The following is a 52,124-nucleotide window of genomic DNA, read 5'->3' as shown; positions in this document are numbered from 1 at the left end:
CCGGCACCGCTTCGTTCTGCGTCGCTGCATCTGCAGCAGAGAAACGAGATTATGAAGAACTCCGGCTGCGCCGTCAACAGGTTTCTGTTACTGCCTGAACCTGCCGCCACCGCTCGAAGCCTTGCCACTACTGGCTTTCCCGCTTCCCGTGCCCCGGTGTCCGGAGCACGAAAGAGCGAGATTCTAGCGAGCCGGCCAGCGCCTTGCAAGCGTTATTTTGACAAGCGTATTAACGGTGCTTGAAAACCGGTTTGCGCTTTTCGACGAACGCCGCCATCCCCTCTTTTTGATCTTCCGTGGCAAAGAGCGAATGGAAGAGGCGACGCTCGAAATGCACACCTTCGGCAAGCGTCGTTTCGTATGCGCGATTGACCGACTCCTTCACCATCATGACCGCCGGTAGCGGAAACTCCGCGATAGTCGCGGCGGCGGCGATCGCCTCGTCAATCAAAGACGCGGCGGGAATTACGCGCGATACCAATCCGGCGCGCTCTGCTTCAGCGGCGTCCATAAAACGCGCCGTCAGGCACAGGTCCATTGCCTTAGCCTTTGAGACCGCGCGCGGCAGGCGCTGCGTGCCGCCGGCACCCGGCATGATTCCCAATTTGATTTCCGGCTGGCCGAACTTCGCCGTGTCGGCGGCGAAGATCATGTCACACATCATCGCCAGTTCACAGCCGCCGCCCAATGCAAACCCCGCCACCGCTGCAATGATCGGCTTACGAATGGAGCGAACCGTTTCCCAGTTACGCGTGATGTAGTCGCCCTTGTAGACATCCATATAGGAGTAGGTCGACATCATCCCGATGTCGGCGCCCGCCGCAAACGCCTTTTCGCTGCCCGTCAACACGATCGCGCCAATCGCGTCGTCTGCATCGAACTCGCGCAGTGCCGCTCCGAGCTCGTCCATCAAAGCATCATTCAAAGCATTCAGCGCTTTAGGGCGATTCAACGTGACGAGGCCGACCCGCCCGCGCGTTTCGACCAGAATGTTCTCGTAAACCATGCCGCCTCCTAGTGGTTAATCGAGCGCGAAAACGCTTCGCGCAGCCATCTTAATAATGCTAACATTCCCCAACCAACCGGTCGGTCAATTATTAGACAGGCTTTTCCCCAACGTACACCAAGCCCTCTGCCATGACACATCCGTTATTCACCAAGCACGAAGACACGCTGCAAAAGGCGCTCGCCGCGGTCGAAACGCGCGGTTACTGGAGCCCTTTCGTTGAGATGCCCAGCCCGAAAGTGTACGGGGAAACAGCCAACGCGGACGGCGAAGCCGCGTTCAAAGCGCATCTGAACGCCACGTTCGAGTTGGACCAACCGTCGACCGGAGAAACCGTTGGCACCGAAGTATCACCGTTCGGATTTCCGCTCGGCATTCGATACCCTAAATCGGATCCCGACGCGCTGCTGGCGGCCGCTGCGGAAGCGCAACGCGACTGGCGCGCTGCAGGCCCCCAAGCCTGGATCGGCGTATCGCTCGAAATTCTCGCGCGCTTGAATCGAGCCAGCTTCGAGATCGGCTATAGCGTGATGCACACAACCGGCCAGGCCTTCATGATGGCCTTCCAGGCCGGGGGCCCGCACGCGCAGGACCGGGCGCTCGAAGCCGTCGTGTACGCCTGGGACCAATTGCGCCGCATCCCCGCCGACGCCCACTGGGAAAAACCGCAAGGCAAGAACCCTCCACTCGCCATGCAGAAGCGCTACACGATCGTACCGCGAGGCACCGCGCTCGTTCTCGGCTGCTGCACGTTCCCGACGTGGAACGGCTATCCGGGTCTGTTCGCCGACCTCGCAACCGGCAACGCCGTGATCGTCAAACCACATCCCGGCGCAATTCTGCCGCTCGCCGTGACCGTGCGAATTGCGCGGGACGTTCTACGCGAAGCCGGTTTCGATCCAAACGTCGTCACGCTGCTAGCAACTGAACCGAACGACGGCGCGATCGTCCAGAGCCTCGCCGTGCGCCCGGAGATCAAACTGATCGATTTCACCGGCAGCACGCAAAACGGCACGTGGCTCGAACGCAACGCGCATCAGGCGCAGGTCTACACCGAGAAAGCCGGCGTGAATCAGATCGTGATCGATTCGGCCGACGACATCAAAGCCGTCGCGCGCAACATTGCTTTCTCGCTCGCGCTCTATTCCGGCCAGATGTGCACCGCGCCGCAAAACATCTACGTGCCGCGCGACGGCATCCAGACTGCGGACGGCACGCTCAGCTTCGACGAAGTCGCTCAGGCCATTGCCGGCGCCGTGCAGAAACTGGTTGCCGACCCAGCCCGCGCCGTGGAACTGCTGGGCGCCATTCAGAACGAAGGCGTCGCCCAGCGCGTTGACGAAGCCGCCACGCTCGGCCGCGTGCTGGTCGAAAGCCAGGCGCTCGAGCACCCGGCTTTCGCCGGTGCCCGCGTGCGCACTCCGCTCGTGCTGCAACTCGACGCTGCAACCGACGGCGAGCAGTTCACCAAGGAATGGTTCGGCCCGATATCGTTCGTTATCGCCACCGACTCGACCGCTCATTCCCTCGATCTCGCCGGCACCATCGCAGCCGAGCACGGCGCACTCACCCTGTCCGTCTACAGCACCGACGAAGCCGTGCTCGACCAGGCACACGAGGCATCGATCCGCGGCGGCGTCGCGCTATCAATCAATTTGACGGGCGGTGTGTTCGTCAATCAGTCGGCAGCTTTCTCTGACTTTCATGGCACCGGCGCGAATCCGGCTGCAAATGCCGCTCTCGCCGATGCGGCCTTCGTCGCGAATCGCTTCCGTGTAATTCAGAGCCGCGTTCATGTTGAACCGAAAGCCGCGCCGGCGGTAGCTGGCTGAACGTCATAAGACAAACGCACGGCTTGTCCTATGCCGTTTGGCCGAATGGACCACGCCGTGCGCGCCAACTAACATGAGACATCGGATCGGCCCGCGCGCCGGTCTTCCTAGCAGGAACCTTATGAACGACGCCTATATCTGCGACGCGATTCGCACTCCCATCGGCCGCTACGGCGGCGCCCTGAAAGATGTCCGGGCCGACGACCTCGGCGCCGTGCCGATCAAGGCATTGATCGAGCGTAATCCTGGCGTGGACTGGCGTGCCGTCGACGACGTGATCTACGGCTGCGCCAATCAGGCCGGCGAAGACAACCGTAACGTCGCTCGCATGTCGGCGCTGCTCGCGGGACTGCCGGCAGACGCACCCGGCGCGACGATAAACCGTCTGTGCGGCTCTGGCATGGACGCCGTCGGAACAGCCGCGCGCGCAATCAAGGCAGGTGAAGCGCAGTTGATGATCGCCGGCGGAGTCGAAAGCATGACTCGCGCGCCGTTCGTCATGGGCAAGGCGGCGAGCGCATTCGCGCGGCAAGCGGAAATCCACGACACGACGATTGGCTGGCGTTTCGTCAATCCGCTAATGAAACGTCAGTACGGCGTCGATTCAATGCCCGAGACCGCGGAAAACGTGGCTGAGCAGTTTGGGATCAGCCGGGCCGATCAGGACGCATTCGCGTTGGTCAGCCAGCAAAAGGCTGCCCGCGCGCAACGCGACGGTACGCTCGCACAGGAGATCGTCGGCGTGGAAATCGCGCAGAAAAAGGGCGATGCGATTCGTGTGACGCTCGACGAACATCCGCGCGAAACATCGCTCGAAAGCCTGGCCAAGCTCAAGGGAGTAGTCCGCCCCGACGGCACTGTAACCGCAGGCAACGCGTCGGGAGTGAACGACGGCGCTTGCGCACTCCTCATTGCCAGTCAACAGGCGGCCGACCAATATGGCCTGCGCCGTCGCGCACGCGTGGTGGGCATGGCAACGGCGGGCGTCGAACCGCGAATCATGGGCATTGGGCCGGCACCTGCCACGCAAAAGCTGCTCAGGCAACTGGGCATGACGCTCGATCAGCTGGACGTGATCGAGTTGAACGAGGCGTTCGCGTCGCAAGGCCTCGCGGTTCTGCGCATGCTCGGCCTGCGCGACGACGACCCGCGCGTCAATCCCAACGGCGGAGCAATTGCGCTCGGCCATCCGCTCGGTGCATCGGGCGCACGCCTTGTCACGACCGCGCTGCATCAGTTGGAACGCAGCAACGGCCGCTTTGCGCTCTGCACGATGTGCATCGGCGTCGGCCAGGGCATCGCGCTCGTAATCGAACGGCTTTGACCTCGTACGTAAGCGCTGCAGCCTGGCAAAAAGAGACTTTGAGGAGACACCCAATGGCATATGAAGCGATCGGCCTCGACATCGACGCAGCGAGCCGCGTAGCAACCATCACGCTGAACCGCCCGGACAAGCTGAACAGCTTCACGCGCGCGATGCATCAGGAGCTGAACGCGGCGCTCAACGAGGTCGAAACCTCAGGTGCCCGCGCTCTCGTTCTGACTGGCGCGGGGCGCGGATTCTGCGCAGGACAAGACCTCGCCGACCTCGACTTCACGCCCGGCGCGATGACCGATCTGGGCGAATTGATCGACTTGCACTTCAACCCTTTGATCCGCCGACTGCAAGCGTTGCCGTTGCCCGTCATAGCGGCAGTCAACGGGACAGCTGCGGGCGCCGGCGCAAACCTTGCGCTCGCTTGCGACATCGTGCTCGCGGCTCGTTCTGCCAGTTTCATCCAGGCATTCGTGAAGATCGGCCTCGTGCCGGACTCGGGTGGCACCTGGTTCTTGCCACAGCGTGTCGGCATGGCACGCGCATTAGGACTCGCCATTACCGGCGACAAACTCAGCGCCGAAAAAGCCGAAAGCTGGGGACTTATCTGGCAAACGGTGGACGATCAGGAACTGGCGGCCACCGCAGCCAAACTGGCGGCGCAACTCGCGCAGCAACCGACGCGCGCCATCGCCGCAATTAAGCAGGCCATGCGCGCCGGCGCAACTCAGACGCTCGATCAGCAACTGGATCTCGAACGCGATCTGCAACGCGAACTGGGTGCCTCGCACGACTACGCAGAGGGCGTGCAGGCCTTCGTCGAAAAACGCGCACCGCGTTTCGAGGGCCGCTGATATGTCGACGCAACCTTTGTATCCCGCCGAAATGACGCCCGACGAACTCGCCCGCGCAACCGCCGCCGCGATGTACGAAAACGATGCGTGCAGCCGCGCGCTCGGTCTCGAAATCATGGAAGTGCGCGCCGGCTACGCGCGTTTGCGCATGGCCGTACGGGACGACTTCCTGAACGGTCATCAAATCTGCCATGGCGGCCTGATATTTACGCTCGCCGATTCGACCTTTGCGTTCGCCTGCAACTCGTACAACCTGAACACCGTCGCGTCAGGATGCTCGATCGAATTCCTGCGACCCGTGCATGGTGGCGACGTGCTCACCGCAGAGGCGGTCGAGCAGACATTGAGCGGCCGCACGGGCATTTACGATATTCGAGTAACTAATCGTGCGGGCGATACAGTCGCGATGTTTCGCGGCAAATCGGCGCAGATCAAAGGCAATGTGATCCCGCCGATAGCATCCCGCACGGCAGGGGCGTCACCGGACTAAGACGCAGGAGTGTCGGCATGACCGGCAAAGAGGCGCACGCAAGACGCTCCTCGCAAGAGTCGCCAGTCCAAAGCGCCATTGATCGGTGACACCGGCAACCGAGCCCCCGCAGAGGGCGCGGTCGGCGAACGCCGCACCTGGTTTCGCGCTTGAGCGCAACGCATATCAGACCTGAGCATTGAAGCAGCAAGGAGACATTCGATGACCACCGCCCTTCCCCTCGACCCCATCGAGACCGCCAGCCGCGACGAGCTATGCGCGCTTCAACTTGAACGGCTCAAATGGTCGCTGAACCACGCTTACGAAAACTCGCCGGTCTATCGTCGCAAGTTTGACGAAGCTGGCGTCCACCCGAGCGAACTGACCACGCTTGCGGATCTCGCCCGCTTCCCATTCACGACGAAAAAAGATTTGCGTGACAGCTATCCGTTCGGAATGTTCGCTGTGCCGCAAGACCGAATTTCACGCATTCATGCTTCGTCGGGCACGACCGGCAAGCCCACTGTGGTGGGCTACACCGCGCGCGATATCGACACGTGGGCCAATCTGGTAGCGCGTTCAATCCGCGCCGCGGGCGCCAAACCCGGCGACAAAGTTCACGTGAGCTACGGATACGGCCTGTTCACGGGCGGCCTCGGCGCCCATTACGGTGCAGAGCGCGCAGGCCTCACCGTCATCCCGTTCGGCGGCGGTCAGACTGAAAAACAGGTGCAACTGATCCAGGACTTCCGGCCCGACATCATCATGGTGACGCCGAGCTACATGCTCTCGATCGCCGACGAACTCGAACGCCAGGGCGTCGACCCGGCCAGTTGTTCGCTGCGCATAGGCATCTTCGGTGCGGAGCCGTGGACGAACGACATGCGTCACGCAATCGAGAAGCGCATGGGGATCGACGCTGTCGACATCTACGGCTTGTCGGAAGTGATGGGCCCCGGCGTGGCGTCGGAATGCGTCGAGACAAAAGACGGCCCGACCATCTGGGAAGATCATTTCTACCCAGAAATCATCGATCCCGAAACGGGCGAGGTGCTTCCGGACGGCGAACTGGGCGAACTGGTGTTCACGTCGCTGACCAAAGAGGCGTTGCCGATCATCCGTTACCGGACGCGCGACCTCACGCGTCTCTTGCCGGGCAGCGCGCGCACCATGCGTCGTATGGAAAAGATCACCGGCCGCTCAGACGACATGATGATCGTGCGCGGGGTCAACGTGTTTCCCACGCAGATCGAGGAGCTGCTGCTCAAGCAGCACGCGCTCGCGCCTCACTATCAGATCGTACTCACCAGGGAAGGCCCGCTCGACGTTTTGACGCTGAACGTGGAGCCTTGTCCGGAAACGGCGCCGGACACGTCCGTATTGAACACGGCCAAGCAGGCGCTGGCCTATGACATCAAAGCGCTGATCGGCGTCAGCGCTGTGGTGAATGTGCTTGCGGTAAACGGAATTGAACGCTCGGTGGGCAAGGCGCGCCGGGTAGTCGATAAGCGCAAGTCGGGGCTTTAAGCCGAGCGTCGGGAATCGCACAAAGCTGCGCCGCGCCAGGAGCGGCGGTCAAGCCGGACCGCCGCGCGACAGCCACCTCCGGCAAGGCTTCGCGCGCCGTAGTCCAGATCAGGAATTCGGCAGCAGCAACCACATCCGGCCGCCCTGCTTCATTTTGCCGGCGAGATCGCCGGCGTCGTCGCCGAGGCCCCAGAAGTAGTCTGCGCGCACTCCGCCCTTGATCGCGGAGCCGGTGTCCTGCGCAAACACGAGACGGTTCATCGGCGAGTTTGTCAGCGGGCGCGTGGTCTGCAAAAACACCGGTGTACCGAGAGGGATCGAAGTCGGATCGACGGCAATGGAACGCTCCGGCGTCAGCGGCACACCCAAAGCGCCGATAGGACCATCGGCGCCGGCTTTGGACACGCCCTCTGCCGACGGCATCTCGCGGAAAAACACGAAACGCGGGTTCGTATCGAGCAGCGCATCGACCCGATTCGGGTTCGCGCGCGCCCATGCCTTGATGCCTTGCATGGTGGCCTGCGCGGGCGTGAGTTCGCCGCGATCCAGGAGCCACCGTCCAATGGATTTATACGGCTGGTTGTTGGTGCCGCCAAAACCGAGGCGCATCACGCTGCCATCTTCCATCACGATGCGCCCGGAACCCTGCACTTGCAGAAAGAACGCTTCGATCGGGTCGTCCACCCACACGAGTTCATTGCCGTTGAGCACGCCCATGCGTTCGAGCTGCGCCCGCGGCGGCATCGCCGCGCCAGGACGATAGCTGGAAGGCCAACGATAAAGCGCCGTTTGATACACGCCGTGGCGCGTGCGCGAGCCACGCAGCAACGGCTCGTAGTAACCGGTGACGAGTCCGTCGAGCGTGCCGTCGGTATTCGCTAGCTGAAAGGGTGTGAAATACGCTTCAAAGAATGCGCGGGCGCTGGTGGCGTCGAGATCGTCGAGTTGCGCCGCCGCAGCACATGCCCGCGCCCAGTTCGCCTGGCGCGCAAGCCTCACGCAGTTCTGCCGCAAAGCCGCTGTGGCGCCGATCAGAGAATCGTCCTGCCAGCCGGGAACCTGCTGCCACGCCACCGGCGTGAGCCGCGTCGCCGAGATCTGGCCAGGAATGATCGCCGCGCCCGTGGGCGGAGAAACCACAGGGCGAACCGCACCGCCGCCACCGCAAGCGGCGAGAATCGCCGCCACTGAAAGCGCGCTGAGCCAGGCTCCGGTCGCGCGGACAAAACGCCTACAATGTTCGTTCTTAATGGAAACCGCCATGTCTGATCTGTTCGACGAATACCCGATGCTCATCTTCGCGCTGGAATCGCTTCTCGCGCTGTTCCTGCTCGTGTTCATCGTTGTGTGGACGTCGTCTGGTAAAAAGAAAGCGGCGCGCGCCAGCAGCAAGGAAACACAGAAGCCGCAAGAACCGCGCTGAAGCGGCGCCGATTCACGCATTCCACGGCGCGCATAGAACCGTTAAAGACCGTGAACCGCGCTCACGGTTCAATGCAATGTGCGTGGCATGCGCAGAATGAACTCCGGCACCGGCGCGTCGAAACGCTCGCCGTCTTCGGCCACGCAGAAATACTCCCCGCGCATCGTGCCGACCGGCGTCGCAATGACCGCCCAACTCGTATATTCGAACTGCTCGCCGGGTTTCAGCAACGGTTGGTGCCCGACCACGCCCAAACCCTTCACTTCCTGCACGGTCTTGTCGCTGTCCGTGATCACCCAATGCCGCGCGATCAATTGTGCAGGCACCTGACCGGTGTTGCGGATGGTCAGCGTATAGGCGAACGCATACTGGCGGCGCTCCGGGTCCGACTCTTCGGGCAGGAATTGCACCTGCGCCGACACGCTGAATTCGTACTGGCTCATCCTGATTCCCATCTGGTGAAACGGGGCGACAAAATCGCTGGAAAGCCCGAGTGCCAATGGCTTTAGCGGTCATTGGCGACGCAGCGCCATGGATTGGCATTCTGCGTCATGCGCGACACGCCCGCAACCGGACATATCCTTTGGCCAGGGACGCTTAAGGCGTTTTGCCATCCCCGCGGCTCAAACTCGAGGCTGCGCCGCGCGTCGTTCCGGCGCCCGCCCGCCGCTTCGTGCGTGCGCGACGCAACACGGTAAAATGACGCTTTCCCGCTTGCATCCGCCCGCCGCCATGACGCAATTCCGAATCGCTCCCAGCATTCTGTCCGCCGACTTCGCCCGCCTCGGGGAAGAAGTGCGCAACGTCGTCGCCGCCGGCGCCGACTGGATTCATTTCGACGTGATGGACAACCACTACGTGCCGAACCTGACCATCGGTCCGCTCGTGTGCGAGGCCATCCGTCCGCATGTAGACGTGCCGATCGACGTGCACCTGATGGTGCGTCCCGTCGACCGCATCGTGCCGGACTTCGCGAAAGCGGGCGCGAATCTGATCAGCTTCCACCCGGAAGGCTCGGACCACATCGACCGCACGTTGTCCCTGATTCGCGACCACGGCTGCAAGGCGGGCCTCGTGTTCAACCCCGCCACTTCGCTGAATTACCTCGATCACGTAATGGACAAGCTCGACCTCGTGCTGATCATGTCGGTCAACCCGGGATTCGGCGGCCAGTCGTTCATTCCGGAAGCGCTGAACAAGCTTCGCGAAGCGCGCAAACGTATCAACGCGTACAAGGAGCGCACCGGCCGCGAGATTCATCTGGAAGTGGACGGCGGCGTGAAAGTAGACAACATCGCCGAAATCGCGGCGGCCGGCGCGGATACCTTCGTGGCTGGCTCGGCCATTTTCGGCCAACCGGATCACAAGGTCGTGATCGACAAGATGCGCGCCGCGCTCGCCAACATTCAGCACTGACACTCGCGCCACATGACCGCTTCGTTCCCTGCCCCGACTTTCAACGGCCCGCGCCTGCAAGCCGCGATCATCGACCTGGACGGCACGATGGTCGACACCGCCGACGATTTCACCGCCGGCCTGAACGGCATGCTCGCGCAACTCGACGCAGTCGAAACGTCGCGTGAAGAAGTGGTCGGCTATGTCGGCAAAGGCTCCGAGCATCTAATCCGCAGCGTGCTGGCGCCGCGCTTCGAAGCAGAGCACGCGCAGGACCGTTTCGACGAAGCGCTCGCAATTTACCAGGCCGAGTACGCGAAGATCAACGGCCTGCACACACGCCTTTATCCAGATGTGGAAGCCGGCCTCGTCGCGCTGCGTGACGCCGGTCTGAAGCTGGCGTGCGTGACCAACAAGCCGCATCGCTTCGCGCTCGAACTGCTGCAGCAATATGGGCTCGCACAATATTTCAGCGTCGTGCTCGGCGGCGACAGTCTGCCGAAAAAGAAGCCGGACCCGCTGCCCATGCTCACCGCCGCCGGGCAACTCGGGGTGGAGCCGTGCGCCACGGTTGCCATCGGCGATTCGGAAAACGACGCGCTGGCGGGCCGCGCGGCAGGCATGGCGACGCTCACCGTGCCCTATGGCTACAACCATGGGCAAGCTATACAAACAATAAAATCCGATGGTATAGTTGCCTCGCTACTGGACGCCGCCAAGGCGATCGCAGCGCACCAATCCACGACTTGAAAAGTCCTTCATCCTCATGTTTCTGAATAAAAAACGGAGTCTGATTAGCATCGACCGGGGAGCCTGGCCCTGGCGTCGCTGGTCGCGCTAACCTCGCCTGAGGTACGCTGAAGCTCGTCTTCGGCAACCGTTTTTTACTTCGCTGCGCTCACGCGTTTTTCCATCGTTCTGTTTCGCTGCATCGGCTGATTCCGCCTGCGTGTACCTGCAAAGTACGTGCGTGGCTGGAACTCCGTGCTCGCGTCGATGGGAAAATCGCGCCGGTCGGTTCATCATCGAAAAAACGCACGAACGCCTGACCGGCCGCGCAATGCCCCGCTTTGTCCGACGCACGCTGCCGCCGGACCTACGTACAGGATCGGAACATGACCGAACTCGAATTCCAGTCCCTCGCCAACGAGGGCTTCAACCGTATTCCGCTGATCGCCGAAGCGCTCGCCGACCTCGAAACGCCGCTCTCGCTGTACCTGAAGCTCGCACAACCCGAGCGCAACGGCGCGAACTCGTTCCTGCTGGAGTCGGTAGTGGGTGGCGAGCGCTTTGGCCGCTATTCGTTCATCGGACTGCCGGCGCGCACGCTGCTGCGCACGCGTAACGGCGTGTCGGAAGTCGTACGCGACGGCAAGGTCGTCGAAACGCACGAGGGCGATCCGCTCGAGTTCATCCAGCAGTTTCAAAGCCGTTTCAAGGTCGCGCAGCGGCCGGGCTTGCCGCGTTTCGCCGGCGGCCTCGCGGGCTATTTCGGCTACGACGCGGTGCGCTACATCGAGAAAAAGCTCGCGCATAGCGCGCCGAAAGACGATCTGAATCTGCCGGACATCCAGTTGTTGCTGACCGAGGAAGTCGCGGTGATCGACAACCTAGCGGGCAAGCTGTACCTCGTGATCTACGCCGACCCGACGCAGCCCGAGGCTTACACAAAGGCGAAGCAGCGTCTGCGCGAACTGCGCCAGCGTTTGCGCGCAACGGTCGAGCCGCCGGTCACTTCGGCGAGCGTGCGCACCGAGACGTACCGCGAGTTTGCGAAAGACGACTATCTGGCCGCCGTGCGCAAGGCGAAGGAATACATCGCCGCCGGTGAACTGATGCAGGTGCAGGTTGGCCAACGTCTGACGAAACCCTATCGCGACAACCCGCTGTCGCTGTATCGCGCGCTGCGTTCGCTCAATCCGTCGCCGTACATGTACTACTACAATTTCGGCGACTTCCACGTGGTGGGTGCGTCGCCGGAAATTCTCGTGCGTCAGGAAAAGCGCGGCGAAGATCGTATCGTCACGATTCGTCCGCTCGCCGGCACGCGTCCGCGCGGCAACACGCCCGAACGCGACGCCGAACTCGCCACTGAACTGCTGAACGACCCGAAGGAAATCGCCGAGCACGTCATGCTGATCGACCTCGCCCGCAACGACGTGGGCCGCATCGCGCAAATCGGCTCGGTGGTCGTCACCGACAAGATGGTGATCGAAAAGTACTCGCACGTGCAGCACATCGTGAGTTCGGTTGAAGGCAAGCTGAAGCCCGGCACGACTAATTTCGACGTGCTCCGCGCCACTTTCCCGGCCGGCACGCTGTCGGGCGCGCCGAAAGTCCGCGCGATGGAATTGATCGACGAACTGGAACCCGTGAAGCGCGGCCTCTACGGCGGCGCAGTCGGCTATCTTTCGTTCACTGGCGAAATGGATCTGGCGATCACAATTCGCACCGGCGTGATCGCGAACGGCAATCTGTATGTGCAGGCGGCGGCGGGTGTCGTCGCGGATTCGGTGCCGGAATCCGAATGGCAAGAGACCGAGAACAAGGCGCGCGCCGTGTTGCGCGCGGCCGAGCAGGTTCAAGACGGCCTCGATAGCGACTTCTGACCGGAGACACACCATGCTGCTCATGATCGACAACTACGACTCGTTCACTTACAACCTGGTGCAGTACTTCGGCGAACTCGGCGAAGACGTGCGCACCTATCGGAACGACGAAATCACGCTGGACGAAATCGCGAAGCTCAACCCCGAGCGCATCTGCCTGTCGCCCGGCCCGAGCAATCCGCAACATGCCGGCATCACGCTCGACGTGCTGCGCGAGTTTTCCGGCAAGACCCCGATTCTCGGCGTGTGCCTCGGCCATCAGGCGATCGGCGAAGCGTTCGGCGGCCGCGTCGTGCGCGCGCAAACCATCATGCACGGCAAGGTCAGCACGATCGAGACCGATTGCAAAGGCGTGTTCGCGGATTTGCCGAAGCATTTCGTCGTGACCCGCTACCACTCGCTTGCTATCGAACGCGAATCGCTGCCGGACTGTCTCGAAGTGTCGGCATGGACCGAAGACGGCGAGATCATGGGCGTGCGTCATAAGGAACTGGCCGTCGAAGGCGTGCAGTTCCATCCGGAATCGATTCTTTCCGAACACGGCCACGCGCTGCTCGAAAACTTCGTGAAGCAGTCAAAAGCGAAGCCGGCCCAACGCACCGCCTGATGAAGCGAGATACCATCATGACAATCACGCCGCAAGAAGCGCTGCAACGGACCATCGAGCACCGCGAGATTTTCCACGACGAAATGCTGCATCTGATGCGGCTCATCATGCGCGGCGAACTTTCGCCCGTCATGGCGGCTGCGATCATTACAGGCTTGCGCGTCAAAAAAGAGACCATCGGCGAAATCACCGCCGCCGCCACGGTGATGCGTGAATTTGCCCGGCACGTGGAGGTGCAGGACAACTCGAACTTCGTCGATATCGTCGGCACCGGCGGAGACGGTTCGCATACCTTCAATATCTCGACGGCGACAATGTTCGTGTCCGCCGCAGCCGGCGCGAAAGTCGCGAAGCACGGCAATCGCGGCGTGTCGAGCAAGTCGGGCAGCGCAGATGTGCTCGAAGCGCTCGGCGTGAATATCGACCTGCAGCCGGAACAAGTCGCAGCGTCGATTGCCGAAACCGGCATGGGTTTCATGTTCGCGCCGAATCATCACCCGGCGATGAAAAACATCGCGCCGGTGCGCCGTGAACTCGGCGTGCGGACCATCTTCAACATTCTGGGTCCGCTGACGAATCCTGCCGGCGCGCCGAATCAGCTGATGGGCGTGTTCCATGCGGACCTGGTCGGCATTCAGGTTCGCGTGATGCAGCGCCTCGGCGCAAAGCACGTGCTCGTGGTGTACGGTATGGACGGCATGGACGAAGTGTCGCTCGGCGCGGCCACGCAAGTCGGCGAATTGCGTGACGGCGAAGTGCGCGAGTACGAGATTCATCCGGAAGACTTCGGCATGCAGATGGTGTCGAATCGAACATTGAAAGTGGCGGACGCCACGGAATCGAAAGCAATGCTGCTCGAAGCGCTCGACAACAAGCCGGGCGTCGCACGCGAGATCGTTACGCTGAACGCGGGCACGGCGCTGTACTCGGCGAATGTGGCGTCGTCCATCGCGAACGGCATCGAGCTTGCGCGCGAAGCCATCGCCAGCGGCAAGGCTCGCGCAAAAGTCGACGAACTGATCCGCTTCACGCAGCAATTCAAGCACTAATCACGCAGCAACCAACGTAGCGAGATTCATATGAGCGACATCCTCGACCGTATCATCGCGGTCAAACGCGAAGAAGTCCGCGCCGCCGAACAGAGCGCGCCGCTCGAAGAGCTGCGCCTCGAAGCCTCGTCGCGCGATATTCGCGATTTCGTCGGCGCTCTGCGCGCAAAACATGCGGCCGGTCTCGCCGCAGTGATCGCCGAGGTGAAGAAAGCGAGCCCGTCCAAAGGCGTTCTGCGCGAGAACTTCGTCCCTGCGCAAATCGCGCGTTCGTATGAAACGCACGGCGCGGCCTGTCTGTCGGTATTGACCGACGTGCAGTTCTTTAAGGGCAGCGTCGCGTATCTGGAGCAGGCGCGCGCCGCGTGCCAGTTGCCGGTGCTGCGCAAAGACTTCATCGTCGATCCGTACCAGATTGTCGAAGCACGCGCGATGGGCGCCGACGCGATTCTATTGATCGCCGCCGCGCTGGAAACTTCGGAGATGCAGGACCTCGAAGCGCTCGCGCATTCGCTCGGCCTCGCGGTGCTCGTCGAAGTGCATGACAGCGACGAGCTGATGCAGGCGCTCACGCTGAAAACGCCGCTGATCGGCGTCAACAATCGCAATCTGCGCACTTTCGAGACGTCGATCGAAAACACCATCGGCATGCTCGAAGCGATTCCCGACGACCGCATCGTGGTAACGGAATCGGGCATTCTGTCGCGCGTCGATGTCGAAAGGCTGCGCGCGATGGACGTGAACACGTTCCTCGTCGGCGAGGCATTCATGCGCGCGGACGAGCCGGGCGTGGAGCTTGCTCGCATGTTCTTCCCCGGCGCGGCGTGAGCACACCGCAGCTCACGTAACGCACACACAGCGGAGCACGACATGGCCATGGAACGCGAGATCAAGTTGCTGCTGCCGGCCGCGCAAGTGAAAGCGGCCGGGCAGTGGTTCGTCGCGCGCACTGGTAACGAGGGCCGCGCGATCAAGCTGTCGAATATCTACTTCGACACGCCGCAACTCACGCTGGCAGCCTCGAAGAGCGCGTTGCGCCTGCGTCATACACCCGACGGCTGGCTGCAGACGTTCAAGACGGTAGGCAGTGCGGCAAACGGCTTGCACAGCCGTCACGAATGGGAAATGCCAGTCGCGGGCGAAGCGCTCGAAATTGACGCGTTGCTGCGCGAGTGCGACGAGCCAGCCGCCGCGCAAGCGTTGCGCGAAGCTGCGCCGCAACTGATCGAACTGTTTCGCACGGACTTCACACGCACGCTATGGCAAGTGAACGTCGACGGCTCCGAGGTTGAAGCCGCAATCGACCAGGGCAACGTGCTGGCCGAAGTGAACGGCGAATTGCGCCGCGCGCCTATTTCGGAAATCGAACTCGAACTGAAGTCCGGCGACGAAGCCGCGCTGCACGCGCTTTCGAGCGAACTGGGCAAGCAGATCGCCGGCCTCGCGCCCGAAAACATCAGCAAGGCGCAGCGCGGGTATCAATTGCGCGCGGGCTGAGCGCGGGTTGCGTCATCGCCGCGCGTTATCGCCGCTTACAGTGCGCGCCGCCGCCTCGGCTTGAGTCACACCGCGTTTGCTGCGACACTTCTGCGCCATGACTACTGCATCCCGCCCCCGCTCCGCGCCGTCACAAGCATCGTTATTCGGCGACGCCGCGGCGCCGGCCGGCACTATTTCCGCCGAGCCGCAGCCGCAATCCCAGCAAGCAGCCGGCACGCCGCTCACGCTCGAAGAGCAGTTCGCCGCGCTACCGGCCGAATGGCGAGCGCACCTGAAGTCTTTCATTGAAAGCGATGCCTACGCGCCGCTCTGCCGTTTCGTCGACGGTGAGCGTGCGGCCGGCAAAACCGTTTATCCCACCGACGTGTTCCGCGCGCTGCGGCTTACGAGCCCCGATGAAGTGAAGGTCGTGATTCTCGGCCAGGATCCGTATCACGGCGAGGATCGCGGCACGCCGCAAGCTCACGGGCTCGCATTTTCAGTCGCGCCGAACGTGCGCACGCCGCCGTCGCTGCGAAACATTTTCAAGGAAATTGCGGCAAGCCTCGGCCACGAACCGCCCCGTCACGGTTGCCTCGACACGTGGGCGAAGCAAGGCGTGCTGCTGCTGAACACGGTGCTGACCGTGGAGCACGATTCAGCCGCCAGCCACGCGAAGCGCGGCTGGGAAAAATGCACAGACTCGCTGATTCACGAACTCGCGATGCGTCATGACGGTCTCGTGTTCATGCTGTGGGGCGCACATGCGCAGGCGAAGCGCGCGCTGCTCGGCGGCAAGTCGCATTACGTGCTGGAGGCGCCGCATCCTTCACCGTTGTCCGCGCATCGCGGCTTTCTCGGCTGCGGACATTTCGCGAAGGCAAACGAATATCTCGTGAAGCATGGCCGCGAACCGATCGACTGGCGCCTGCCCGACGAAGCGCAAATGCTGGCTTAGCGGCTCCTGTCTGCAAACCGGGGCAGAACCAGCGGCAAAAAACAAAAACGCCACGGAATCTATTTCCGTGGCGTTCCAGTTTTCAACGCTCGCAATCGGCTTAACTTGCGAACCTCAGCAGCAAGCCACAAGTCGCGAACCAGGCAGCGAACCTGGGCCGCGAACTCGTCAGCCAGCTCAAGCAGCCGCGATCGCTTCGCGCGCCGCAGCCAACGCCGCGCCCGCTGCGTCCGGGCCCATGTTCAGACCTTCGGCGTAAATGAAGTTGACATCCGTCATGCCGATGAAGCCAAGGAAGCTCTTCAGATACGGCGTCTGGCTCTCGTTCGGCGTGCCGACGTACTTGCCGCCGCGGGCCGAAACGACGTAGACCTTCTTGCCCGTCACGAGACCTTCGGGGCCGTTGGCGGTGTAGCGGAACGTGATGCCGGCGCGGGCGATGAAGTCGAAATAGGTCTTCAGTTGCGACGAAATGCCGAAGTTGTACATCGGCGCGCCGATCACGATGATGTCGGCGGCTTGCAGTTCCGCGATCAGCGCTTCGCTGCGCGCGGCGATCGCGGCTTGCTCGGGGGTACGCTGATCAGCCGGCGTAAAAAACGCGCCCAGAATGGCGTCGTCCAGATGCGGCAGCGGTTCGGCTTGCAGGTTACGGACGACGACTTGCGCGCCCGGATTCGATTGTTGCAGCTTTTCGGTCAGCTCGTTGAGGAGCAGCGTCGAGTTCGCGCCTTGCGAGCGGGCTGCCGAGTTGATTTGCAGGATCGTGGTCATGGTTGACTCCAGTGGGGGGCGCGCTGTGTTGCGCGAGTGGAGCCATTGTGTTTTTTTACCGATCCGGGAAAAAGCCATCCGGCAGCGACGGATTGTTGCAGTGGTAGAACAATCCGCCGCCTGCCGACGCGAATTGACGTCGGCGCGGATTACGATCAGCTTGTCAGCCAGCGCTCGCGCGCCTTGCGGGGGGCGGGTCGCTGGTCGGCGACGGTGAGCTTGTAGCGCGACACTTCAGGCCCTTCCAGCTTGAGCTGCGCGGTGCGCAACTCGTCGCGGCGGAACGCGTGAACTTCCACTTTCGCCCCCGGCTGATAGCGCGCGAGCAGTGTGTCCAGATTCGAGCCCGTCACGCGCAGGCCGTCGAGCGCGATCAGCACGTCGCCGGCCGAGAGCCCCGCTTTCTGCGCGGCGCTGCCTTCGTGGACAGCCGTCAGCGTACAGTCCGCGCCGCCGCGCACCCGCACGCCGAGCGACGGTTTGCCGCTCTTGTCGATTTCCGGCGCGAGCGTGACGCCGAACGGTTCCAACAGTGTTTCGAGCGGCAAATCGCGCGTGCCATGCACCGCTTCCGCAAACAGCTCGCCCAGGTGCACGCCGGTCGCTTCCGCAAACAGCGCTTCGACCTCGCGTTCGTCGACGCCCACCGGCTTGCCGCGGTAAAAATCGCGGCCAAAGCGCTGCCACAGCAGACGCATCACGTCGTCGAGCGACTTGCGATTGCTGGTCTGCGCGCGGATCGCCAGGTCGAACGCGAGCGCAACGAGCGAGCCCTTCGTGTAATAGCTGACGATGGCATTCGGCGCGTTCTCGTCCTGCCGGTAGTATTTGACCCAGGCGTCGAACGAGCTTTCCGCGACGCTCTGCTTCAGTCGCCCGCTGCCGCGCTGCACGCCGCCGATCACCTTGCCGAGCAGGCCGAGATAATCGTCGACTGAAATCAGGCCGCTGCGCACGAGAATCAGGTCGTCGTAGTAAGAGGTGAAGCCTTCGAACAGCCACAACAGCGACGTGTAGTTTTCGACGGAAAGGTCATACGGCGCAAAGACCGCCGGCTTGATCCGCTTCACGTTCCACGTGTGAAAGTATTCGTGGCTGCACAGGCCGAGGTAGGTCCGATAGCCTTCCGTCAGCGCGTCGCGGCCTTGCACGGGCAGATCGCCTCGATTGCAAATCAGCGCCGTCGACGCGCGGTGTTCGAGGCCGCCGTAGCCGTCGGTGACGGCTTGCGTCATGAACACGTAGCGATCCACGGGCGCCTTCTTCGACTTCGGCTCGAAGAGCGCGATTTGCGCTTCGCAAATGCGCTTCAGGTCCGCGCTGAGCCGCGCCATGTCCAGCCCGATCACGCGCCCCGCAATCACGACGTCGTGCGGCACACCGTGCGCGTTGAATGTCGCCAATTCGAATTTGCCGAGCGTGACCGGATGATCGATCAGCTCATCGTAGTTCTGCGCGCGATATTCCCCAAAGCCATAACGCTTCGTACCGCGCGCTTCCGGCAGCGCCGTCGCGACGCGCCAGTTGCGATACGCCGCGCCTTCCGGTTTCTGGATATCGACCACGCACTGCGCTTCCTCGTGGCCAAGCGGCGCCAGGAACACGCTCGTACCGTTGAAAAAACCCGTGGTGTCGTCCAGATGCGCGGCGCGCACCGACAGATCCCACGCATAGACCTCGTAGCGCAGCGTCAGCGCGCCTTTTACCGGCGCCGCCTGCCACGTGTGCTTGTCCGTTTTCTCGACACGCACCTTGCGGCCCGCGTCGTTGAAGGCGCGCAGCGTCACGATGTTGCGCGCGAACTCGCGGACCATGTAGCTGCCCGGAATCCATACAGGCAGCATGAAACGCTGGCCGGCCAGATCAGGATCGGCAACGGTGACGGTGACTTCGAACAGGTGAGCGGCGGGTTGCTTGGGAACGATGGTGTAGCGGATCGGCTTCATCGGCGGCGATTGGTGGTTTTGGCTAATTGTTGGGGGCTTGATGCGAAAGGAGGCGCCATTTGCGCCTCCTTCGGTTTGGTCAGTGCCGCGTGTGTCAGTGCACCGCTGCCATTTCCTTGTCGAGCCGGTCGGCCGGCACCGCGCCCGGCAGGCGGCGGCCGTCGGCGAGGAACACGGTAGGCGTGCCTTCCACGTTCATCGCATGTCCGAGCGCGAGATTCTTGTCGATCGCGGCGGTGTCACAAGTGCCGGCGGCCGTGGGCGCCTGATGGTCTTGCATCCACGATTCCCACGCCTTCGCGCGATCAGTCGAGCACCAGATCGACTTCGACTTGGCGGTCGAATCCGGCGACAAAACCGGGTACAGGAACGTGTAGACCGTCACGTTGTCGATCGACTTCAGCGTGGTTTCGAGCTGCTTGCAGTACGGGCAGTTCGGGTCGGAGAACACCGCGATCTTGCGCGATCCGTTGCCCTTCACGACCTTCACCGCGTTGGCGAAAGGCAGGCTCGCGAAGTCGATGCGGTTGGTTTCCGACAGGCGCGCTTCCGTCAGATTCTTGCGCGTCTTCGTGTCGACCATGTCGCCGAGCAGCACGTAGTCGCCGTTGGCGTCGCTGTAGACGATCTGGCTGCCGAGGTTCACTTCATACAAGCCGGCAATCGGCGACTTGGTCACGCTCTTGATCGTCACGTCCGCGAGACGCGTTTGCAACATGGCCTTGAGTTTGTCGGTGGACTGGTCGGCTTGCGCGGAGCAGCCGATGGTGACAGCGGCAATCGCAAGCATGGCGGTCGCCATGCGGAAGGTTCGTTTCATGCTGAATTCCTGATTCAATCGCGCGCTGCGCGCGTTGGGCGTTCATGCCGTTGCCCTCCTTTGCTTGGGAAGGCCGCAGCAACTGTGCGTTCATGATACCTGTCTCACCGGTTCGGCATGCCGCGCCGGGTTAGAGCCGGGTTACAGTCGGGTAAAAGCCGTAATGCGGCCCGCCTTTCAGCCGAGCGCGGCCGACACGAGCCAGCGCTTGATGAACGGCTGCGCACCGACGAAAGCCATGCCGCTATTGCGCACGATCTTGGCCAGCGAGCCTGGCACGGAAAACAGTTTTTGCAGACCGTCGGTGGCGATCATCAGCGCACGAATGTCTTCGCGGCGCGCGCGTTCGTAGCGCCGCAGCAGGACCATGTCGCCGAGATCGCGAAACGACTCCTTGCCTGCGACGACATCGGCAAGCGCAGCGACGTCGCGCAAACCGAGGTTCATGCCCTGCCCGGCGAGCGGATGGATCAGATGCGCGGCGTCGCCGACCAGCGCGACGCGCGGCGCCACCAGGCGGTCTACAGTTTGCAGCGCGAGCGGAAATCCCTGTGCCGGCGTCACGCAGTCGAGGCCGCCAAGCTGGCCGCCCGTCACGCGCTCCACTTCTGCTGCGAGCTGTGCCGGATCGAGCGCGATCAGCCGCTCGGCGTGCTCCGTGCGCGCCGACCACACGAGCGAAACGTGACCGTCAGGCATCGGCAGCAGCGCGATGATCTCGCCGTCCTTGAACCATTGGTAAGCGGTCTCGCCGTGCGGTTTCTCGGCCTTGAAGTTCGCGACGACGCCGGTCTGCCGGTAGTCGCGCCGATTCATCTTCGAGCCGATCTGCGCGCGCACCCATGAATGCGCGCCGTCTGCGCCGACGAGCAGATCCGCCGCGAGCACGCTGCCGTTCGCGAGACCGACGCTCGCGCTGTCGGCGGTGAAATCGAGCGCTTGCGCGCGGCTGTCGATCCACGTGAGGTTTGGCTGGAAGCGCAGCGCCGCATCGAGCGCGCGCTCGATCACCGACGACTCGACGATCCACGCCAGTTGCGGCACCGAGGCCTGAAACGCGGAGAAATGCAGTTCGGCGTGGGCGTCGCCGTAGACGCGCATGTCGTAGACGGGACCGAGCCGCGACAAATCGAGCGCCTGCCAGACACGCAAGCGCTCGAGCAGCGCCTGCGAACTCGACGACAACGCATACACCCGCGAGTCGAATGAAGCGCCGGCGGCGAGCGGCGCGCAGGGCTGCGCGAGCAGCGCGACGCGCAATCCGCCTTGCGTGAGCGCAAGCGCCGCGGTCTTGCCGACCAGCCCACCGCCGATCACGGCGGCATCGAAAGTCTGATGGTGTGCGTTCATCCGCGCATTATAGCTGCGGGGTTGCGAGGGACGGATCGGGCGCGCAGCTTTCTGAAGCCACGTCAAGAAGCTGATTGGAACGGGTTACAATTGCGCTTTCCGTGACAGAACTCGCCCAGAATCGTCGAGGCAACACCCGCTCTGGCGTCGCGTCCCGCTCCGCTGCGTTCCCTTTGCCGCCAAACGCGAAGGCTTCCCGAATCCTGCACACAGCGTCGAGCGCATCACGCAATTTACTGAATTACTGAAGGATTTCCATGAGCCTCAAATGCGGCATCGTCGGCTTGCCTAACGTCGGCAAGTCCACTCTGTTCAACGCGCTGACCAAGGCGGGCATCGCCGCCGAAAATTACCCGTTCTGCACGATCGAGCCGAACGTCGGCATTGTCGAAGTGCCGGACGCGCGCCTGAAGGCGCTCGCCGAAATCGTCAAACCCGAGCGCATTCTGCCGGCCGTCGTCGAATTCGTGGACATCGCCGGTCTGGTGGCGGGCGCGAGCAAGGGCGAAGGCCTCGGCAACCAGTTCCTCGCGAACATCCGCGAAACCGATGCGATCACGCACGTTGTCCGCTGCTTCGAAGACGAAAACGTGATTCACGTGGCCAACAAGATCGATCCGCTGTCGGACATCGAGGTCATCAACACCGAACTGGCGCTCGCGGACCTCGCAACGGTAGAAAAAGCGCTCGCGCGTTATTCGAAGGCCGCCAAGTCGGGCAACGACAAGGAAGCCATCAAGAACGCCGCGGTGCTGGAAAAGGTGCGTGCGCAACTGGATCAGGCCAAACCGGTCCGGGCGCTCGATCTGTCGGACGAAGAAAAGGCCACGCTCAAGCCGTTCTGCCTGATCACGGCAAAGCCGACCATGTACGTCGCGAATGTGAAAGAAGACGGCTTCACGAACAATCCGCATCTGGACGCGGTGACGAAGTACGCGGCGTCGGAAAACGCGCCGGTGGTCGCCGTTTGCGCGGCAATCGAAGCGGAAATCGCCGACCTCGACGAAGCCGATATGGAAGTGTTCCTCGCCGACATGGGCATGGAAGAGCCGGGCCTGAACCGCGTGATTCGCGCCGGCTTCAAGCTGCTGGGCCTGCAAACTTACTTCACGGCCGGCGTGAAGGAAGTACGCGCATGGACCATTCATGTGGGCGACACGGCGCCGCAAGCTGCGGGCGCGATCCACACGGATTTCGAGCGCGGCTTTATTCGCGCGCAGACCATCTCTTTCAACGACTACATCGCCTATAAAGGCGAGCAAGGCGCGAAAGAAGCCGGCAAGATGCGCGCCGAAGGCAAGGAATATGTCGTGCACGACGGCGACGTGATGAACTTCCTGTTCAACGTGTAACTCGCGGCGCTTTCTTCGAGCGCCTAATAGCCGATACATGGCCGCGGCGCTGCGCGCGGCTCCCGCCTGAATTACATCTGTCAAAGCCCGCTTCGCGCGGGCTTTGTGCTTTTTTGCGGGCTTTGGAAGTGGCTGGCAATGCTGTGCGGTCGATCTTGAGCGCGCCGGGTTTGTGCGCGGGTGCAGGTGTCACCCTTGGCTCACCCCAACCCGCCGAGTATTCGATGCAACCGCAAATGTTTCAATTTCATGACATGCGATGTTAAATTGCGGCATTCGGCGTCACAGTAAAAGCGACGCCGGACTGTCATCGAACACAAATAGAATCGCGCGATTCGCAATTGCGCCCTTTCCGCATCTGCTTTGCTGAGACGGGAGTAAGCGCTCAAGCGCTAACTCCCATCGACCGCGTTGCATGGGATGGGAGTAAGCGCTCAAGCGCTAACTCCCATCGACCGCGTTGCATGGGATGGGAGTAAGCGCTCAAGCGCTAACTCCCATCGACACAGGAGACTAATCGATGAGTTTGAAGCCGCTGTTCCGTTCGCTTTCCGTTGCCGCCGTGCTGGGCGCGGGCATTATGGCCACCAGCCAGACGGCCCAGGCCGCCACCGAAATCCAGTTCTGGCACGCAATGGAAGCCGCTCTGGGCGAACGTCTGAACGATATCGCCAACGCGTTCAATGCGTCGCAATCCGACTACAAGATTGTGCCGGTGTTCAAAGGCACTTACGACCAGACGCTTGCCGCCGGCATCGCCGCTTACCGCAGCGGCAACGCGCCAGCCGTCCTGCAAGTCTACGAAGTCGGCACCGCGACCATGATGCAGGCGAAGAAGGCTGTCATTCCCGTATCGGAAGTGTTCAAGCAAGCCGGCGTGCCGCTCGACGAGAAAGCGTTCGTGCCAACCATCGCAAGCTATTACAGCGACGCCAGAAGCGGCCAGCTGATCTCGATGCCGTTCAACAGCTCGACGCCGGTTCTCTACTACAACAAGGACGCGTTCAAGAAAGCCGGCCTCGATCCGAACCAGCCGCCGAAGACATGGGCCGAACTGCAGGTCGACGCGCAGAAGCTCAAAGCCTCCGGCATGGCATGCGGTTATTCATCGGGCTGGCAAAGCTGGATCCAGTTGGAGAACTACAGCGCGTGGCACGGTGCGCCGTTTGCGTCGAAGAACAACGGATTTGACGGCGCCGACGCGCAACTCGAATTCAACAAGCCGCTGCAGGTCGCGCACATCCAGTTCCTGCAGAACATGCAGAAGGAAGGCTCGTTCACCTACGTTGGCCGCAAGGACGAACCCGTCTCGAAGTTCTACAGCGGCGATTGCGGGATCATCACGAACTCGTCGGGCTCGCTTGCCACCATCAAGAAGTACGCGAAGTTCAACTTCGGCACCGGCATGATGCCTTACGACGCAAACGTGAAGGGCGCGCCGCAGAACGCGATAATCGGCGGTGCGAGCTTGTGGGTGTTGGCGGGCAAAGACCCGGCTGTCTACAAGGGCGTGGCGAAATTCCTGTCGTATCTGTCGTCGGCGCCGGTTGCCGCCAAGTGGCATCAAGACACGGGATATCTGCCGGTCACGACCGCCGCTTATCAGTTGACGCAACAACAGGGCTTCTACGAGAAGAACCCGGGCAGCGACACGGCCATCAAGCAGATGCTCAACAAGCCGCCCCTGCCGTACACGAAGGGTCTACGTTTGGGCAACATGCCGCAGATCCGCACGATCATCGACGAAGAGCTCGAACAGGTGTGGGCTGAGAAAAAAACGCCGCAACAGGCGCTCGACTCGGCGGTTTCGCGTGGCGACGAGTTGCTGCGGCGCTTCGAAAAAGCCGGCAGCTAATCGCGGTATCGGTCTGCGCAGCTCGTGCAGGCCATGCGGTTCATGCAGCAATAGCGGTGAACAACCGCAACCCGGCGCAATAAAAGCATAAAGCCAGTCGGCAGGGTTTCGACGCAATCGCGTCGAAACCCGCTTGCAGCAACCCTTGGGAATCTTCGATGGAAAAGCGCTCCCGCTTCGGCACCAGTCTGCTGCCCTACCTGCTCGTCGCGCCGCAACTGGCGATCACCGCGCTGTTTTTTCTGTGGCCCGCGGGCGAAGCGCTGTGGCAATCCACACAAAGCCAGGATGCCTTCGGCACGTCGAGCGAATTTGTCGGGCTCGCCAACTTCCGCCAACTCTTCGCCGATCCGCTCTACCTGTCATCGTTCAACACGACGCTGATTTTCTGTGCGCTCGTCACCGTTTCCGGCCTCGTCATTTCGCTGCTGCTGGCCGTCTGCGCCGACCGCGTCACGCGCGGCGCGAAGGGTTACCAGACGCTGCTGATCTGGCCGTATGCGGTCGCGCCGGCAATCGCGGCCGTGTTGTGGTCGTTTCTGTTCAACCCGAGTATCGGCCTCGTCACATTCGCGCTCGCAAAGTACGGCATCGTGTGGAATCACGCGCTCAATGCGGGACAGGCGATGTTTCTCGTCGTGCTAGCCTCGGTGTGGAAGCAGGTCAGCTACAACTTCCTCTTCTTCTATGCGGGCTTGCAGGCGATTCCGCGCTCGCTGATCGAAGCCGCGGCCATCGACGGCGCCGGTCCCGTGCGACGCTTCTTCGGCATCGCACTGCCGCTGTTGTCGCCGACCAGCTTCTTCCTGCTGGTCATCAACATCACCTACGCATTCTTCGACACGTTCCCCGTGATCGACGCAGCGACCGGCGGCGGTCCCGCGCAATCGACGCGCACGCTGATCTACAAGATTTTCGCGGAAGGCTTCCAGGGACTCGACATCGGCAGTTCCGGCGCGCAGTCGGTGGTTCTGATGGTGATCGTCGTCGCGTTGACGGTCGTGCAATTCCGCTTTATCGAACGCAGGGTTCAATACTCATGATCGAAAACCGCCGCGGTTTCGACCTCTTCTGCCACGCGGTGCTGATACTCGGCGTCGCGTTGGTGGTGTTTCCGGTCTACGTCGCGTTCTGCGCGGCGACCATGAGCGAGCACGAAGTGTTCACCGTGCCGCTCTCGCTGGTGCCGAGTTCGCATCTCTTCGAAAACGTTACGACGGTCTGGGCGCACGGCAGCGGGAACGCGGCGGCACCCTTCGGCCGCATGCTGTTCAACAGCCTCGTCATGGCGCTTGCCATTGCTATCGGCAAGATCGCCGTGTCGATGATCTCCGCTTTCGCGATCGTGTTTTTCCGCTTTCCGTTTCGCAATCTGTCGTTCTGGCTGATCTTCATCACGTTGATGCTGCCGGTCGAAGTCCGCATTTTTCCGACCGTGCAAGTCGTCTCGTCGATGCACCTCAGCAATACCTATAGCGGCTTGACGTTGCCGCTGATCGCTTCGGCCACTGCCACGTTTCTCTTCCGTCAGTTCTTCATGACCTTGCCCGATGAGTTGATTGAAGCCGCGCGCATCGACGGTGCGGGCGCCATGCGCTTCTTCTGGGACGTCGTGCTGCCGCTGTCCAAAACCAACATGGCGGCGCTGTTCGTGATCACATTCATTTACGGCTGGAATCAATACTTGTGGCCGATTCTGATTACGAGCCAGCAGTCGCTGACAACGGCCGTGGTCGGCATCAAGAGCATGATCGCGTCGGGCGACACCGCAACGGAATGGCATCTGGTGATGACGGCCACGCTGCTCGCCATGCTGCCGCCGCTCGCCGTCGTGCTGACCATGCAACGCTGGTTCGTGCGCGGACTCGTCGATGCGGAAAAATGAAAGCGCCTCGCCAGCGCATCAACGCATCAATGCATCAATGCACTGACGCCGCACAGGCAACAGATAAACGACACGAAACGAAGGGCTAAAACCGCATGGCTGCACTGACACTGCAAGGCGTTAAAAAAACCTACGACGGCAAACAGTTTGTGTTGCACGGCATCGACGTCGACGTGAACGACGGCGAGTTCGTCGTGATGGTCGGGCCGTCGGGTTGCGGCAAATCCACATTGCTGCGGATGGTCGCCGGGCTCGAGCGGATCTCCGAAGGCACCATCTCGATCGCCGGCAAAGTGGTCAACGAGCTGGAGCCGAAAGACCGCAACATCGCGATGGTGTTTCAGAACTACGCGCTTTATCCGCATATGAGCGTGGCGGAAAACATGGGCTACGCGCTGAAGATCGCGGGCGTCGATCGGGCGCAGATCGCGCAACGCGTGAACGCCGCCGCGCAGATTCTTGAACTCGAACCGCTGCTGCAGCGCAAGCCACGCGAGCTGTCGGGCGGACAGCGTCAGCGCGTGGCAATGGGACGCGCGATCGTGCGCGAACCCGCCGTGTTTCTGTTCGACGAACCGCTGTCCAATCTCGATGCGCGTCTGCGCGTGCAAATGCGGCTCGAAATCCAGCGGCTGCATGCTCGGCTCGCGACCACGAGCCTCTACGTGACGCACGATCAGATCGAAGCAATGACGCTGGCGCAACGTGTGATCGTGATGAACAAGGGTCACGCCGAACAGATCGGCGCACCAACCGAAGTCTACGAGCGGCCCGCAACCGTGTTCGTCGCCGGCTTCATCGGTTCGCCTGGCATGAATCTGCTGGAAGGCCGCGTGTCCGACGACGGTTCGACTTTCGATGTGGCGGGCAACGGTCCGCAACTGCCGCTCGCCGGCGTCGCGTCGATTGGCCGCGAAGTCGCCAAAGGACGCGAGTGGACGCTCGGCATTCGTCCCGAGCACATGAGCCCGGGGCAGGCCGATGCGCCGCATACAACGCTCACCGTCGATTCATGCGAGTTGCTCGGCGCGGATAATCTCGCGCACGGACGGTGGGGCAAGCATGACGTGACAGCGCGATTGCCGCACGCGCACCGGCCGGCGGCCGGCGAAGCGCTGCAGGTCGCACTGCCCGCCCGGCACTTGCATTTCTTCGATCCGGCAAGCGGGCGGCGGGTGAACTGACAGACGCGGCCACAACAACAATCCATAAAAACCATGCAATGCACTGGCTTGAAAGCCGCTCGCTGCGGCATTGCAGTCGTGGCGGCTCTGCTGGTCGGCATGTCGCCGGCTTTCGCGTATGTCGCGCCGGGTACGACGCCGAACGAAGCCGACCTCAGCAATCACAACACCTACACCAATCGCGACGGCAACACGGTCCATGCGCCGGCCAAGTCGCTGTCGGGCAAGGCGCCTGAAGGCGCGACGGCGCGCTGCCGCGACGGCAGCTACAGTTTCAGCCGGCATCACAGCGGCACATGCTCGCGACACGGCGGCGTAGCCAGCTGGCTGTAGATCTCACACACCCCCGCAGCAATCCGCAACCCGCAACCGCGCATGCCTCACCGCCGCCGCGCGCTCATGCCGAAGTACAATGCCATTTGCACACGGCCCGCGCGCGGCCGTCGGTGAGCAGAACACTGCGCTGGACACCGCGCTCGACACCGCGCCGGCCAACGCCGGGCGCTCCGCCCGGCCATGACGTCGCCGTAACACGCCGTGGCACCGGTTACCTTTCCACCCGCGACTGCCCGCCCCCTTGCGGCCGGCGTCGCCAACGTCTCGCAAGCAAATGGCCCAATACGTCTTCACCATGAATCGGGTCGGCAAGATCGTGCCGCCCAAGCGTCAAATCCTGAAAGACATCTCGCTGTCCTTTTTTCCCGGCGCGAAGATCGGCCTGCTCGGCCTGAACGGCTCGGGCAAGTCGACGCTGATCCGCATCATGGCCGGTGTGGACAAGGACATCGAAGGCGAAGCCACGCCAATGCCGAACCTGAACATCGGCTATCTGCCGCAGGAACCTCAGCTCGACCCGAACAAGACGGTGCGCGAAACCGTTGAGGAAGGTCTCGGCGATGTGTTCAATGCGCAGAAGAAGCTCGATGAAATCTACGCGGCCTACGCGGAGCCTGACGCCGACTTCGACGCGCTCGCTGCCGAGCAGGCCAAGTACGAAGCGATTCTCGCGACAACCGACGGCGGCAGCGCCGAACAGCAAATCGAAATCGCCGCCGACGCGCTGCGCCTGCCGGCGTGGGACGCGAAGATCGAACATCTGTCGGGCGGCGAAAAGCGCCGCGTCGCACTGTGCAAGCTGCTGCTCGAAAAGCCCGACATGCTGTTGCTGGATGAGCCGACCAACCACCTCGACGCCGAATCGGTCGACTGGCTCGAACAGTTCCTCACGCGTTTTCCCGGCACCGTCGTCGCGGTCACGCACGATCGCTACTTCCTGGATAACGCGGCCGAGTGGATTCTCGAACTCGACCGCGGCCACGGTATTCCGTGGAAGGGCAACTACAGCAGTTGGCTCGATCAGAAAGAAGAACGCCTGAAGCAGGAAGAGTCGTCGGAATCGGCGCGTCAGAAGGCGATCAAGAAGGAACTGGAGTGGGTGCGGCAAAACCCGAAGGGCCGTCAGGCAAAGTCGAAAGCGCGTATCGCCCGTTTCGAGGAACTGAACAGCCAGGACTACCAGAAGCGTAACGAAACGCAGGAAATCTTCATTCCGGTCGGCGACCGCCTCGGCAATGAAGTGATCGAATTCAAGAACGTCAGCAAATCGTATGGCGACCGTTTGTTGCTCGATAACGTCAGCTTCAAGATTCCGGCGGGCGCGATCGTGGGCATCATCGGTCCGAACGGCGCGGGTAAGTCCACGCTGTTCCGCATGCTCACCGGCCGCGAAGAACCCGATTCGGGCGAGATCGTGAAGGGCCCGACGGTGAAGCTCGCTTACGTCGATCAAAGCCGCGACGCACTGGACCCTTCGAAGACCGTGTTCGAAGAAATCTCCGGCGGTGCGGACGTGCTGACGGTCGGCAAGTATGAAACGCCGTCGCGCGCGTACATCGGCCGTTTCAACTTCAAGGGCGGCGATCAGCAGAAGATCGTCGGCAATCTGTCGGGCGGCGAGCGCGGCCGTTTGCATCTTGCCAAGACGCTGATCGCGGGCGGCAACGTGTTGCTGCTCGACGAACCGTCGAACGACCTGGACGTGGAAACGTTGCGCGCGCTCGAAGACGCATTGCTGGAATTCGCCGGCTCGGTGATGGTGATCTCGCACGATCGCTGGTTCCTCGACCGCATCGCCACGCACATTCTTGCGTTCGAAGGCGATTCGCAAGTTACGTTCTTCGACGGCAACTACCAGGAGTACGAAGCGGACAAGCGTGCACGCCTTGGCGAAGAAGCCGCGCGTCCGAAACGTCTGCGTTACAAGCCGATTACGCGCTAAGACTCGCCGCGTAAAAGTAGCTGCGGCCTGCCTGTCGGGAGACGGGCGGGTCGCTTCTTGCAGGTCGCTTCATGCGGGTCGCCTCTAACGCGGCTTGCGTCGGCAGCACTCCAATTGCCCTGCCTGCAAACATCGGCTCTATAGCAGCCGCACACGCCACATGTCGGCGACGTGCCGACAGGGCACAGCCATTGCTTACCTGGCCGTGCTATATGTCGTTTCGCGCCACGCGTCCACGACGCGCGCATCCGTTACAGCCACGCCGCGCACACGGCACCGAGGAGCACAGCATGGCAATGTCGAGGGGCAAACGCTGGATCGTTGCCGTGGGCAGCGTGCTGGTCGTGCTCGTCGTTATTGCGCTCGGTGTGCTGCAGTACGCGCAGCGTGAAGTGAAAGAACGCGTGGTGGCGGCGCTCGGTCCACTGGGCAGCGCGCAAAGCATCGACGTCGGCCTGACCTCGGTTCATCTCACCAACGTGCTGTTGAAGGCGCCGCCAGGCTGGCCGGCCGGCGATCCATTGAGAGCCGACGAAATCACTATCACGCCGGATATTCGCGACCTGCTCGCGCGGCGCATGCATGTCCGCAGCGTCGTCGTGCGCGGTTTCGATATGGCGGTGCTGCGTACTCAAACCGGTACGATCCGCCTGCTTCCGAATTTGCGACAGTCGGTCACGAGCGCGAACGACGACGCGAGCGGTACCGCCGCGGGCGCAACGCCGCGCGAAAAACAGGTCGATCACATCAGCCTGGAGCAAGGGCGATTCCACTTCTACGACATGACCGTCGGTCCGCCCGCCTACAAGGTGACGGTAAGCAACGCGAACGCGACGGTCGACAACGTTCATCTGCCGGCCCTCACCGAGCCCACCAACGTCAGTGTCAGCGGCTCGATCAAAGGGCCGTCGCACACGGGCACAGTCACATTCGGCGGATGGATCAAGATCGCCAGCAAGGACTCGCAAACGACGAGCACACTGCGCGGCGTCGACGTCGTGATGCTCGATCCTTATCTCGTCAAGAAAGCCGGGGCCGAGGCGCGAGTGACGGGCGGCACGGTCGATCTGAGCGTCGAATCGTCGGTGCGCAACTATCAGTTGCATGCGCCGGGCACGATCACGGTTCACCAGCTGCAACTCGCGGACACCGGCAGTCCGCTCGACACTTTCATGTCAATTCCGACGAAGGCCGCCGTCGCCGCACTGAAGGCTCGGAACGGCGACATCACGCTCCACTTCGTGCTGGACGGTAACTTGCGCGATCCGAAATTCTCAGTGCAGGAAGGTTTGACGACTCGCATCGCCGCCGGATTCGCGAAAGCGCTGGGCGTCAGTGTGGAAGGGGTGGCAAAAGGCGCGGGAGAAACCGTGAAGGGCTTGGGTAATGCTTTGAAGAATTTGCTCGGGCAGTAGACTTCGTTCAACGAGAAGCGCGTTACTGTAAGCGCGAGGGTGAGACCGACACCCATCCCACTCGCGGCGACAAAAACGCGCTACGCATGTCGCGTACCGCGTGACGCGCGAGCAACACTCGCCTGGTCAGACCGGCAAACCCAGTTCCCGCAGCTTCGCTTCTGTTTGCGCGGCGTTCGTGTGATGCACGCCATGCCAGCCGAGTGCGGTGGCGGCTGCGGCGTTCTTCGGGTTGTCGTCGATAAACACTAGTTCGCCCGGCTCGACGCCTGGTAGTTGCGCGTCGATCCGCTCGCGCATTGCCGCAAAAATCGCCGGATCGGGTTTCACCAGCCCCACGCGACCGGAGACGACAATGTCCCGAAAGCGCCGCAGCACCGGATAGTGCTCCCATGCATACGGAAACGTCTCAGCCGACCAGTTCGTCAGACCGAAAAGCGGGACTTCCGCGGCTTCGAGCTTTTCCATGATCGCCACGCCGTCTTCCAGCACGCCGGCCACCATCTCGTGCCAGCGCTCATAGAACGCGCGGATCAGCGCTTCGTGATCGGGAAAGCGGGCGACGAGTTCTTCCGTCGCCTCGACGATCGGCTGGCCGCCGTCCTGACGAATCACCCAATCCATCGAGCAGACGTGGGTCAGGAACCAGCGTCGCTCGGCTTCGTCGGGAATCAGTTGCCTGTAAAGATATTCGGGACTCCAGTCGATCAGCACGCCGCCGAAATCGAACACGACTGCCTTGATGGCCATGCGCTCTCCGTTAGCTATGCGGTTGCAATTGCGGTTGCAGTTGTGGCGCTCACACCGGCTGGGTACGCAGCTCGAGCCATGCCTTGGCGTCGCCCGAAACATGCGGCGACAGACGCGCGCGCACCGTCTCGTGATAGTCGTTCAGCCACGCGCGCTCGTCGTCGCGCAGCAGCGACAGGTCGAGGCAACGCGTGTCGATCGGGCAAAGCGTTAGCGTCTCGAACTTCAGGAAGTCGCCGAATTCCGTCTTGCCAGCGGGTACGTTCAGCACGAGGTTCTCGATGCGCACGCCCCACTTGCCCGGCCGGTAGATGCCCGGCTCGACCGAGGTGATCATGCCTTCTTCCATTGCCGTCCACGATTCGGCAGGCGCGTAGTGCGAAATCACTTGCGGGCCTTCGTGCACGTTCAGGAAATAGCCGACGCCATGACCGGTGCCGTGGCCGTAATCGGCGCCGGCTTCCCAGATCGGCGCGCGAGCGATTGCGTCGAGCATCGGCGAACGGATGCCGCGCGGGAACCTGGCGCGCGACAATGCCATGGTGCCTTTCAGCACGATCGTGAAATCGCGCCGCTGTTCGTCGCTGACGGTGCCAACCGGCACGACGCGTGTGATATCCGTCGTGCCGCTCAAGTACTGTGCGCCGGAGTCGACCAGCAACAGGCCGTTGCCTTCGATCACCGCATGCGATTCGTTGGTGGCGCGATAGTGCGGCATTGCGCCGTTGGCGTTGAAGCCCGCAATGGTCGCAAAGCTCAGCGACACGAAGCCGGGACGACGCGCGCGCGCCGCCGTCAGACGTTCGTCGATAGTGAGTTCGGTGATCGTCTCGCGGCCCAGTGCGCCTTCGAACCACGCGAAGAATTCCGCGAGCGCAGCGCCGTCCTGCTCCATGGTCTCGCGCACGTGCCTGGCCTCTGCCTCGGTCTTGCGCGACTTGAAGAACGTGGACGGATTGACTGCCTCGACTACTTTCACCGTCGACGGCACCGATTGCAGCGAGCCGTATGTAATGCGGCGCGGGTCGATGAGCAGCGTCGTGCCGGCGGGCAGCGCAGAGAGCGCCTCCGCGGCTTTCGCATATGGCTCGACGCTGACGCCGTCGCGTGCAAGAGCCTCGGCGAGCGCCTGCGGCACCTTGCCGTCGGCAATGAACAGCGACGCGCGGTTTTCGCCGATCAGCGCGTGCGCCACGAAGACCGGGTTATAGCTGACGTCGGCGCCCCGCAGATTCAGCAGCCACGCGAGGTCGTCAAGCGTGGAAATGAAGTGCCATTGCGCGCCCTTCTCCACCATTGCCCGACGGACCTGCGCCAGCTTTTCCGAACGCGCGACGCTTGCATGCGGCGCCGCGTGCTCGAAGACTGCGGCAACCGGCAGCGTCGGACGCTGCGGCCAGATCGCGTCGAACAGATCGACGTCGGTGCGCAGCTTCACGCCGCGCGCCGTGAGGGCCTGAGTCAGAGCCCGCGCGGCCGCCACGCCGAGCACCGCGCCGTCCACGCCGACCGCGCTACCGGGCGCAACGTTCTGAGCGAGCCAATCGAAATGCGGCGCGGTTTGCTGGCCACCCGTCATTTTCATGAGTTGAACGCCGGTGCCCGCGAGTTGCGCGTTGGCCTGCTCCCAATAGCGGCTGTCGGTCCAGACGCCTGCAAAGTCTGCTGTGACTACGAGCGTGCCCGCCGAGCCGGTGAACCCGGAAAGCCATTCCCGCCCCTGCCAACGCCCTGGCAAATATTCGGACAAGTGCGGATCCGCCGACGGCACGAGGTAAGCGGCGACGCCTTCGCGTGCCATCGCGCTGCGCAACGTGGCGAGCCGTTCGGGGATGGGAGAGGTATGGGGAAGTCGGGCATTCATGGAAGTCACCTGCAAATATTCATCGACGGGAAAGCGAGCCGACCGTCACGGCGACAGCGATCATGGCGATGGCCGTGCAAACAGGCCATTCGAGCGTCTCACCGTCATGGAAAAGGCCAATCACATTGCCGGCCATGCGCGCGACGCTCGCGCCCACTATTCCGGCAAGCACCGCCACCCACAAGCGGGCGCGGCTAGAGCGGTTCAAGCGGCGCAGCGGATGCAACCACCACCCCGCGATACCGATTGCTGCCCCCAACACGACGATTCCGGGCCAGCCCATTAGCGGCCGGTCTCGCGCAGTTTCGGATTTGTCTCATGGGCGCGAGGCTCGACGACAGCTAGCATTTTTGTCTCTTTCTCAAAAAATCAGCACGGCGCTTTCCGCACAGCGGTTGAGTTTAGGGGTCGGGGTGACGTTAGGCAAGCTATAGGCCTTACGGAAAAGCCTGGTTCCCGGCCGTCGTCGAGCTCAACGCGCCCATGCGAATTGCCCTTATCGAGCCGGATACAAGTCACGCCAAACTGGTCACCCGGCTTGTTTTCGCCGGTGGCCACGTGTGTCAGCACTTCACTACCAGCGTCCCCTTCCTTGCACAGGCCGCAGATCAGTTCTTCGATTTGCTGATCACCGAAAACTGGGCCGGCGATCACTCAGCCGAAGATGTCATCGCGCACGCCCGCGCGATCCTGCCGAGCCTGCCGGTTATCGTGCTGATGACGGAGCCGCGCGAAAGCCAGATCGTCGCCGTGCTCCACGCGGGCGCCGACGACTGCGTGACCAAACCGGTCCGTGGCCCCGAGATGCTCGCGCGAGTAGACGCGCTGCTGCGGCGCGCGGGACTGCGCCGGCCGCCCAATCGCCGGCACGACGTAATCCGCGGCTATGCGTTCGATACCGGAAACTTCGCCGTGACATTCCGTCACCGCACGGTCACGCTGACGCCGAAGGAATTCCGCTTCGCGCTGCTGCTGTTCTCCAATCTGTCGCGGCCCGTGTCGCGCGCGCATATCCTCGAAACCGTGTGGGCGCGCCGCCGCGACGTAAAGTCGCGCACTGTCGACACTCATGCGTCGCGCGTGCGTTCAAAGCTGGAACTGCGCCCGGAGTTGGGCTATTCGCTAACGCCGCTCTACGGCTATGGCTATCAACTGGACGCATTCCCGCCGGAAGGAGTCGCCGCGCCCGGCTGAGCGGGCGTCACAATGTAAGAATCGTGAAAACGCTATAATATCGAGCTAAACCATAGCTCCCCATAATGCAGCTCCTAACGATCGGAATCAATCACCACACTGCGCCTGTCGCCTTGCGCGAACGCGTGGCGTTTCCGCTCGAACAGATCAAGCCCGCACTGGACACTTTCAAAAGCGTCTGGCTGGGAGCCACGGCCCGCACCGCGCCTGAAGCGGCGATTCTGTCCACCTGCAATCGCACCGAACTCTACTGCGCGACCGACGACCAGGCCGTGCGTGAAGCCGCGGTCCAGTGGCTGTCCCGTTATCACAACCTGCCCATCGAAGAACTTGCGCCGCACGTCTACGCGTTGCCGCAGTCCGAAGCCGTGCGCCACGCGTTTCGGGTTGCCTCGGGGCTGGATTCCATGGTGTTGGGCGAGACGCAAATCGTCGGACAAATGAAGGATGCCGTTCGCACGGCATCCGAAGCTGGCGCGCTGGGCACCTATCTGAACCAGTTGTTCCAGCGCACGTTCGCGGTTGCGAAGGAAGTGCGGAGCACGACCGAGATCGGCGCGCAATCCGTTTCCATGGCCGCCGCCGCGGTCCGGCTGGCGCAGCGCATTTTCGACAAGGTATCGAACCAGCGCGTGCTGTTTATCGGCGCCGGCGAAATGATCGAGTTGTGCGCGACGCACTTTGCCGCGCAGCAACCGCGCGAACTCGTGGTCGCCAACCGCACGGCTGAGCGCGGCACGCGACTCGCCGAGCGCTTCAACGGACGCGCCATTCCGTTGTCCGATCTGCCGACTCGCATGCACGAGTTCGACATCATTGTGTCGTGCACGGCTTCCACGTTGCCGATCATCGGTCTCGGCGCAGTGGAGCGCGCAGTGAAAGCGCGTCGCCATCGGCCAATTTTCATGGTCGATCTGGCTGTTCCGCGTGACATCGAACCGGAAGTCGGTCAGCTTGAAGACGTGTTCTTGTATACCGTCGACGACCTCGGCGCGATCGTCCGCGAAGGCAATGCGTCGCGGCAGGCCGCCGTTGCGCAGGCCGAAGCGATCATCGAAACCCGCGTGCAGAACTTCATGCAGTGGCTCGAAGCGCGCAGCATCGTGCCGGTGATCCGCCATATGCATACGCAAGCCGACGTGCTGCGCCGGGCCGAAGTCGAACGTGCGCAGAAAATGCTCGCGCGGGGCGACGATCCTGTCGCTGTGCTTGAAGCGCTTTCGCAAGCGCTCACCAACAAACTGATCCACGGTCCGACCCACGCGCTCAACCGCGCGAGCGGCGAGAACCGCGACACGCTCATCGAATTGATGAGCGGGTTCTACAAACACTCCGGTTCCACGGAGCGTTAGCGGCGCGCGTGCCGCCTGTCCCGCGCCACCCGCAAGTGGCCCGCGACGTGCTTCTGCCCTTGGGCATCCGCCCACTTCCTAGTTGTCGTCCTTGCCGGAGTCCGCTCCGATACCCGCCTGATGAAAACGAGCATGCAACGCAAGCTCGACCAGCTGACTACCCGGCTGGCCGAACTTAACGACCTGTTGAGCCGAGAGGACATCACAGCGAACCTCGACCAGTATCGCAAGCTCACGCGCGAACACGCCGAGCTCGGACCGGTTGTCGAGCAATACGCGCTCTGGCGCCAGGCCATGCACGACGCCGCCACCGCGCAGGAACTGCTCTCGGATGCTTCCATGCGCGAGTTCGCGGAAGAGGAAATTCGCGCGGCCCGCGAGCGGATGGAACAGCTCGGCGGCGAACTGCAGAAAATGCTGCTGCCGAAAGACCCGAACGACGACCGCAACATCTTCCTCGAAATTCGCGCGGGGACGGGCGGCGACGAGTCCGCGCTCTTCGCCGGCGATCTTTTGCGCATGTATCTGCGTTATGCCGAGCGTAATCGCTGGCAGGTCGAGATGATGTCGGCAAGCGAATCCGACCTGGGCGGCTATAAGGAAGCGATCGTGCGAATCGCTGGCGAAGCCGCCTATTCGAAGCTCAAGTTCGAGTCCGGCGGCCACCGCGTGCAGCGCGTGCCGGCAACGGAAACGCAGGGCCGCATTCACACCTCCGCGTGCACGGTTGCCGTGATGCCGGAGGCGGACGAAATCGGCGAGGTTGAAATCAATCCGGCGGATCTGCGGATCGACACGTTCCGCGCGTCCGGCGCCGGCGGCCAGCACATCAACAAGACGGACTCGGCCGTGCGCGTTACGCACTTGCCGACGGGGATCGTCGTCGAATGTCAGGACGACCGTTCGCAGCACAAGAACAAGGACCGCGCATTGAAAGTGCTGGCGGCTCGCATCAAGGACAAGCAGTCGCACGAGCAGCAGGCAAAGGAAGCCGCTACGCGTAAGAGCCTGATCGGCTCGGGCGATCGCTCCGAGCGGATTCGCACCTACAACTTCCCGCAAGGACGTCTGACAGACCATCGGATCAATCTGACGCTGTATCGCCTCGACGCGATTATGGACGGTGATCTGGACGAACTGATCGGCGCACTCGTCAGCGAGCATCAGGCCGAGTTGCTCGCTTCGCTTGGCGACGCGGACTAAGCATCCATGACGTCGAACGCCCCAGCCGATCGCGACAATGCGGCCACGCCCGCCGCGCTGTTGCGCGCCTCGCCGCTGCCGTCGCTGGAAGCGCGGATTCTGCTCACGCATGTGCTCGGCTGGCGGCAAACGCAATTGATCACGCGCGCAGACGAAGCGCTCGACAGCGAATCGGTTCAGCGTTATCTGGCATTACAAACGCGTCGCGTAGCGGGCGAGCCGGTGGCGCAACTTGTCGGCGTCCGCGAATTTTTCGGGCTCGATTTCGAGGTCACGCCGCATGTGCTGATTCCCCGTCCCGAAACCGAATTGCTGGTCGAAACGGCACTCGTCGCGATGGAGAACCTCGTACGCCCGCGCGTGCTCGATCTCGGCACCGGCACGGGCGCCATTGCGGTGGCAATCGCGTCGATGCGTCCGGACGCACGGGTCAGCGCGCTCGACCGTTCGGCGGAGGCACTCGCCGTCGCCTCGCGCAACGCCGGGCGCCTGCTCGATCCGAAACGGCCAGGCGGCGCTGTGACATTCGCACAAAGCGACTGGTACGACTCGCTGGACGAGGCACTTCGGTTCGACGTGATCGTCAGCAATCCGCCGTATATCGCGAGCGGCGACCCGCATCTTTTGCAGGGCGATCTGCGCTACGAACCGCGCGGCGCGCTCACCGACGAAGCCGACGGCCTCAGCGCGATCCGGGCGATCGTCTCGGGCGCGTCTCGTCGTCTTGCCGCAAACGGCCTACTGTGGATGGAGCACGGCTACGATCAGGCTGAAGCCGTGCGCGCGCTTCTGGTCGCGCAAGGTTTCACGCAGGTCCAATCGGAGCGCGATCTTGCAGGCATCGAGCGGATAACCGGCGGTCGGCTCTCTGACTGACAAAGCCTGGCGTCAGCCGCCACAGCCGTCGCAATAGCCGCGACGAGCAAATGGACAAAGCGGCCGTCGGTCGGCGCAAGCGATTTCCGCTATCATTTCAGCCTATTCCCTACACATACCGGAACCGCAAGGTCAGTCATGGATACGCAACAACGCATCAAGCAAATCGTCGACGAAAACAACGTCGTGCTCTTCATGAAGGGCAGCGCCCAGTTCCCGATGTGCGGCTTTTCGGGCCGCGCAATCCAGATTCTGAAGGCATGCAACGTCAATGAATTCAAGACGGTCAACGTGCTCGAAGACGACGAAGTCCGCCAGGGCATCAAGCAGTTCTCGAATTGGCCGACCATTCCGCAGCTTTACGTGAAGGGCGAATTCGTCGGTGGCTCGGACATCATGATGGAAATGTACGAATCGGGCGAATTGCAGCAACTGTTTGCTGCAGCCTGACCGTCTGCTTCAAAGCCGATCCTGGAAGGCGCCGCGAGCCATGGAAACACGCGCTGCGGCGCCCCGCCGGCTGATTGTCGCGATCACCGGCGCGACGGGCGCCGTTTACGGCGTTCGTCTGCTGCAGACGCTGCGCAAGCTCGGCGGCGTTGAAAGCCATCTGCTGATCTCCAGCGCCGGGTGGCTCAACATTCAGCATGAGTTGAAGCTGGGCAAGCAAGACGTCCATCCGCTCGCCGATGTAGTCCATTCGGTGCGCGACGTCGGCGCGAGCATCGCGTCCGGCTCTTTCGCGACCGACGGCATGATCGTCGCGCCGTGTTCGATGAAAACGCTCGCGAGCGTCGCTCACGGTCTATCCGACAATCTGATCACCCGCGCCGCCGACGTCACCCTCAAAGAGCGCCGCCGGCTCGTGCTGCTGGTGCGCGAAACGCCGTTCAATCTCGCGCATTTGCGCAATATGACGGCGGTCACCGAAATGGGCGGCGTGATTTTTCCGCCCTTGCCTGCTTTCTACAACCAACCCGCCACCATCGACGAGATGGTCGATCACACTGTTTCCCGCGTGCTCGATCTGTTCGCGCTCGGGCCCGCCTTGTCGCCTGCGTGGGCGGGACTGCGCGGCGCTGACGAGTAATTCCTGGCCGGCCTTCGCGTGCGGGCATGCGGCGGGCACCTTTTCACGATTCCAGACACGCTTGCCTCGAATGACGGCCCGCAGCGCTTGCGGTCGATCATTACCAACCGCTGGAAGATAATCAAATCCGGTTTGAGCCGTTTATCAAACAGCGGTGCGGCTCTATATTGGTAGTAACCGAACTTTCGAGCGCGCCTCCCGGCGCCCTGCTGCCATGAACCGCTTACCGTCGCTTTTTCTTTCCCACGGCGCGCCGACGTTGCCGATCGACCCGTCGCTGCCGTCCGCTGAATTCGGCGTGCTCAGCTCGCAATTGGCGCGGCCTGAGGCCGTGTTGATGCTGTCAGCCCATTGGGGCACGGCGCAGCCGGTCGCAAGCACATCGACAGAACCTGAAACCATCCACGACTTTTACGGTTTTCCGCGCCAGCTGTATGAGATTCAGTATCCGGCGCCGGGCGCGCCCAATCTCGCGCGACGTGCCGCAGTTTTGCTCGGCGATAGCGGCATTCACGCCGACGTACAGCCGCACGGACTCGATCACGGCGCATGGGTGCCGATGTTGCTGATGTTCCCCGAAGCCGACGTGCCCGTCGCCCAGTTGTCGATCCAGCCGCACCTGGACGCCGAACATCACTTTCGCGTCGGCCGCGCGCTGCGCTCGCTCAGGCAGCAAGGCGTGATGGTGATCGGCTCCGGACAGATCACGCACAATCTGCGCGCCGCAGATTTCTCCGCGCGACCCGAAGATGCAGATCCGCGCGTCGCCGAGTTCACCGACTGGTTCGAAGCGAGGCTCGCCGCGCATGACATCGACGCTTTGCTCGACTACCGCCGTCAGGCGCCGCACGCCGTGTTGATGCATCCGACCGACGAGCACCTCCTGCCGGTGTTCGCAGCGCTCGGCGCGGCCGACGACGATTATTCGCTGACGATTCAATCGCTCGGCACGTATCAGCGTTCGCTTGCCATGACGAACTACGTGTTTGGAACAGCCTGAGCAGCGACATGGCCGCACGCGCCGCAAGCGCAGACCAGGCAAACCGCTGCAAAACGAAAAACCCCGCCTGAGCAGAACTCAGGCGGGGTTTTTTACGTCATGCAGGACCTTGAACGGCCCGGGCAGCGTCTTAATGCGCGCCGATTCCCTCGAGCACTTCGTCGTGCGTCTGACGCTCTTCCAGATACTCCGAGCGGTAGCCGCTGTGCACGCCCCAGTAATAGAACACGAGCGAGAATGCAATCACGACCAGCATGTCCCAGCCGTACGGCAGGATGCCGTGGCCGCCGAACTCCTTGCTGCCGATCAGCGACAGAATCGCCATTATCGGCAGATAGGCGACCAGCCACCATGCCGCCTTCAGATCGCGGCCCCAGCCGGCAAAACCGGACTTCGCCTGGAAGTAGAAGTACACGGGCAGCGCGACAACCATCAACAGGATGATCTCGCCCGTCAGCGGCCATTTGGCCCAATAGAGAATCAGCGATGCGCACACGAACGCGAACGGTGCGATCACCTGCATGCCCGGGATATGCAGCGGGCGCTCGAGGTCGGTCGCCGCGCGGCGCAGCGCCATCAGGCTGATCGGGCCTGTCAGGTACGAAATCACGGTCGCAACGGAAATCACCGCCGCGAGCGAACTCCAGCCGCGGAAGAAGAACAGGAAGATGAACGAGACCAGCAGGTTGAACCACATCGCCGGCCGCGGCACGCCGTAGAACGGATGCACGTTGCCGAAGATCTTCGGCATGGTGTTGTTGCGCTCCATCGCGTAGATCATGCGCGTGGTGGTCGCCATGTAGGTCGTGCCGGTGCCGCTCGGGCTGACGAACGCGTCGACGTACAGCAGAATGGCCAGCCAGTTCAGATTCAGCGCGATCGCCAGTTCCGCGAACGGCGAAGCGAAGTTGAAGTGGCTCCAGCCCTTCATTACGTCGGCGGGGCTCACCGCGCCGATGTACGCGACCTGCAGCAGCACGTAGATCACGAGCGCGAGCAGAATCGAGCCGATCACCGCAAACGGCACGCTCTTGGCCGGATTGCGCGCTTCACCGGCAAGGTTGATCGGGCTCTGGAAACCGTTGAACGCGAACACGATGCCGCTCGTCGCAACCGCGGTCAGCACAGCCGACCAGCCATACGGCGCGAACGTGCTGGTTTCGCCGAAGTTTTCCTTGTGAAAGCCGGTCAGCATGAGGCCGAGAATCGTCGCGCCCGGAATCAGGAACTTGAAGATCGTGATCGCCGAGTTGGCGCGCGCGAAGAGTTTCACGCCCCAGTAGTTCAGCAGGAAGTAAATGATCACGAGGGCCGCCGAGAGCAGCAGCCCGTTCGTAGTTAATGAGCCGTCGACGAATAACGCGTGCGCCCACTCGTACGGCCACGTGCTCATGTATTGAATGGATGCCTCGGCTTCGATCGGAATCACCGAAACAATGGCGATCCAGTTGGCCCATGCACTAATGAAACCGACCAGCGCGCCGTGCGAATACCGGGCGTAACGCACCATCCCGCCGGACTCCGGAAACATGGCGCCGAGTTCGGCGTAGGTCAGTGCAATAGCCAGAATTACGACAGCGCCGATAATCCACGCGCAGATCGATGCCGGGCCCGCGATTTTCGCGGCTTTCCAGGCGCCGAACAGCCAGCCGGAGCCGATGATCGAACCCAGGCCGGTCAGCATGAGTGCGAACGGCCCGATGTTCCGTTGTATAGAACTTTTCACGTCTTCTCCTGTTTCAGAACCATGTCGGCACCCTACGACCGGCGCTCGTGGCGCTGAAAACGGGTGACACGCATGTATGCGCGGCGGTTATCCATAGGTGCAACCGGCGCGGGCGCGTAGTTTAACGGTTGCACCCGGAGCCTGCAGTGAAACTCAGGGTTCTCCCTAGCAAAAAAGACGCCCGTCCAGCAAGGTTTGTAAGCAACTTTTCATTGCGCTATCGCGAATTTTTGTAAAGTTGCCGCCCGAGTGTTGACCTTCTCTCGAAATCGCCGTATAACGTTCGGGCAGGATTTCAAGCGGCGAGTGAATTGGTCTTTCGTAGTTCGCCCATCAACGGTACTCCGGTTGGTCCCATTACCCCCTTCCTTGATTTTCATGCACCCATTGGGCTTCGGCCTTATTTACCATCTTTAGGAACAAGTAATATGGAAACCGGTACCGTCAAGTGGTTCAATGACGCAAAGGGCTTCGGCTTTATCACGCCTGACGGCGGCGGCGAAGATCTGTTCGCGCATTTCTCGGAAATCCGCACGGAAGGCTTCAAGACGCTGCAAGAGAACCAAAAGGTCACGTTTGAAGTGAAGACGGGCCCGAAGGGCAAGCAAGCTGCGAACATCAAGCCGGTGTAAGCGCTACGCTGCTTCCTTCTGGACGCAAAAAACCCCGCCAAGGCGGGGTTTTTTTATATCAGTCTCCATTGCAAGCGGTGATTATCTTCGCAGTATGCGAGCGGTGATTTCCGGTTATCCGAACACGCGTTGCGCGTGAATACCGAGTCCCGTTGCGACACTCGCAAGACGATCGCCGAATACTGCTTCTGCATCCGGAAAAGCCTGCGCCAATGCGCCGGATAGAAACGCGAGCCCCGTCGAGCCGCCCGTGAAGTAAATCGCGCTTACGTCGCGGATCGAAACACCGGCCGCCTGCACCGTGTCGCGCGCAGCCGCCACGATGCGGCGTGTTTCTTCCTGACCCGCTTCGATAAGCTGAGCTTCGTCGAATGCAAGACGCAGATCGTCCTCCACTTCGTCGAGGTCGATCACGGTTTCGCCGCCCGCCGCGACGCCAATCTTCGCTTCTTCCGCGTGCGCCGCGAGCGCATGCCCAAGGCGCCGCTCCACCACGCGCATCAAGCGGTCATGGTGCTTGACCTCGGTGAACAGGTGCCGCATGAGCCCCAGCTCGCTGACGCGCTTCGGCGCATATACGGTGTTGATCAGATGCCAGGTCGCCAGATCGAAATAGACGCGGTTTGGAATCTCGCGGCCTTCCGGATCGAGCGTCTGATAGCCGAGTTCGCGCAGAATGGTCGTTAATTCGACGCGGCGGTCGAAGTCCGTGCCCGCGACGTGCACACCGTGGTGAGCAAGCACGTCGTCCTTACGCTCCACCCGCTTCATCCGCTCGGGGCCGACGCGCACCAGCGAAAAGTCCGATGTACCGCCGCCGATGTCGGCCACCAGCACCAGCCCTTCTCGCGTGAGACGCGATTCGTAGTCGAATGCGGCGGCGATCGGCTCAAACTGAAAGTGAATGTCCCGCAAACCGACCGCGCGCGCCGCCGCTTCGAGCTGCTTTTGCGCCATCTGATCGGCGCGCGGATCGTCGTCGACGAAGAACACCGGGCGCCCCAGCACCGCGCGATCGATCGGCGCCCCGGCGCTTTTTTCCGCGGAGCGCTTCAGATGGTCGAGGAAAATCGCAATCACATCGGTGTACTTGATCGCGGAGCCGTCGCCGAGATCGGTCGAGTTGTCGGCAAGCGGCGAGCCCAGAATGCTTTTCATCGAGCGCATCAGCCGGCCGTCGAAACCGTCGATGTACGCCGCAAGCGCCGCGCGCCCGAATTCGCGCGTGTCCTCGTCGGTATTGAAGAAAACGGACGTGGGCAGCGTCGTGTAGGCGCCTTCGACCGGCGCGAGCCTCAGCGCAGCGCCGTCGGGAACGGCTACGGCCGAATTGGAAGTACCGAAGTCAATCGCGCAATAGTTCATGGCAGGAATCGCCGCTAACGGCTGGCGCGGACAGGAAGGGGGAGCGGCTTTGTATCACGAAAGCCGGATCAGCATCAACTTGCCAATAGAAGCGCAAGCGGGCCGTTGCGGAATACAAATTGCTGCCTCCTGCTGCCTGAGTGCCCGATTCGGCGCTGACTCAACCTGATCTACCGGCAAAGTGTCGCCGCAAAATATCGCCATCAAGGAGACCATCAGCAATGAGCGCGCCGCCTGTCGCCGATGCCGAGCGCAAAACAACAGCGACCATCGAAACCGATTTGCCGTCGCGGCTCGACCGACTGCCCTGGGGGCGTTTTCACACGCTGATCGTCCTGGCGCTAGGGGTGACATGGCTGCTCGACGGACTCGAAGTGACACTAGCCGGGGCGGTCGCGAGCGCGCTGAAGGCGAGCCCGGCGCTGCGTTTCACCAATGCGGACGTGGGCCTCGCCGGCAGCGCTTACATCGCCGGCGCCGTTCTTGGCGCGCTCGGGTTTGGCTGGCTCACGGACCGGCTGGGCCGTCGAAAACTGTTTTTCATTACGCTGGGGCTGTATCTCGCCGCGACCGCTGCGACCGCGGTTTCGTGGAATCTCGCCAGTTTCCTGCTGTTCCGTTTTTTGACGGGCGCGGGCATTGGCGGCGAATACACCGCAATCAATTCGACGATCCAGGAATTCACGCCGCCTCGCGTGCGCGGCTGGGTCGATCTGGCGATCAACGGCACCTTCTGGGTCGGCGCCGGGCTCGGCGCGGCGGGCTCGCTAATTCTGCTCGACCCTCACGTGGTGCCCGGTGACTGGGGCTGGCGTGCGTGCTTTTTCATCGGCGCGGCGCTCGCGCTGATCGTGCTGCCAATGCGTATCTGGGTGCCGGAAAGCCCGCGCTGGCTGCTCACCCACGGCAACGAGCGCGACGCGCACGCTATCGTCGACGGAATCGAAACGCGCTTTCGTAACGAAGGCCACACGCTTTCCACGCATGGCCTCGCGCGTCTGCGCCTGCGCGCGCGCGGACACACGCCGCTGCGCGAAGTGTTCCACACGTTGTTCAATCTGCACCGGCGGCGAGCGCTGGTCGGCCTGTCGCTGATGACCGCGCAGGCGTTTTTCTACAACGCGATCTTTTTCACCTATGCGCTGGTGCTGACGGATTTCTACGGCGTGCCGGGCGACCACATCGGCTGGTATTTGCTGCCTTTTGCGCTCGGGAATTTTCTCGGACCGTTGCTTCTTGGCCGGCTCTTCGACGTGATCGGGCGGCGCAAGATGATCGCGTCGACCTACGCTATTTCGGCGATTCTGCTGACAGTCAGCGGCTACCTTTTCGAGCAACACATGCTGACGGTCGTCACCCAGACGATCGCGTGGATGGTGATTTTCTTTTTCGCGTCCGCCGCGGCAAGTTCAGCCTATCTGACAGTCAGTGAATCATTTCCGCTGGAGATCCGCGCGCTCGCGATTGCCGTGTTCTATGCGTTCGGCACGGCGCTCGGCGGGATCGCCGGGCCGGCCTTCTTCGGACGGTTGATCGACACGCATCAACGCAGCGAAGTCTTTTCGGGCTACCTGGTCGGGTCGGCGCTGATGCTCGCGGCGGCCGTGATCGCGGCAGTGTGGGGCGTGGACGCGGAGCGCAAATCTCTCGAACATGTGGCGGCGCCGCTTTCGAGCGTAACCGACGACGCGCCGTAGACACGTCGACGCAAAAACGCGCGGTCTGCGCCGCGCGTTCCTGTAAAACGGTTGAAGCTGACAGACCCGCTCAGAACGCCTTCTTCCAGCCGCCGCCGTAGGCGATTTCCGCCAACGGCAGACGCTGCCGCACCGACTTTTCGCGTTCGCGCAAAACCGGATCAAGCTTCTCGACATCGCCGAAATGGCCCAACGAGATGAAGGCGATCGGTTCAACGTCGTTCGGCAGGTCAAAAGCCTTGCGGAATGCGTTCGGGTCGAAGCCGCTCATCTGATGCGCGGCGAGGCCGAGCGCGTGCGCCTGCAACACCAGAGCCATGGCGGCCGCGCCTGCGTCGTACTGAGCACAGCGGTTCACCTCGCCCTTGCTCGTGCGCGTGAGTGTGGTAACGGCGATCAGCACGGGCGCGGGCGCGTTCCAGGCCTGGTTGAACGGCACGAGGGTGGCGAACGCCTGCTTGAACGCGACTTCGTCGACGCTGCGATCGAACACAAGAAAACGCCACGGTTGAGCGTTATACGACGAAGGTGCCCAGCGTGCCGCTTCCAGCACAGCGTGCAGATTCTCGCGGCTCACCGGCTCGCTCGAATACGCGCGCGGGCTCCAGCGACCGGCAATCAGCTCGTGAATGGCAACTGCGGAAGGGGCGGGTTTGTGGGCCATGCGCTTCTCTCGGTAGAAATTCATGATCGCGGGCGGCTGCCCGAAGGTCACATAGCATAACCGGGGTTCGGCGCGCGCGCTGCATGAAGCGAGCGGATAGATTTTCCGTAGCGTGGAAAGGCGCGGGCGCTGCCGCGTCTTTCCGTGTAACCGGTCTAGGCCGCCTGCGGCTGCGGCGCCTTGGCGGGACGATTGATACGCAACACGATGACGGCGGCCACGAGGCACAGACCGCCGGAAATCATCGACGCCACGGTGTACGTACCGAGGCTCGCGCGCAGCATGCCCGCGCCGAGCGCCGCGAACGCCGCCCCGAGTTGATGCCCGGCGACGACCCAGCCAAACACCACGGGAGCCGCCTCCTTGCCGTAGACGTCAGTCGCGAGACGCACGGTCGGCGGGACGGTCGCAATCCAGTCGAGCCCGTAAAACACAGCGAAGAGCGGCAATCCGAAAAAGTCGATGCCAAAAGCGTGCGGCAGATACATGAGCGACAAGCCGCGCAGACCGTAGTACCAGAACAGCAGCACGCGGCTATTGAAGCGGTCGGAGAGCCAGCCGGAGAGCGTCGTGCCGAACAGATCGAAAATGCCCATCGCGGCAAGCAGCGACGCGCCCTGCACTTCCGACATGCCGTAGTCGCCGCACATCGCAATCAGGTGCGTGCCGACGTAGCCGTTCGTGCTCGCCCCGCAAATGAAAAAGCTGAAGAACAGCAGCCAGAAATCGCGTGTTTTGCTCGCCATGGCGAGTGTGCCGAAGGCGATCGCAAGCGGATTCTGTTTTGTCGCCGTCGCGCTCACCGGCGCGTCGTGCGGCTCGCCATAAGGGCGCAGCGCGACGTCGGACGGCCGCTCCGGCAGCAGGAACGCAACCAGCGGCAGCACGATCGCCGCAACCGCCGCGACGACCCACACCACCTGGCGCCAGCCGTAGTGCTCGACGATGGCCGCGAGCATCGGCAGGAACACGAGTTGGCCGGTCGCGGAACTGGCGGTCAGAATCCCCATGACGAGTCCGCGATGCGTGGTGAACCAGCGTGTCACGACCGTCGCCGACAACGACAGCGCTGCCACGCCCGTCGAACCGCCAACCATCACGCCCCAGATGAGGATCATCTGCCAAGGGTGCGTCATGAGTGACGACAAAGCGACGCCCGCCGCCATGGTGCCGAGCGCAATCAGCAGCGTGGGGCGCACGCCGAAACGCTGCATCGCCGCCGCCGCAAACGGCCCCATTAGCCCGTATAGCGCGATGTTGACCGAGATTGCCAGCGAAATCGTGCCGCGGCTCCAGCCAAACTGATGCTCGAGCGGAACCATCATCACGCTCGGTGTTGCGCGCGTGCCCGCCGCCGCCAGAAGCACCAGAAACACCACGGCCACCGTCAACCAGCCGTAGTGAAAACGCCTGCCTATCAGTCTCGCTGCCCAGTTCATCGGCTCTCCTGTCGGCGTCGTCAGACTCGCCGCGCCGTTCGCATTGTTACGGTTTCGGTAAGGGACTTGTGACAGATCAGTCACAATGGTGTTGCGATGTTAGTTACCGGTCGGTAACATGTCAAGGCGTCAATTGAATTCGGGAGCACCCATGTCTGACAGCGAAAGCTCCAAGCGAGGCTCTACGGCGGGAAATCCGGCTTCGTCCCGCTCGCGGCGAGCACGCGGTGGCCACACAACTGGGCCGGAGGCGCAACAGCATCTGCTCCGCGCGGCGGATGAACTGTTTTACCGTGAAGGCGTGCGCGCGGTCGGCGTCGATGCGGTCGTCGAGCGCGCCGGCGTGAACAAGATGAGTCTGTATCGCCAGTTCTCGTCGAAAGACGATCTGGTGATGGCATATTTGGAGCGCAAAGACGCTCAGTTCTTCGGCTACGTCGAGACGAGCTTCGCGAAACACTCCGGAGACCCCGCAAAGCAGCTGCAGCAATATTTCGACGATCTCGCCGCGCGGGCGTCGGCGGAAGGCTATCGCGGCTGTCCGTTCGTGAACGTCGCGGTGGAGTTCCCCGATACCGTGCATCCTGCACGGCAATTCGTGTTCCGGAACAAGGAGCGGTTGCTGGCACGCCTGACGGAGTTAGCAACCGCCGCCGGCGCCGACGATCCTGAGATGCTCGCCAGCTCCCTGGCTTTGCTGATCGAGGGCGTGTATGCGGCGAGTCAGACCTACCGTGCTGGATCGAGTCCGGTGCTCGCCGCGCCGAAAGCCGCCGCGCAGCTTATTGCCGCCGCGTGTGGCGTGAAAACGGGGCGTTAGTCGGCCGCGGGTTGGTTCGACTTGGGGTTTGGCCTTTATATGGCTTGGGTCTGGCCCGGCTTCGGCTCTTTCGCGGCTTCGTTCTGCCGTTTCGTTCTGCCGTTTGCTCTCCCGCTTCGTTCCGCAGCGTTGCCCGACGCAGTCGCGCACTGGCGTGGCGCACGCACCGTTAAAATGGCTCTTTGCCGTCTTTTCCCTTTTCGCAGCCTGCCATGACGTTGTCCTCCGAATCGCACGACGCTGTCGTTGCCGCCACCCGTCACTGGCTGACGGAAGCCGTAATCGGACTCAATCTGTGTCCGTTCGCAAAGGCCGTCCATGTGAAGGGACAAATCCGCTACGCGGTTAGCGCCGCGACCGGTCTGGAAGGTGTGCTAGCCGACCTCGAAACCGAACTCAACGGTCTCGCCGCCAGCGACCCCGCCGCGGTGGATACCACGCTGTTGATCGTGCCTCAGGCGCTAGAAGATTTTCTGCAATATAACGATGCGTTGTTCTTCGCAGAAAGAATGCTGAAGCAGCTTCGCCTGACTGGCATTATCCAGATTGCCAGCTTTCACCCGGCTTATCAGTTTGAAGGCACCGAGCCCGACGATATCGAGAATTACACCAACCGCGCGCCCTATCCGATTTTTCATCTACTCAGAGAAGAGAGTATTGAACGCGCAGTTCAGGCATTTCCCGATCCGGAAGCCATTTATGAGCGCAATCAGGAAACGCTTCGGCGAATCGGGCTCGTCGGCTGGAATAAATTAATGAAAACGTGATTCAAGCAGGAACGAAGAATCGCTCTTTCAATTCCTCGATACCGAGCGTCTGCATGACCTCGTTGAGCCGCTCCGCCGGGCGTCGCCGCGGCAGGTCCTTGAATTGGGCGATGATCAGCTCGTTTTTCATCGAATGTTCCCATCCGACCAGTTCGGTTACGCTGACCTGATAACCGTGCGCTTCCAACTGAAGACAGCGCAGCACATTCGTAATCTGGCTGCCGAATTCCCGCGTATGTAATGGATGCCGCCAGATTTCCGTCAACGCACTGGCGAGCGATTTACTTTTATTCTGACGCAAAACGCCCGCCACCTCAGCCTGGCAGCACGGCACGACCACGATATATTTTGCGTTCTTTTCGAGGGCGAATCGAATCGCGTCGTCCGTTGCGGTATTGCAGGCATGCAGTGCGGTAACGATATCGATGCGCGACGGCAAGCGGTCGGACGTAATAGATTCCGCTACCGACAAATTCACGAACGACATACCCTTGAAGCCGAGGCGCGCCGCCAGCTCCTCCGACCGCGCGACAAGCTCCTGGCGCGTTTCGATGCCGTAAATGTGCGACGCCCCACCTGCGGCATCCTGAAATTCCTTGAAGAACAGGTCATACAGGATAAAACCTAGATATGACTTGCCCGCGCCGTGATCGACAAGGGTGATTGCCCCCTGCTGGTCCTTCAGATCCTTGAGGAGCGGCTCGATGAACTGGAACAGATGGTAGACCTGCTTGAGCTTGCGGCGGCTGTCCTGGTTCATCTTGCCGTCGCGCGTCAGGATGTGGAGCTCCTTGAGCAATTCGATGGACTGGTTCGGTCGGATTTCGTGGGTTTTGCTGGACATCGTGGGGGACCGGCGTCAATTGCGACGCGAACGTGCGTCAGGTGACGGAAAAAGGAAGAAGTTGCTGCCAGTTTACCCAAACCGCGGCCCGCTCACCGAAGAGCCGCGAAAAACCTGCAGGAAGTGCACCAATCTTGGAACACTTCCTGCTAACAAAGGCACGACGCGGGACATTTACGCACGGCGCAGAAACCGATTCGCGCCGCCCGAGTCCCAAGAACGTAAGCCGTGGTGCCTATAACAATAAGCTGTCGGTCGTGGTAACGGACACACGATCTTATGCAAGTGGGGAGGGCGGCCCAGTGACATGGGCCGAACGTTACGTCACCGGCAGCGCGCCGCGATCTCAACTGAACGTGCGCCCGGATAATAGAAGAGGCAGCAATGGATACGGTACCCAACGGAAACGTCGAACAGAAGTTCCAGGAAATGATGGCGAAGCTCACTGCCATGCCCGCCTGGTCGGAAAAGCAGCAGCTCGAACTCGAGATGGCCCGCGACATCTCCACCGAAATGCTGCGTCTCGCGGAAGTCATGCGGGACGGGAGCGTCGACATGGAAACGTGTCTGACATTGCTCAAATACGCGAAAGTGCTCGACTTCGTGATGACGACGCTTGCTTCACGGCGCGATATCAAGCCGCAAACGCTGCGGGTCATCTTCAAGCTTGCGGGCCTCAAGGTAGACGAGGCTTATCCGAGCTAAGGTCCGGCGAGGAATCGCGGACATATCGAACCCACACGGCGACTCGCGCGAACGGCCATTTGCCGCTCGCCTCCCCTGCGAGTCACCGCGGTGGCTCCTTCTTCCAGAACACTCGATTCATGCGCGCGGCGCTTCCACCGGCGGCGTGCCTTCGTGGAAGAGCGACTTCAATTGCTGGCGCAGTTCGGGCGAGTCGTCGTGTTTGTGCACGCTGACGGCATGTTGCACGGCTGCGTTGAGCAGCTCGTCTTCGTTATCCGCCGACAGGGCGACCGTGCAGTTCGTTTCGCTCGGGAACTCGCGGCAGTCGATGTATTTGCGGGTCATGGCAGTCTCCTTGATCGATATGTATGACCATCCACGCTGGCACAAGGCTCAAACCGAAGCGCACCGCTCCCGATGCCACGGCACGCGGCGCCCGGACAGCACGGTCGCTTGTATTGACGCGGGAATGACGCGGGGAATGACACGAACGCGCCCAATGGAAGGTGTCCAAAAATTATAGTTGGCGATGCTGAATAACAAAGCCGTGGAGCGGACGAGCCCGGGGGCAAGCGCGCCTGAATGTAGCGTTCTGACGCCCCGTTGGCGACAGGTGCGTTTGCTCCGCGCTGGATGCGGTGTGAAAATAGCGGGCCTTGTGGGGTGTTGGGGGTTGAGCGCTTTTTTCGGGCTGCTGGCTGCGGACGTTGGGCGTTTGGGCGTTTGGGCGTTTGGGCGTTTGGGCGTTTGGGCGTTTGGGCGTTTGGGCGTT

The 52,124-nt window shown here is 62.2% G+C and carries 50 protein-coding genes; 34 read left to right on the top strand and 16 right to left on the bottom strand.

Features of this window, described 5'->3' with window-relative positions:
• Positions 1–229 precede the first annotated feature (229 nt).
• The gene (locus H281_RS0129420) at positions 230–1,006 is read right to left on the bottom strand and encodes an enoyl-CoA hydratase (protein ID WP_020070711.1); all 777 of its coding nucleotides are present in this window, start codon (positions 1,004–1,006) and stop codon (positions 230–232) included.
• A gap of 131 nt (positions 1,007–1,137) precedes the next feature.
• Here H281_RS0129420 and paaN point away from each other — a divergent pair, with 131 nt between their 5' ends.
• The 5 genes from paaN (at position 1,138) to paaK (ending at position 7,003) form a co-directional block, all read left to right on the top strand.
• Complete coding sequence (paaN, locus tag H281_RS0129415; RefSeq protein ID WP_020070710.1) at positions 1,138–2,838, top strand: phenylacetic acid degradation protein PaaN; 1,701 nt, start codon at positions 1,138–1,140, stop codon at positions 2,836–2,838.
• A 121-nt stretch (positions 2,839–2,959) separates the two neighbouring features.
• On the top strand, positions 2,960–4,162 hold the full coding sequence (pcaF, locus tag H281_RS0129410; RefSeq protein WP_020070709.1) for a 3-oxoadipyl-CoA thiolase: 1,203 nt from the start codon (positions 2,960–2,962) through the stop codon (positions 4,160–4,162).
• Positions 4,163–4,215: 53 nt separating this feature from the next.
• Positions 4,216–5,007 carry a 2-(1,2-epoxy-1,2-dihydrophenyl)acetyl-CoA isomerase PaaG gene (paaG, locus tag H281_RS0129405; protein ID WP_020070708.1) on the top strand — a complete coding sequence of 264 codons (792 nt, stop codon included), beginning with the start codon at positions 4,216–4,218 and terminating at the stop codon, positions 5,005–5,007.
• A 1-nt stretch (position 5,008) separates the two neighbouring features.
• On the top strand, positions 5,009–5,497 hold the full coding sequence (paaI, locus tag H281_RS0129400) for a hydroxyphenylacetyl-CoA thioesterase PaaI (RefSeq protein ID WP_020070707.1): 489 nt from the start codon (positions 5,009–5,011) through the stop codon (positions 5,495–5,497).
• A gap of 201 nt (positions 5,498–5,698) precedes the next feature.
• Positions 5,699–7,003 carry a phenylacetate--CoA ligase PaaK gene (gene paaK / locus H281_RS0129395; protein WP_020070706.1) on the top strand — a complete coding sequence of 435 codons (1,305 nt, stop codon included), beginning with the start codon at positions 5,699–5,701 and terminating at the stop codon, positions 7,001–7,003.
• A 108-nt stretch (positions 7,004–7,111) separates the two neighbouring features.
• Here paaK and mltA read toward each other — a convergent pair whose 3' ends face one another.
• The gene (mltA, locus tag H281_RS0129390; RefSeq protein ID WP_033379729.1) at positions 7,112–8,344 is read right to left on the bottom strand and encodes a murein transglycosylase A; all 1,233 of its coding nucleotides are present in this window, start codon (positions 8,342–8,344) and stop codon (positions 7,112–7,114) included.
• On the opposite strand from mltA, the gene H281_RS37050 reads away from it, so the two are divergent.
• Positions 8,265–8,426: a hypothetical protein gene (locus H281_RS37050; protein WP_020070704.1), complete on the top strand. Its 162-nt coding sequence runs from the start codon at positions 8,265–8,267 to the stop codon at positions 8,424–8,426. The genes mltA and H281_RS37050 overlap by 80 nt on opposite strands.
• 68 nt (positions 8,427–8,494) lie before the next feature.
• Here the strand turns inward: H281_RS37050 and apaG are convergent, their stop codons facing one another.
• Entirely contained in the window at positions 8,495–8,869 is a 375-nt protein-coding gene (apaG, locus tag H281_RS0129380) for a Co2+/Mg2+ efflux protein ApaG (RefSeq protein ID WP_020070703.1), read from the bottom strand.
• Positions 8,870–9,158: 289 nt separating this feature from the next.
• Here apaG and rpe point away from each other — a divergent pair, with 289 nt between their 5' ends.
• The 8 genes from rpe to H281_RS0129340 all read left to right on the top strand — a co-directional run bounded on the left by rpe (position 9,159) and on the right by H281_RS0129340 (position 16,523).
• Entirely contained in the window at positions 9,159–9,842 is a 684-nt protein-coding gene (rpe, locus tag H281_RS0129375) for a ribulose-phosphate 3-epimerase (protein ID WP_027779421.1), read from the top strand.
• A 12-nt stretch (positions 9,843–9,854) separates the two neighbouring features.
• Positions 9,855–10,571, top strand: coding sequence for a phosphoglycolate phosphatase (locus H281_RS0129370; protein WP_020070701.1), 717 nt, complete (start codon positions 9,855–9,857; stop codon positions 10,569–10,571).
• Between the two features lie 365 nt (positions 10,572–10,936).
• Positions 10,937–12,430, top strand: coding sequence for an anthranilate synthase component I (gene trpE, locus H281_RS0129365; protein ID WP_020070700.1), 1,494 nt, complete (start codon positions 10,937–10,939; stop codon positions 12,428–12,430).
• Positions 12,431–12,443: 13 nt separating this feature from the next.
• Positions 12,444–13,037 carry an aminodeoxychorismate/anthranilate synthase component II gene (locus tag H281_RS0129360; protein ID WP_020070699.1) on the top strand — a complete coding sequence of 198 codons (594 nt, stop codon included), beginning with the start codon at positions 12,444–12,446 and terminating at the stop codon, positions 13,035–13,037.
• Between the two features lie 17 nt (positions 13,038–13,054).
• Positions 13,055–14,086, top strand: coding sequence for an anthranilate phosphoribosyltransferase (gene trpD / locus H281_RS0129355; protein ID WP_027779424.1), 1,032 nt, complete (start codon positions 13,055–13,057; stop codon positions 14,084–14,086).
• Between the two features lie 30 nt (positions 14,087–14,116).
• The gene (gene trpC / locus H281_RS0129350) at positions 14,117–14,914 is read left to right on the top strand and encodes an indole-3-glycerol phosphate synthase TrpC (protein WP_020070697.1); all 798 of its coding nucleotides are present in this window, start codon (positions 14,117–14,119) and stop codon (positions 14,912–14,914) included.
• Positions 14,915–14,956: 42 nt separating this feature from the next.
• A complete protein-coding gene (locus tag H281_RS0129345; RefSeq protein WP_020070696.1) occupies positions 14,957–15,583 on the top strand; it encodes a CYTH domain-containing protein in 627 nt (208 codons plus the stop codon).
• 97 nt (positions 15,584–15,680) lie between these two features.
• Positions 15,681–16,523 (top strand): uracil-DNA glycosylase, encoded by an 843-nt coding sequence (locus H281_RS0129340; protein ID WP_020070695.1) that lies wholly within the window; start codon positions 15,681–15,683, stop codon positions 16,521–16,523.
• Between the two features lie 177 nt (positions 16,524–16,700).
• Here the strand turns inward: H281_RS0129340 and H281_RS0129335 are convergent, their stop codons facing one another.
• The 4 genes from H281_RS0129335 to H281_RS0129320 form a co-directional block, all read right to left on the bottom strand.
• Entirely contained in the window at positions 16,701–17,297 is a 597-nt protein-coding gene (locus H281_RS0129335) for an FMN-dependent NADH-azoreductase (RefSeq protein ID WP_020070694.1), read from the bottom strand.
• A 155-nt stretch (positions 17,298–17,452) separates the two neighbouring features.
• Entirely contained in the window at positions 17,453–19,243 is a 1,791-nt protein-coding gene (locus tag H281_RS0129330; protein ID WP_020070693.1) for a M61 family metallopeptidase, read from the bottom strand.
• 94 nt (positions 19,244–19,337) lie between these two features.
• The gene (locus H281_RS0129325) at positions 19,338–20,063 is read right to left on the bottom strand and encodes a DsbC family protein (RefSeq protein WP_027805053.1); all 726 of its coding nucleotides are present in this window, start codon (positions 20,061–20,063) and stop codon (positions 19,338–19,340) included.
• Between the two features lie 177 nt (positions 20,064–20,240).
• Positions 20,241–21,413, bottom strand: a complete 1,173-nt coding sequence (locus H281_RS0129320; protein WP_020070691.1) for a UbiH/UbiF family hydroxylase — start codon at positions 21,411–21,413, stop codon at positions 20,241–20,243.
• 257 nt (positions 21,414–21,670) lie between these two features.
• Here H281_RS0129320 and ychF point away from each other — a divergent pair, with 257 nt between their 5' ends.
• The 8 genes from ychF (at position 21,671) to H281_RS0129275 (ending at position 31,382) form a co-directional block, all read left to right on the top strand.
• Positions 21,671–22,765, top strand: coding sequence for a redox-regulated ATPase YchF (gene ychF / locus H281_RS0129315; RefSeq protein ID WP_020070690.1), 1,095 nt, complete (start codon positions 21,671–21,673; stop codon positions 22,763–22,765).
• Between the two features lie 520 nt (positions 22,766–23,285).
• Positions 23,286–24,620, top strand: a complete 1,335-nt coding sequence (ugpB, locus tag H281_RS0129310; RefSeq protein WP_020070689.1) for a sn-glycerol-3-phosphate ABC transporter substrate-binding protein UgpB — start codon at positions 23,286–23,288, stop codon at positions 24,618–24,620.
• Positions 24,621–24,778: 158 nt separating this feature from the next.
• A complete protein-coding gene (ugpA, locus tag H281_RS0129305; protein ID WP_020070688.1) occupies positions 24,779–25,663 on the top strand; it encodes a sn-glycerol-3-phosphate ABC transporter permease UgpA in 885 nt (294 codons plus the stop codon).
• Entirely contained in the window at positions 25,660–26,505 is an 846-nt protein-coding gene (ugpE, locus tag H281_RS0129300) for a sn-glycerol-3-phosphate ABC transporter permease UgpE (RefSeq protein ID WP_020070687.1), read from the top strand. Before ugpA ends, ugpE begins: the two co-directional genes overlap by 4 nt.
• 95 nt (positions 26,506–26,600) lie before the next feature.
• The gene (locus H281_RS0129295; RefSeq protein ID WP_020070686.1) at positions 26,601–27,689 is read left to right on the top strand and encodes a sn-glycerol-3-phosphate import ATP-binding protein UgpC; all 1,089 of its coding nucleotides are present in this window, start codon (positions 26,601–26,603) and stop codon (positions 27,687–27,689) included.
• 33 nt (positions 27,690–27,722) lie between these two features.
• Positions 27,723–28,022, top strand: a complete 300-nt coding sequence (locus H281_RS0129290) for a DUF3761 domain-containing protein (protein WP_020070685.1) — start codon at positions 27,723–27,725, stop codon at positions 28,020–28,022.
• Between the two features lie 277 nt (positions 28,023–28,299).
• Positions 28,300–29,967 carry an energy-dependent translational throttle protein EttA gene (ettA, locus tag H281_RS0129280; protein ID WP_020070684.1) on the top strand — a complete coding sequence of 556 codons (1,668 nt, stop codon included), beginning with the start codon at positions 28,300–28,302 and terminating at the stop codon, positions 29,965–29,967.
• A 290-nt stretch (positions 29,968–30,257) separates the two neighbouring features.
• Positions 30,258–31,382 carry a DUF748 domain-containing protein gene (locus H281_RS0129275; protein WP_020070683.1) on the top strand — a complete coding sequence of 375 codons (1,125 nt, stop codon included), beginning with the start codon at positions 30,258–30,260 and terminating at the stop codon, positions 31,380–31,382.
• A 126-nt stretch (positions 31,383–31,508) separates the two neighbouring features.
• On the opposite strand, the gene H281_RS0129270 is transcribed toward H281_RS0129275, so the two are convergent.
• Genes H281_RS0129270 through H281_RS0129260 form a run of 3 tightly spaced genes read right to left on the bottom strand, consistent with a single transcriptional unit; the run spans position 31,509 to position 34,279 of the window.
• Positions 31,509–32,132, bottom strand: coding sequence for an HAD family hydrolase (locus tag H281_RS0129270; RefSeq protein WP_020070682.1), 624 nt, complete (start codon positions 32,130–32,132; stop codon positions 31,509–31,511).
• A gap of 49 nt (positions 32,133–32,181) precedes the next feature.
• Complete coding sequence (locus H281_RS0129265; protein ID WP_027805051.1) at positions 32,182–33,996, bottom strand: aminopeptidase P family protein; 1,815 nt, start codon at positions 33,994–33,996, stop codon at positions 32,182–32,184.
• 19 nt (positions 33,997–34,015) lie between these two features.
• Positions 34,016–34,279 carry a hypothetical protein gene (locus H281_RS0129260; protein WP_020070680.1) on the bottom strand — a complete coding sequence of 88 codons (264 nt, stop codon included), beginning with the start codon at positions 34,277–34,279 and terminating at the stop codon, positions 34,016–34,018.
• Between the two features lie 200 nt (positions 34,280–34,479).
• Between H281_RS0129260 and H281_RS0129255 the strand changes: the two genes are divergently transcribed.
• From H281_RS0129255 to H281_RS0129225, 7 genes are all read left to right on the top strand, one after another.
• Positions 34,480–35,190: a response regulator transcription factor gene (locus H281_RS0129255; RefSeq protein ID WP_020070679.1), complete on the top strand. Its 711-nt coding sequence runs from the start codon at positions 34,480–34,482 to the stop codon at positions 35,188–35,190.
• 65 nt (positions 35,191–35,255) lie between these two features.
• A complete protein-coding gene (gene hemA, locus H281_RS0129250) occupies positions 35,256–36,542 on the top strand; it encodes a glutamyl-tRNA reductase (protein ID WP_020070678.1) in 1,287 nt (428 codons plus the stop codon).
• Between the two features lie 120 nt (positions 36,543–36,662).
• Positions 36,663–37,745 carry a peptide chain release factor 1 gene (gene prfA / locus H281_RS0129245; RefSeq protein ID WP_027805050.1) on the top strand — a complete coding sequence of 361 codons (1,083 nt, stop codon included), beginning with the start codon at positions 36,663–36,665 and terminating at the stop codon, positions 37,743–37,745.
• Between the two features lie 6 nt (positions 37,746–37,751).
• Positions 37,752–38,621, top strand: coding sequence for a peptide chain release factor N(5)-glutamine methyltransferase (gene prmC / locus H281_RS0129240; RefSeq protein ID WP_020070676.1), 870 nt, complete (start codon positions 37,752–37,754; stop codon positions 38,619–38,621).
• A 138-nt stretch (positions 38,622–38,759) separates the two neighbouring features.
• Positions 38,760–39,071 carry a Grx4 family monothiol glutaredoxin gene (gene grxD, locus H281_RS0129235; RefSeq protein WP_006052757.1) on the top strand — a complete coding sequence of 104 codons (312 nt, stop codon included), beginning with the start codon at positions 38,760–38,762 and terminating at the stop codon, positions 39,069–39,071.
• A 40-nt stretch (positions 39,072–39,111) separates the two neighbouring features.
• On the top strand, positions 39,112–39,711 hold the full coding sequence (locus H281_RS0129230; protein ID WP_020070675.1) for a UbiX family flavin prenyltransferase: 600 nt from the start codon (positions 39,112–39,114) through the stop codon (positions 39,709–39,711).
• Between the two features lie 214 nt (positions 39,712–39,925).
• Positions 39,926–40,711, top strand: a complete 786-nt coding sequence (locus H281_RS0129225; protein WP_020070674.1) for a DODA-type extradiol aromatic ring-opening family dioxygenase — start codon at positions 39,926–39,928, stop codon at positions 40,709–40,711.
• A 130-nt stretch (positions 40,712–40,841) separates the two neighbouring features.
• On the opposite strand, the gene H281_RS0129220 is transcribed toward H281_RS0129225, so the two are convergent.
• Positions 40,842–42,437: an APC family permease gene (locus tag H281_RS0129220; protein WP_020070673.1), complete on the bottom strand. Its 1,596-nt coding sequence runs from the start codon at positions 42,435–42,437 to the stop codon at positions 40,842–40,844.
• A 428-nt stretch (positions 42,438–42,865) separates the two neighbouring features.
• Between H281_RS0129220 and H281_RS0129215 the strand changes: the two genes are divergently transcribed.
• Positions 42,866–43,069, top strand: coding sequence for a cold-shock protein (locus tag H281_RS0129215; protein ID WP_007180251.1), 204 nt, complete (start codon positions 42,866–42,868; stop codon positions 43,067–43,069).
• 114 nt (positions 43,070–43,183) lie between these two features.
• Here the strand turns inward: H281_RS0129215 and H281_RS0129210 are convergent, their stop codons facing one another.
• Positions 43,184–44,434, bottom strand: coding sequence for an Hsp70 family protein (locus H281_RS0129210; protein WP_020070672.1), 1,251 nt, complete (start codon positions 44,432–44,434; stop codon positions 43,184–43,186).
• A 221-nt stretch (positions 44,435–44,655) separates the two neighbouring features.
• On the opposite strand from H281_RS0129210, the gene H281_RS0129205 reads away from it, so the two are divergent.
• A complete protein-coding gene (locus H281_RS0129205) occupies positions 44,656–46,131 on the top strand; it encodes an MFS transporter (protein ID WP_020070671.1) in 1,476 nt (491 codons plus the stop codon).
• Positions 46,132–46,201: 70 nt separating this feature from the next.
• Here H281_RS0129205 and H281_RS0129200 read toward each other — a convergent pair whose 3' ends face one another.
• Together H281_RS0129200 and H281_RS0129195 are read right to left on the bottom strand one after the other, a co-directional pair.
• Positions 46,202–46,795 carry a nitroreductase family protein gene (locus H281_RS0129200; protein ID WP_020070670.1) on the bottom strand — a complete coding sequence of 198 codons (594 nt, stop codon included), beginning with the start codon at positions 46,793–46,795 and terminating at the stop codon, positions 46,202–46,204.
• 155 nt (positions 46,796–46,950) lie between these two features.
• Positions 46,951–48,234, bottom strand: coding sequence for an MFS transporter (locus H281_RS0129195; protein WP_020070669.1), 1,284 nt, complete (start codon positions 48,232–48,234; stop codon positions 46,951–46,953).
• Positions 48,235–48,385: 151 nt separating this feature from the next.
• On the opposite strand from H281_RS0129195, the gene H281_RS0129190 reads away from it, so the two are divergent.
• Both H281_RS0129190 and H281_RS0129185 read left to right on the top strand, forming a co-directional pair.
• Positions 48,386–49,054: a TetR/AcrR family transcriptional regulator gene (locus tag H281_RS0129190; RefSeq protein WP_020070668.1), complete on the top strand. Its 669-nt coding sequence runs from the start codon at positions 48,386–48,388 to the stop codon at positions 49,052–49,054.
• A 212-nt stretch (positions 49,055–49,266) separates the two neighbouring features.
• Complete coding sequence (locus H281_RS0129185) at positions 49,267–49,821, top strand: DUF1415 domain-containing protein (protein ID WP_020070667.1); 555 nt, start codon at positions 49,267–49,269, stop codon at positions 49,819–49,821.
• A gap of 1 nt (position 49,822) precedes the next feature.
• Here H281_RS0129185 and H281_RS0129180 read toward each other — a convergent pair whose 3' ends face one another.
• On the bottom strand, positions 49,823–50,665 hold the full coding sequence (locus H281_RS0129180) for a class I SAM-dependent methyltransferase (protein WP_020070666.1): 843 nt from the start codon (positions 50,663–50,665) through the stop codon (positions 49,823–49,825).
• A 384-nt stretch (positions 50,666–51,049) separates the two neighbouring features.
• Between H281_RS0129180 and H281_RS0129175 the strand changes: the two genes are divergently transcribed.
• Positions 51,050–51,370, top strand: coding sequence for a type II toxin-antitoxin system HicA family toxin (locus tag H281_RS0129175; protein ID WP_013589753.1), 321 nt, complete (start codon positions 51,050–51,052; stop codon positions 51,368–51,370).
• A gap of 117 nt (positions 51,371–51,487) precedes the next feature.
• Here H281_RS0129175 and H281_RS0129170 read toward each other — a convergent pair whose 3' ends face one another.
• Positions 51,488–51,697 (bottom strand): DUF1059 domain-containing protein, encoded by a 210-nt coding sequence (locus H281_RS0129170; protein WP_020070665.1) that lies wholly within the window; start codon positions 51,695–51,697, stop codon positions 51,488–51,490.
• Positions 51,698–52,124 lie beyond the last annotated feature (427 nt).

This window comes from Paraburkholderia caledonica (assembly GCF_000383275.1).
GTDB classification, from domain to species: domain Bacteria; phylum Pseudomonadota; class Gammaproteobacteria; order Burkholderiales; family Burkholderiaceae; genus Paraburkholderia; species Paraburkholderia caledonica.
The sequence above is the reverse complement of the archived record's forward strand: the minus strand, read 5'-3'. Positions and strand labels throughout refer to the sequence as shown.

What these genes read in the sequence shown, in the direction of transcription:
- H281_RS0129420 (WP_020070711.1), bottom strand. Translation starts at nt 1,006, where the DNA reads ATGGTTTACGAGAACATTCTGGTCGAAACGCGCGGGCGGGTCGGCCTC.
- paaN (WP_020070710.1), top strand. Translation starts at nt 1,138, where the DNA reads ATGACACATCCGTTATTCACCAAGCACGAAGACACGCTGCAAAAGGCG.
- pcaF (WP_020070709.1), top strand. Translation starts at nt 2,960, where the DNA reads ATGAACGACGCCTATATCTGCGACGCGATTCGCACTCCCATCGGCCGC.
- paaG (WP_020070708.1), top strand. Translation starts at nt 4,216, where the DNA reads ATGGCATATGAAGCGATCGGCCTCGACATCGACGCAGCGAGCCGCGTA.
- paaI (WP_020070707.1), top strand. Translation starts at nt 5,009, where the DNA reads ATGTCGACGCAACCTTTGTATCCCGCCGAAATGACGCCCGACGAACTC.
- paaK (WP_020070706.1), top strand. Translation starts at nt 5,699, where the DNA reads ATGACCACCGCCCTTCCCCTCGACCCCATCGAGACCGCCAGCCGCGAC.
- H281_RS37050 (WP_020070704.1), top strand. Translation starts at nt 8,265, where the DNA reads ATGTCTGATCTGTTCGACGAATACCCGATGCTCATCTTCGCGCTGGAA.
- mltA (WP_033379729.1), bottom strand. Translation starts at nt 8,344, where the DNA reads ATGAACACGAGCAGGAACAGCGCGAGAAGCGATTCCAGCGCGAAGATG.
- apaG (WP_020070703.1), bottom strand. Translation starts at nt 8,869, where the DNA reads ATGAGCCAGTACGAATTCAGCGTGTCGGCGCAGGTGCAATTCCTGCCC.
- rpe (WP_027779421.1), top strand. Translation starts at nt 9,159, where the DNA reads ATGACGCAATTCCGAATCGCTCCCAGCATTCTGTCCGCCGACTTCGCC.
- H281_RS0129370 (WP_020070701.1), top strand. Translation starts at nt 9,855, where the DNA reads ATGACCGCTTCGTTCCCTGCCCCGACTTTCAACGGCCCGCGCCTGCAA.
- trpE (WP_020070700.1), top strand. Translation starts at nt 10,937, where the DNA reads ATGACCGAACTCGAATTCCAGTCCCTCGCCAACGAGGGCTTCAACCGT.
- H281_RS0129360 (WP_020070699.1), top strand. Translation starts at nt 12,444, where the DNA reads ATGCTGCTCATGATCGACAACTACGACTCGTTCACTTACAACCTGGTG.
- trpD (WP_027779424.1), top strand. Translation starts at nt 13,055, where the DNA reads ATGACAATCACGCCGCAAGAAGCGCTGCAACGGACCATCGAGCACCGC.
- trpC (WP_020070697.1), top strand. Translation starts at nt 14,117, where the DNA reads ATGAGCGACATCCTCGACCGTATCATCGCGGTCAAACGCGAAGAAGTC.
- H281_RS0129345 (WP_020070696.1), top strand. Translation starts at nt 14,957, where the DNA reads ATGGCCATGGAACGCGAGATCAAGTTGCTGCTGCCGGCCGCGCAAGTG.
- H281_RS0129340 (WP_020070695.1), top strand. Translation starts at nt 15,681, where the DNA reads ATGACTACTGCATCCCGCCCCCGCTCCGCGCCGTCACAAGCATCGTTA.
- H281_RS0129335 (WP_020070694.1), bottom strand. Translation starts at nt 17,297, where the DNA reads ATGACCACGATCCTGCAAATCAACTCGGCAGCCCGCTCGCAAGGCGCG.
- H281_RS0129330 (WP_020070693.1), bottom strand. Translation starts at nt 19,243, where the DNA reads ATGAAGCCGATCCGCTACACCATCGTTCCCAAGCAACCCGCCGCTCAC.
- H281_RS0129325 (WP_027805053.1), bottom strand. Translation starts at nt 20,063, where the DNA reads ATGAAACGAACCTTCCGCATGGCGACCGCCATGCTTGCGATTGCCGCT.
- H281_RS0129320 (WP_020070691.1), bottom strand. Translation starts at nt 21,413, where the DNA reads ATGAACGCACACCATCAGACTTTCGATGCCGCCGTGATCGGCGGTGGG.
- ychF (WP_020070690.1), top strand. Translation starts at nt 21,671, where the DNA reads ATGAGCCTCAAATGCGGCATCGTCGGCTTGCCTAACGTCGGCAAGTCC.
- ugpB (WP_020070689.1), top strand. Translation starts at nt 23,286, where the DNA reads ATGAGTTTGAAGCCGCTGTTCCGTTCGCTTTCCGTTGCCGCCGTGCTG.
- ugpA (WP_020070688.1), top strand. Translation starts at nt 24,779, where the DNA reads ATGGAAAAGCGCTCCCGCTTCGGCACCAGTCTGCTGCCCTACCTGCTC.
- ugpE (WP_020070687.1), top strand. Translation starts at nt 25,660, where the DNA reads ATGATCGAAAACCGCCGCGGTTTCGACCTCTTCTGCCACGCGGTGCTG.
- H281_RS0129295 (WP_020070686.1), top strand. Translation starts at nt 26,601, where the DNA reads ATGGCTGCACTGACACTGCAAGGCGTTAAAAAAACCTACGACGGCAAA.
- H281_RS0129290 (WP_020070685.1), top strand. Translation starts at nt 27,723, where the DNA reads ATGCAATGCACTGGCTTGAAAGCCGCTCGCTGCGGCATTGCAGTCGTG.
- ettA (WP_020070684.1), top strand. Translation starts at nt 28,300, where the DNA reads ATGGCCCAATACGTCTTCACCATGAATCGGGTCGGCAAGATCGTGCCG.
- H281_RS0129275 (WP_020070683.1), top strand. Translation starts at nt 30,258, where the DNA reads ATGGCAATGTCGAGGGGCAAACGCTGGATCGTTGCCGTGGGCAGCGTG.
- H281_RS0129270 (WP_020070682.1), bottom strand. Translation starts at nt 32,132, where the DNA reads ATGGCCATCAAGGCAGTCGTGTTCGATTTCGGCGGCGTGCTGATCGAC.
- H281_RS0129265 (WP_027805051.1), bottom strand. Translation starts at nt 33,996, where the DNA reads ATGAATGCCCGACTTCCCCATACCTCTCCCATCCCCGAACGGCTCGCC.
- H281_RS0129260 (WP_020070680.1), bottom strand. Translation starts at nt 34,279, where the DNA reads ATGGGCTGGCCCGGAATCGTCGTGTTGGGGGCAGCAATCGGTATCGCG.
- H281_RS0129255 (WP_020070679.1), top strand. Translation starts at nt 34,480, where the DNA reads ATGCGAATTGCCCTTATCGAGCCGGATACAAGTCACGCCAAACTGGTC.
- hemA (WP_020070678.1), top strand. Translation starts at nt 35,256, where the DNA reads ATGCAGCTCCTAACGATCGGAATCAATCACCACACTGCGCCTGTCGCC.
- prfA (WP_027805050.1), top strand. Translation starts at nt 36,663, where the DNA reads ATGAAAACGAGCATGCAACGCAAGCTCGACCAGCTGACTACCCGGCTG.
- prmC (WP_020070676.1), top strand. Translation starts at nt 37,752, where the DNA reads ATGACGTCGAACGCCCCAGCCGATCGCGACAATGCGGCCACGCCCGCC.
- grxD (WP_006052757.1), top strand. Translation starts at nt 38,760, where the DNA reads ATGGATACGCAACAACGCATCAAGCAAATCGTCGACGAAAACAACGTC.
- H281_RS0129230 (WP_020070675.1), top strand. Translation starts at nt 39,112, where the DNA reads ATGGAAACACGCGCTGCGGCGCCCCGCCGGCTGATTGTCGCGATCACC.
- H281_RS0129225 (WP_020070674.1), top strand. Translation starts at nt 39,926, where the DNA reads ATGAACCGCTTACCGTCGCTTTTTCTTTCCCACGGCGCGCCGACGTTG.
- H281_RS0129215 (WP_007180251.1), top strand. Translation starts at nt 42,866, where the DNA reads ATGGAAACCGGTACCGTCAAGTGGTTCAATGACGCAAAGGGCTTCGGC.
- H281_RS0129210 (WP_020070672.1), bottom strand. Translation starts at nt 44,434, where the DNA reads ATGAACTATTGCGCGATTGACTTCGGTACTTCCAATTCGGCCGTAGCC.
- H281_RS0129205 (WP_020070671.1), top strand. Translation starts at nt 44,656, where the DNA reads ATGAGCGCGCCGCCTGTCGCCGATGCCGAGCGCAAAACAACAGCGACC.
- H281_RS0129200 (WP_020070670.1), bottom strand. Translation starts at nt 46,795, where the DNA reads ATGGCCCACAAACCCGCCCCTTCCGCAGTTGCCATTCACGAGCTGATT.
- H281_RS0129195 (WP_020070669.1), bottom strand. Translation starts at nt 48,234, where the DNA reads ATGAACTGGGCAGCGAGACTGATAGGCAGGCGTTTTCACTACGGCTGG.
- H281_RS0129190 (WP_020070668.1), top strand. Translation starts at nt 48,386, where the DNA reads ATGTCTGACAGCGAAAGCTCCAAGCGAGGCTCTACGGCGGGAAATCCG.
- H281_RS0129185 (WP_020070667.1), top strand. Translation starts at nt 49,267, where the DNA reads ATGACGTTGTCCTCCGAATCGCACGACGCTGTCGTTGCCGCCACCCGT.
- H281_RS0129180 (WP_020070666.1), bottom strand. Translation starts at nt 50,665, where the DNA reads ATGTCCAGCAAAACCCACGAAATCCGACCGAACCAGTCCATCGAATTG.
- H281_RS0129175 (WP_013589753.1), top strand. Translation starts at nt 51,050, where the DNA reads ATGGATACGGTACCCAACGGAAACGTCGAACAGAAGTTCCAGGAAATG.
- H281_RS0129170 (WP_020070665.1), bottom strand. Translation starts at nt 51,697, where the DNA reads ATGACCCGCAAATACATCGACTGCCGCGAGTTCCCGAGCGAAACGAAC.